General features: G+C 67.7%; 50 protein-coding genes (2 of these 50 cut by a window edge). 15 read left to right on the forward strand and 35 right to left on the reverse strand.

Features of this window, described 5'->3' with window-relative positions; all coding sequences use genetic code 11:
• A protein-coding gene (locus HWX07_RS04230; RefSeq protein WP_175875292.1) for an alpha/beta hydrolase-fold protein crosses the window boundary here: on the reverse strand, nt 1–510 show its 5' portion. The gene continues 438 nt to the left of window position 1, outside the view; the window shows 510 of its 948 coding nt (coding positions 1–510); the start codon lies at nt 508–510; the stop codon falls past the left edge of the window.
• 61 nt (nt 511–571) lie between these two features.
• The gene (locus tag HWX07_RS04235; RefSeq protein ID WP_006478818.1) at nt 572–1,669 is read right to left on the reverse strand and encodes an OpgC domain-containing protein; all 1,098 of its coding nucleotides are present in this window, start codon (nt 1,667–1,669) and stop codon (nt 572–574) included.
• Nucleotides 1,670–2,049: 380 nt separating this feature from the next.
• Here HWX07_RS04235 and HWX07_RS04240 point away from each other — a divergent pair, with 380 nt between their 5' ends.
• The gene (locus HWX07_RS04240) at nt 2,050–3,204 is read left to right on the forward strand and encodes a porin (RefSeq protein ID WP_175875293.1); all 1,155 of its coding nucleotides are present in this window, start codon (nt 2,050–2,052) and stop codon (nt 3,202–3,204) included.
• 50 nt (nt 3,205–3,254) lie between these two features.
• Here the strand turns inward: HWX07_RS04240 and HWX07_RS04245 are convergent, their stop codons facing one another.
• Nucleotides 3,255–4,166, reverse strand: coding sequence for a LysR family transcriptional regulator (locus HWX07_RS04245; RefSeq protein WP_175875294.1), 912 nt, complete (start codon nt 4,164–4,166; stop codon nt 3,255–3,257).
• Between the two features lie 140 nt (nt 4,167–4,306).
• On the opposite strand from HWX07_RS04245, the gene HWX07_RS04250 reads away from it, so the two are divergent.
• Nucleotides 4,307–5,323 (forward strand): aldo/keto reductase, encoded by a 1,017-nt coding sequence (locus HWX07_RS04250; protein WP_175875295.1) that lies wholly within the window; start codon nt 4,307–4,309, stop codon nt 5,321–5,323.
• A 208-nt stretch (nt 5,324–5,531) separates the two neighbouring features.
• The gene (locus HWX07_RS04255; protein ID WP_175875296.1) at nt 5,532–6,272 is read left to right on the forward strand and encodes a sulfite exporter TauE/SafE family protein; all 741 of its coding nucleotides are present in this window, start codon (nt 5,532–5,534) and stop codon (nt 6,270–6,272) included.
• 83 nt (nt 6,273–6,355) lie between these two features.
• Here the strand turns inward: HWX07_RS04255 and HWX07_RS04260 are convergent, their stop codons facing one another.
• The 3 genes from HWX07_RS04260 to HWX07_RS04270 form a co-directional block, all read right to left on the reverse strand.
• On the reverse strand, nt 6,356–8,527 hold the full coding sequence (locus HWX07_RS04260) for a hypothetical protein (RefSeq protein ID WP_175875297.1): 2,172 nt from the start codon (nt 8,525–8,527) through the stop codon (nt 6,356–6,358).
• A gap of 504 nt (nt 8,528–9,031) precedes the next feature.
• Entirely contained in the window at nt 9,032–9,418 is a 387-nt protein-coding gene (locus HWX07_RS04265; protein ID WP_175875298.1) for an ester cyclase, read from the reverse strand.
• A 46-nt stretch (nt 9,419–9,464) separates the two neighbouring features.
• A complete protein-coding gene (locus tag HWX07_RS04270) occupies nt 9,465–10,361 on the reverse strand; it encodes a LysR substrate-binding domain-containing protein (protein ID WP_175875299.1) in 897 nt (298 codons plus the stop codon).
• 499 nt (nt 10,362–10,860) lie between these two features.
• Between HWX07_RS04270 and HWX07_RS04275 the strand changes: the two genes are divergently transcribed.
• The 3 genes from HWX07_RS04275 to HWX07_RS04285 all read left to right on the forward strand — a co-directional run bounded on the left by HWX07_RS04275 (nt 10,861) and on the right by HWX07_RS04285 (nt 13,817).
• Nucleotides 10,861–11,730 carry a peptidoglycan DD-metalloendopeptidase family protein gene (locus HWX07_RS04275; protein ID WP_175875300.1) on the forward strand — a complete coding sequence of 290 codons (870 nt, stop codon included), beginning with the start codon at nt 10,861–10,863 and terminating at the stop codon, nt 11,728–11,730.
• A 208-nt stretch (nt 11,731–11,938) separates the two neighbouring features.
• Entirely contained in the window at nt 11,939–12,838 is a 900-nt protein-coding gene (gene bla, locus HWX07_RS04280) for a class A beta-lactamase (protein WP_175875301.1), read from the forward strand.
• Between the two features lie 106 nt (nt 12,839–12,944).
• On the forward strand, nt 12,945–13,817 hold the full coding sequence (locus HWX07_RS04285; RefSeq protein ID WP_175875302.1) for a LysR substrate-binding domain-containing protein: 873 nt from the start codon (nt 12,945–12,947) through the stop codon (nt 13,815–13,817).
• Nucleotides 13,818–13,848: 31 nt separating this feature from the next.
• On the opposite strand, the gene HWX07_RS04290 is transcribed toward HWX07_RS04285, so the two are convergent.
• From HWX07_RS04290 to HWX07_RS04350, 13 genes are all read right to left on the reverse strand, one after another.
• Entirely contained in the window at nt 13,849–14,184 is a 336-nt protein-coding gene (locus HWX07_RS04290; RefSeq protein WP_175875303.1) for a type 1 fimbrial protein, read from the reverse strand.
• Nucleotides 14,185–14,548: 364 nt separating this feature from the next.
• Nucleotides 14,549–14,803: a GlsB/YeaQ/YmgE family stress response membrane protein gene (locus HWX07_RS04295; RefSeq protein ID WP_175875304.1), complete on the reverse strand. Its 255-nt coding sequence runs from the start codon at nt 14,801–14,803 to the stop codon at nt 14,549–14,551.
• 155 nt (nt 14,804–14,958) lie between these two features.
• Complete coding sequence (locus tag HWX07_RS04300) at nt 14,959–15,660, reverse strand: fimbrial protein (protein ID WP_226209497.1); 702 nt, start codon at nt 15,658–15,660, stop codon at nt 14,959–14,961.
• A 300-nt stretch (nt 15,661–15,960) separates the two neighbouring features.
• Nucleotides 15,961–18,555 carry a fimbria/pilus outer membrane usher protein gene (locus tag HWX07_RS04305; RefSeq protein ID WP_175875305.1) on the reverse strand — a complete coding sequence of 865 codons (2,595 nt, stop codon included), beginning with the start codon at nt 18,553–18,555 and terminating at the stop codon, nt 15,961–15,963.
• 203 nt (nt 18,556–18,758) lie between these two features.
• Nucleotides 18,759–19,499: a fimbria/pilus periplasmic chaperone gene (locus HWX07_RS04310; protein WP_175875306.1), complete on the reverse strand. Its 741-nt coding sequence runs from the start codon at nt 19,497–19,499 to the stop codon at nt 18,759–18,761.
• A 120-nt stretch (nt 19,500–19,619) separates the two neighbouring features.
• The gene (locus tag HWX07_RS04315; RefSeq protein WP_175875307.1) at nt 19,620–20,171 is read right to left on the reverse strand and encodes a fimbrial protein; all 552 of its coding nucleotides are present in this window, start codon (nt 20,169–20,171) and stop codon (nt 19,620–19,622) included.
• Nucleotides 20,172–20,594: 423 nt separating this feature from the next.
• Nucleotides 20,595–21,371 (reverse strand): ABC transporter ATP-binding protein, encoded by a 777-nt coding sequence (locus tag HWX07_RS04320; protein ID WP_175875308.1) that lies wholly within the window; start codon nt 21,369–21,371, stop codon nt 20,595–20,597.
• Nucleotides 21,368–22,282 (reverse strand): ABC transporter ATP-binding protein, encoded by a 915-nt coding sequence (locus HWX07_RS04325; protein WP_027806192.1) that lies wholly within the window; start codon nt 22,280–22,282, stop codon nt 21,368–21,370. Before HWX07_RS04325 ends, HWX07_RS04320 begins: the two co-directional genes overlap by 4 nt.
• A 1-nt stretch (nt 22,283) precedes the next feature.
• On the reverse strand, nt 22,284–23,198 hold the full coding sequence (gene nikC, locus HWX07_RS04330) for a nickel transporter permease (RefSeq protein ID WP_027806191.1): 915 nt from the start codon (nt 23,196–23,198) through the stop codon (nt 22,284–22,286).
• 66 nt (nt 23,199–23,264) lie between these two features.
• Nucleotides 23,265–24,335, reverse strand: a complete 1,071-nt coding sequence (locus HWX07_RS04335; protein ID WP_175875309.1) for an ABC transporter permease — start codon at nt 24,333–24,335, stop codon at nt 23,265–23,267.
• Between the two features lie 10 nt (nt 24,336–24,345).
• Entirely contained in the window at nt 24,346–25,947 is a 1,602-nt protein-coding gene (locus tag HWX07_RS04340; RefSeq protein ID WP_175875310.1) for an ABC transporter substrate-binding protein, read from the reverse strand.
• A gap of 69 nt (nt 25,948–26,016) precedes the next feature.
• On the reverse strand, nt 26,017–26,580 hold the full coding sequence (gene ddpX / locus HWX07_RS04345) for a D-alanyl-D-alanine dipeptidase (protein WP_175875311.1): 564 nt from the start codon (nt 26,578–26,580) through the stop codon (nt 26,017–26,019).
• A gap of 16 nt (nt 26,581–26,596) precedes the next feature.
• Complete coding sequence (locus HWX07_RS04350) at nt 26,597–27,484, reverse strand: MurR/RpiR family transcriptional regulator (RefSeq protein WP_027813765.1); 888 nt, start codon at nt 27,482–27,484, stop codon at nt 26,597–26,599.
• A gap of 246 nt (nt 27,485–27,730) precedes the next feature.
• On the opposite strand from HWX07_RS04350, the gene HWX07_RS04355 reads away from it, so the two are divergent.
• The 4 genes from HWX07_RS04355 (at nt 27,731) to HWX07_RS04370 (ending at nt 32,326) form a co-directional block, all read left to right on the forward strand.
• Nucleotides 27,731–27,979, forward strand: coding sequence for a helix-turn-helix transcriptional regulator (locus HWX07_RS04355; protein ID WP_175875312.1), 249 nt, complete (start codon nt 27,731–27,733; stop codon nt 27,977–27,979).
• A gap of 3 nt (nt 27,980–27,982) precedes the next feature.
• Nucleotides 27,983–29,317 carry a type II toxin-antitoxin system HipA family toxin gene (locus tag HWX07_RS04360; protein ID WP_175875313.1) on the forward strand — a complete coding sequence of 445 codons (1,335 nt, stop codon included), beginning with the start codon at nt 27,983–27,985 and terminating at the stop codon, nt 29,315–29,317.
• A gap of 349 nt (nt 29,318–29,666) precedes the next feature.
• Nucleotides 29,667–30,923, forward strand: coding sequence for an oxalate decarboxylase family bicupin (locus HWX07_RS04365; RefSeq protein ID WP_175875314.1), 1,257 nt, complete (start codon nt 29,667–29,669; stop codon nt 30,921–30,923).
• A gap of 95 nt (nt 30,924–31,018) precedes the next feature.
• Nucleotides 31,019–32,326: an Nramp family divalent metal transporter gene (locus HWX07_RS04370; protein WP_175875315.1), complete on the forward strand. Its 1,308-nt coding sequence runs from the start codon at nt 31,019–31,021 to the stop codon at nt 32,324–32,326.
• Nucleotides 32,327–32,345: 19 nt separating this feature from the next.
• Here the strand turns inward: HWX07_RS04370 and HWX07_RS04375 are convergent, their stop codons facing one another.
• The 6 genes from HWX07_RS04375 to HWX07_RS04400 all read right to left on the reverse strand — a co-directional run bounded on the left by HWX07_RS04375 (nt 32,346) and on the right by HWX07_RS04400 (nt 39,437).
• On the reverse strand, nt 32,346–33,599 hold the full coding sequence (locus tag HWX07_RS04375; RefSeq protein WP_175875316.1) for a hypothetical protein: 1,254 nt from the start codon (nt 33,597–33,599) through the stop codon (nt 32,346–32,348).
• 157 nt (nt 33,600–33,756) lie between these two features.
• Nucleotides 33,757–35,346 carry an ABC transporter substrate-binding protein gene (locus tag HWX07_RS04380; protein WP_175875317.1) on the reverse strand — a complete coding sequence of 530 codons (1,590 nt, stop codon included), beginning with the start codon at nt 35,344–35,346 and terminating at the stop codon, nt 33,757–33,759.
• Nucleotides 35,347–35,482: 136 nt separating this feature from the next.
• Nucleotides 35,483–35,815: a sugar ABC transporter ATPase gene (locus HWX07_RS04385; protein WP_175875318.1), complete on the reverse strand. Its 333-nt coding sequence runs from the start codon at nt 35,813–35,815 to the stop codon at nt 35,483–35,485.
• A 262-nt stretch (nt 35,816–36,077) separates the two neighbouring features.
• Nucleotides 36,078–36,407 (reverse strand): hypothetical protein, encoded by a 330-nt coding sequence (locus tag HWX07_RS04390; protein WP_175875319.1) that lies wholly within the window; start codon nt 36,405–36,407, stop codon nt 36,078–36,080.
• Nucleotides 36,408–36,582: 175 nt separating this feature from the next.
• Complete coding sequence (locus tag HWX07_RS04395) at nt 36,583–38,142, reverse strand: DHA2 family efflux MFS transporter permease subunit (RefSeq protein ID WP_175875320.1); 1,560 nt, start codon at nt 38,140–38,142, stop codon at nt 36,583–36,585.
• A gap of 383 nt (nt 38,143–38,525) precedes the next feature.
• The gene (locus HWX07_RS04400; protein WP_175875321.1) at nt 38,526–39,437 is read right to left on the reverse strand and encodes a LysR family transcriptional regulator; all 912 of its coding nucleotides are present in this window, start codon (nt 39,435–39,437) and stop codon (nt 38,526–38,528) included.
• Between the two features lie 146 nt (nt 39,438–39,583).
• Here HWX07_RS04400 and HWX07_RS04405 point away from each other — a divergent pair, with 146 nt between their 5' ends.
• A complete protein-coding gene (locus HWX07_RS04405; RefSeq protein WP_175875322.1) occupies nt 39,584–41,614 on the forward strand; it encodes an FUSC family protein in 2,031 nt (676 codons plus the stop codon).
• A gap of 24 nt (nt 41,615–41,638) precedes the next feature.
• On the opposite strand, the gene HWX07_RS04410 is transcribed toward HWX07_RS04405, so the two are convergent.
• On the reverse strand, nt 41,639–42,559 hold the full coding sequence (locus tag HWX07_RS04410) for a bestrophin family ion channel (RefSeq protein ID WP_124699527.1): 921 nt from the start codon (nt 42,557–42,559) through the stop codon (nt 41,639–41,641).
• Between the two features lie 12 nt (nt 42,560–42,571).
• Nucleotides 42,572–44,896 carry an FdhF/YdeP family oxidoreductase gene (locus tag HWX07_RS04415; protein ID WP_175875323.1) on the reverse strand — a complete coding sequence of 775 codons (2,325 nt, stop codon included), beginning with the start codon at nt 44,894–44,896 and terminating at the stop codon, nt 42,572–42,574.
• 152 nt (nt 44,897–45,048) lie between these two features.
• Here HWX07_RS04415 and HWX07_RS04420 point away from each other — a divergent pair, with 152 nt between their 5' ends.
• Nucleotides 45,049–46,470, forward strand: coding sequence for a PLP-dependent aminotransferase family protein (locus tag HWX07_RS04420; protein ID WP_175875324.1), 1,422 nt, complete (start codon nt 45,049–45,051; stop codon nt 46,468–46,470).
• Between the two features lie 55 nt (nt 46,471–46,525).
• On the opposite strand, the gene HWX07_RS04425 is transcribed toward HWX07_RS04420, so the two are convergent.
• Nucleotides 46,526–47,767, reverse strand: a complete 1,242-nt coding sequence (locus tag HWX07_RS04425) for a mechanosensitive ion channel family protein (protein ID WP_175875325.1) — start codon at nt 47,765–47,767, stop codon at nt 46,526–46,528.
• 462 nt (nt 47,768–48,229) lie between these two features.
• Here HWX07_RS04425 and HWX07_RS04430 point away from each other — a divergent pair, with 462 nt between their 5' ends.
• Nucleotides 48,230–49,948, forward strand: a complete 1,719-nt coding sequence (locus HWX07_RS04430; RefSeq protein ID WP_175875326.1) for a SulP family inorganic anion transporter — start codon at nt 48,230–48,232, stop codon at nt 49,946–49,948.
• Between the two features lie 12 nt (nt 49,949–49,960).
• On the opposite strand, the gene HWX07_RS04435 is transcribed toward HWX07_RS04430, so the two are convergent.
• Nucleotides 49,961–50,836, reverse strand: coding sequence for a LysR substrate-binding domain-containing protein (locus tag HWX07_RS04435; RefSeq protein ID WP_175875327.1), 876 nt, complete (start codon nt 50,834–50,836; stop codon nt 49,961–49,963).
• A 42-nt stretch (nt 50,837–50,878) separates the two neighbouring features.
• On the opposite strand from HWX07_RS04435, the gene HWX07_RS04440 reads away from it, so the two are divergent.
• Nucleotides 50,879–51,532 (forward strand): LysE family translocator, encoded by a 654-nt coding sequence (locus tag HWX07_RS04440; RefSeq protein WP_171984474.1) that lies wholly within the window; start codon nt 50,879–50,881, stop codon nt 51,530–51,532.
• Between the two features lie 69 nt (nt 51,533–51,601).
• Here HWX07_RS04440 and HWX07_RS04445 read toward each other — a convergent pair whose 3' ends face one another.
• The 6 genes from HWX07_RS04445 to HWX07_RS04470 form a co-directional block, all read right to left on the reverse strand.
• The gene (locus HWX07_RS04445) at nt 51,602–53,023 is read right to left on the reverse strand and encodes a DHA2 family efflux MFS transporter permease subunit (protein WP_175875328.1); all 1,422 of its coding nucleotides are present in this window, start codon (nt 53,021–53,023) and stop codon (nt 51,602–51,604) included.
• Entirely contained in the window at nt 53,020–53,583 is a 564-nt protein-coding gene (locus HWX07_RS04450) for an isochorismatase family protein (RefSeq protein ID WP_175875329.1), read from the reverse strand. The genes HWX07_RS04445 and HWX07_RS04450 overlap by 4 nt, the downstream gene beginning before the upstream one ends.
• Before the next feature lie 65 nt (nt 53,584–53,648).
• Nucleotides 53,649–54,104, reverse strand: a complete 456-nt coding sequence (locus HWX07_RS04455) for a MarR family transcriptional regulator (protein WP_175875330.1) — start codon at nt 54,102–54,104, stop codon at nt 53,649–53,651.
• Nucleotides 54,105–54,175: 71 nt separating this feature from the next.
• Entirely contained in the window at nt 54,176–54,409 is a 234-nt protein-coding gene (locus tag HWX07_RS04460) for a hypothetical protein (protein WP_175875331.1), read from the reverse strand.
• A 44-nt stretch (nt 54,410–54,453) separates the two neighbouring features.
• Nucleotides 54,454–55,536 carry a serine hydrolase gene (locus HWX07_RS04465; RefSeq protein WP_175875332.1) on the reverse strand — a complete coding sequence of 361 codons (1,083 nt, stop codon included), beginning with the start codon at nt 55,534–55,536 and terminating at the stop codon, nt 54,454–54,456.
• A 197-nt stretch (nt 55,537–55,733) separates the two neighbouring features.
• Nucleotides 55,734–56,012: a hypothetical protein gene (locus tag HWX07_RS04470; RefSeq protein ID WP_175875333.1), complete on the reverse strand. Its 279-nt coding sequence runs from the start codon at nt 56,010–56,012 to the stop codon at nt 55,734–55,736.
• Nucleotides 56,013–56,063: 51 nt separating this feature from the next.
• Between HWX07_RS04470 and HWX07_RS04475 the strand changes: the two genes are divergently transcribed.
• Nucleotides 56,064–56,662, forward strand: the 5' portion of a protein-coding gene (locus tag HWX07_RS04475; protein WP_175875334.1) for a LysR substrate-binding domain-containing protein. It continues 277 nt past the right edge of the window; 599 of the gene's 876 nt are visible here — the first part of the coding sequence; the start codon lies at nt 56,064–56,066; its stop codon lies beyond the right edge, outside the window.

The raw sequence follows: 56,662 nt of genomic DNA on the forward strand, positions 1-56,662 counted from the left end.
GTTCGACACCGCGAAATGCGCTTCGACTTCCGGCAGCAGGTCGTTGAGGAACGCGCTCTGCATCTTCTCCTTGCGATCGACGTACCAGTCGGTGCCGCCCTGCGGCATCACGATCACGACGGGCGGGATGTCGTGGCGCTCGATCAGCGTGTCGGCGGTGGCCTGCAGCCGGCCCTGCGTGACCCAGTCGTTCGCGTTGCCCGCGTTGCCGTGCAGCAGGTACATCACCGGGTAGCGCGCGCCCTCGGGGTTGTAGCCGGGCGGCAGATAAACCGTATACGACCAGTCGCGCTTCAGCGACGCCGAGCGGAACGTGCGCAGCACGACGCTGCTGCCCGGATTGACGGACGGCTCCAGCGCGGCGGACGGCGTCGTCGCCGTCTGGACGGCCGGCGGCGCGGGCGATGCCGCGGGGGCGGCAGCCGGCGCCTGTGCCGGCGGCGTGGCATGGGCGGTGGCGATGGCGCCGGCGAGCAGGGCGAAAGCGAGCGGAAGGGCGAGTCGGCGCATGGCGAATCGTTTCAGGAGAGGCGCCGGCTATCGTAGCAGCCGCGCGTGACGGCGCGGCGCGTCATGGCCGCGAACGGAACGGCAGCCGCGCGACGAGCGGCCCGTAGAGCTTGGCGACGAGATACAGCAGCCCGATCGCGACGGCGTCGGCGGTCAGGCCGAGCGGCACGTCGAGATAGCCTTCGGTCGCCTGGTAGAGCAGCGAATCGACCGCGAGCGAGATGCCGGTGCCCGCGACGAAGCACAGCAGCCCCTGCCGGCCGATGGTGCCGATCCACGGCATCGCGTGCGCGACCTTCTTCATCCAGCCGAGGTGCACGAGCTTGGCGGCGAGCCACGCGATCGCGAGGAAGTTCACGAGCCGCAGCGCGCCGAGGTTCTGCTTGATCGACGGGTCGGTCGGGAACGGCTCGATGCGCAGCCGGTAGTACGCGCCGGCCGCGACGATCGCGAGCGACGCGGCCGTCAGCAGCCAGCCTTGCGGCCGGGGCGCGAGCGTCTGGTAGACGGGCTGGCAGCGCGCGATCACGCCGAGCACGAACAGGAACTGCCACGCGAACGGATTGAAATCCCACGGCGCGCCTTCGACGGTCGGCAAGAAGCGCGCGACGTGCGGCGCCGCGTACCACAGCGATCCGCTGAACGCGAGCATCAGCCACGGCTGCGTGCGGGCGAGCGGCAGCGCGAGCGGGACGAGCAGCGCGAAGAACGCGTACATCGGCAGCACCGACGCGAGGTACGGCTGGCGGCGGAACAGCAGGATGTCGCGCAGCGCGGCGAGCGGCTTGTGCAGCAGCCCGTCGAGGTCGTTGGTCGGCATGTTCGGGCCGTCGATCGCGAACGCGTTCAGCGCGGCGGTGATCAGCAGCATCAGGCCGGCCGTCACGAGGAACGCCCGGTAGATCTCGAACGCCCGCCGGATGAAGCGCTGGCGCGCGGCGGCCTCGTCGTGCCGCTCGGCGAGCGAGTTGTACGCGATGGCGGTCGCGAAGCCGCCGAGGAACACGAACACCTCGGCCGCGTCGCACAGCGCGTACGCGTGCAGCGTGACGCGCGACAGGATGCTGCCGCCGATGTGGTCGACGACGATGACGAGCAGCACGAGGCCGCGGAAGAAATCGAGCTCGGCGTAGCGGCCGGCCCGGGCCGGCGCGGTCATCGGAGCGCCTTCCGGCGCGGGCCGCGGGCACGGCCGGCACGCGCCGCGCAGGTGTCGGGGTGAAGCATGACTTCGTGAAGAAATGGCGAACGGATGCGCATTGTGCCACCGATGCGACGCCCGTCGGGTTTACGCGGATGGCGGGCGGGCCTGCCGCTGCCGATAAGCCCGGTCAGGCGGTCTGCGCAAGGGGCAGTTGGACGAGCGCAACGCTTTGCGCGCGACGCCCCGGACCCGATGGACGGACGGTTTACGACGTGACACCATTTTGTCCTCACGCGGCCGCACACCGCGTCGTCCGCCCTGCGGGCCACACATACAACAGCTCAAACATTCGCCGGGCGTTCGGCCTGCCCGGCCCTCGGCTCCGGAGATCCGTCATGAAGCACCCCGTCATTTTTGCCGCCGCGCTCGCTGCCTTCGCCGCGCCGGCCTTTGCCGAGACCAGCGTGACGCTGTACGGCGTGATCGACGAAGGCTTCAATTACACGAACAACGTCAACGTCAATGGGGTCGGAAAGACCAATTACCAGCTCGCGAGCGGCTATGCGCAGGGCAGCCGCTGGGGCCTGAAGGGCAGCGAGGATCTCGGCGGCGGGCTGAAGGCGGTCTTCACGCTGGAAAACGGTTTCGACGTGAACAACGGCCGGCTCGGCCAGGGCGGCCGCATGTTCGGCCGTCAGGCGTTCGTCGGGCTGTCCGAGTCGCGCTTCGGCACGCTGACCTTCGGGCGCCAGTACGATGCCGTCGTCGACTATCTCGCGCCGCTGACCGCGAACGGCAACTGGGGCGGCACGTTGTTCTCGCACCCGTTCGACAACGACAACACGGACAACTCGTTCCGCGTCAACAACACGGTCAAGTACGCGAGCGCCGACTGGAACGGCCTGACGTTCGGCGGCACGTACAGCTTCAGCAACAGCACGGGCTTCTCGAACAACCGCCAGTACAGCATCGGCGCGCAGTATTCGCTGGCCGGGCTGCAGGTCGCGGCCGCGTACCTGCAGGCGAACAACCCGGGCATCGGCAGCGCGGGCGCGATCGCGGCCGACGACGCGAACTTCGTCGCCGACCGGCTGCGCATCTTCGGCGGCGGCGTCAACTACACGTTCGGCGCGGCGACGGTCGGCGTCGTCTACACGAAGACCGACGTGAAGAACCCGGTATCGACGGTCTACCTGCCGGCGTCGACGTTCGCCGGTCTCGGGCTGACCGCGACGAAGTTCCAGAACTTCGAAATCAACGGCAAGTACCAGCTCACGCCCGATTTCTACCTCGGTGCGCAATACGTATACACGGACGGCAAGTACGATGCCGCGGCCGGTTCGTTCAAGCCGAAGTACCACACGGTCGGCCTGATGGCCGACTACAGCCTGTCGAAGCGCACCGACGTGTACCTGCAGGGCGCGTGGCAGAAGGTGGGCGGCGACAAGACGGGCACGGCGGCCGACGGCGGCTATGTCGTCGGGACGGACGGCCCGTCGGCGTCGTCGAACCAGTTCTCGGTGCGCGCCGCGATCCGCCACAAGTTCTGATGTCCCGATCGGCCGGCGCCGCGCGGTGAGCAGCCCCGAGCCGGGTGCCGTCATCCTCCGCGGGGCGGGCCGCCGAGCGTTTCCGCGAGCCAGTCGACGAAGATCCGCACGCGTGGGGCCAGATGCCGGCCGTGCGGAAACACGACCGATACCGGCAGCGGCGGCGCCAGCCATTCCGGCAGCACCTCGACCAGCGAGCCGTCCTCGAGCAGCGGCGCGAGCCCTTCGCGCGGCGCCTGGATCAGCCCGAGGCCCGCGACACAGCACGCGAGATACGCCTGCGAGCTGTTCACCGCGACGATGCTGCGCATCGTCACCGTGTGCACCTCGCCCGAATCCATGTCCGTATATTCCCAGTCCAGTTCGCGCCCCGTGCGGTTCGAGAAATAGCCGATCGCGACGTGGTCCGGCAGATCGTCCGGCGAGCGCGGCGTGCCGTGTCGAGCGAGATACGCGGGCGATGCGCAGTTGATCTGCGCGAGCTCGCCGACGCGGCGCGCGACGAGCGACGTGTCGGACAGCACGCCGACTCGCACCGCGCAGTCGATGCCGTCGGCGACGAGATCGACGAAGCGGTCGGTCAGGCTGATCACGACGCGCAGGTCGGGGTAGCGCGCGTGGAAATCCGGCAGCGCCGGAATCACCTGGTTCAGCGCGAAACGTTCGGGCAGATCGACGCGAATCACGCCGCGCGGCGATGCGCCCGCGTCGTCGAACAGCGTCTCGGCATCGTCGAGATCGGCCAGCAGCCGCGTGCAGCGTTCGTAGTAGGTCGCGCCTTCGGCGGTCAGCGTGACGCGCCGGGTGGTTCGCTGCAGCAGGCGCACCTTCAGGTGCTTTTCCAGATACTGGACGGCATTGCTGACCGTCGGGCGCGGCACTTGCAACTGCTCGGCGGCCTTCGTGAAGCTGCCCAGATGGGCGACGCGCGCGAAGATGCGCATTGCATGCAGATGGTCCATGCGGGGGCGGGAGCGTGGCGATTGGAACAGGCTCCATTGTTAATCATCGTCGAATGAATTGGTTGGGGGTTTCGCGTTTATCGCGCGCCGGGATGCGTTCAGAATCCGTTCGATTCAGTCAACACCGCAAGGACACGGACATGGACAAGCATCGACTGGGCCGCACGGGCCCGCAGGTTTCGGCGATCGGGCTCGGCTGCATGGGGATGTCGGACTTTTACGGGCCGGCGGATCGCGACGAAAGCATCGCGACCCTGCACGCGGCGCTCGACCACGGCATCACGCTGCTCGATACCGGCGACTTCTACGGCATGGGCGACAACGAGATGCTGATCCGCGACGCGCTGCGCGGGCGCTCGCGCGAGCAGGTGCTGATCAGCGTGAAGTTCGGCGCGCTGCGCGACCCGGCCGGCGGGTTCGCCGGCTACGACGCGCGGCCCGCGGCGATCCGGAACTTCGTCGCGTATTCGCTGAAGCGGCTCGGCACCGACTACCTCGACATCTACCGGCCGGCGCGCGTCGATCCGGCGGTGCCGATCGAGGAGACGGTCGGCGCGATCGCCGATCTCGTGAAGGCCGGCTACGTGCGTCATATCGGGCTGTCGGAGGTCGGCGCGGATACGATTCGCCGCGCGGCAGCCGTCGCGCCGATCGCCGATCTGCAAATCGAATACTCGCTGCTGTCGCGCGGGATCGAAGTGGACATCCTGCCCGCGTGCCGCGAACTCGGGATCGGCGTGACGGCGTACGGCGTGCTGTCGCGCGGGTTGCTCGGCGGCGGCTGGAGCGCGGCGCGGCAGGGCGAGCGCGATTTCCGGGCGGCGAGCCCGCGTTTCCAGGGCGAGAACCTCGCGCACAACCTCGCGCTGGTCGACGCGCTGCGCGCGATCGCGGAGGAGAAGGGCAGCAATCCGGCGCAAGTCGCGATTGCCTGGGCGCTGTCGCGCGGCGCCGACATCGTGCCGCTGGTCGGTGCACGCAAGCGCACGCAACTGCAGGACGGTCTGCTTGCAACTGAATTGCAACTAACGGTCGATGATCTCGCCCGCATCGAAGCGGCGGTTCCCGCCGGTGCGGCTGCCGGCGACCGTTATCCGGCCGCGCAGATGGCGCACCTCGACAGCGAGCAGGGCCGGGGGGCGGTTCACGGGGACTGAGCGGTTCGGCGGCCGGTGGCGTGTGTGATGCGACGCGAAAGCGAGCGTGCCGTTCGTGCTGCGCCGGCGCGTTCAGCCGGAGCGGCGGGCGCACGAAGAGGCGCTCGCCCGCCCGACCGGCCCGAGCCAGCCTCAGGCAAAGCCAGATGGCGGGCGGCATGGGGGGCAGGCACCATCGGCGCCGTATTCAACGGACGGAATGCCTGTCATGCACATTCATACGCTGACGATCGTCGTACTGGTTTTCCTGTTGGCCGGCGCGGTGAAGGGCATGATCGGGCTCGGCCTGCCGACGATCGCGATGGGGCTGCTGACGCTCGCGATGCCGCCGTCGGCCGCGGCGAGCCTGCTGCTCGTGCCGTCGCTCGTCACCAACGTGTGGCAGTTGTGGCTCGGTCCGTCGTTCGGCGCATTGCTGCGCCGGCTGTGGCCGCTGCTCGCCGGCCTGACGGTCGGCACGCTGACGGGTGGGTTGCCGGCGCTCGCGGCCGGCAGCACGTGGACGCACGCGGCGCTCGGCATCGTGCTGGTGCTTTACGGGCTGTGGGGGCTCGCGGCGGCGCGGCTGCCCGCGCCGGGGCGCCATGAAAAATGGTTGTCGGCCGGGGTCGGCTACCTGACGGGCGTCGTGACGGCCGCGACCGGCGTGTTCGTCGTACCGGCGGTGCCGTACCTGCAGGCGCTGCGGCTGCCGAAGGACGATCTGATCCAGGCGCTCGGGCTGTCGTTTACCGCGTCGACGATCGTGCTCGGCCTGCAGTTGCGGGTGACGGGCGCATTGCAGACGGTCGACCTCGGCGTGTCGGCGCTCGCGCTCGTGCCCGCGCTGGCGGGCATGGCCGGCGGCCAATATGCGCGGCGCGTGATGAGCGAGAAGATGTTCAAGCGTTGCTTCTTCATCGGGCTGATCGCGCTCGGCGCGTATATGGCGGGGTCGGGATGGCGGTGAACGTGCGCCCGGCCGCCAAATGATCCCGAAGCCGGTATCGGTAACCGGCTTCGGGAACGGTCACGGCATGGCGTTCGCGCCGCTCACGCCGGATCGGCGTACCGCAGCGTCCACCCGACCGTGCGGGTCGCGCCCGCGCCCAGTGCGAACGGCTTCGTCGTGCACGCGAAGTTCGAATGCAATTGTCCGATCGGCGTCGTCGACAGCGGATTCGTCGCGCCGTTCGCCGTGTCGAAGGCGGACAGCGCGCAGTTGTCGAACCCGGACGCCGCATAGCCGGTCGCGGCGCTGTTCGCGTACGTCACCGATACGCCGTCGCCGTTGGCCTGCGTCGACGCGAAATCCGCGAACGACGTGAAGTCGGTCTCGATCGCGAGGTTGCCGGCGAGCGTGCCCGAACTCAGCGTATCGCTGCGAGAGACCGTGCCGTGCGCGAACGTCAGCACCGTGTGCACCTGCAGGTCGAGATCCGTCGTGTAGGCGGCGTTCTTCGACGCGAGGCGGAACTTCGTCGTATCGAACGACACGATCACTTGGCCGTTGCTCTGCTGCACGTTCAGGTTCTTGTAGTACGTGACCGGAATGTAGGTTTTCGCGTTGTACGTCACCTGCGGCACCAGCAGCGCATAGCCGAGGTCGGTCGTGCCGTAGATCAGCTTGTCGGAGAACGGCACCGGGTAATACGGCGTGTACGAGTTGTAGTCGGGCGCCTGGCTGAGGTTCAGGTTGATCACGCGCCGGCCGTCGCGCACGGTGAGCAGCGCGGCGCTGTACGGATGCGCGGCGTCGCCCGGCTGGTTGTACCAGGTGAGCGTGTAGCGCGGCAGCGCGTCGAGCCACGCGCGGTAGTCCGCATCGGCCATCGGCGCCTGGCCGCCGAAGCCGAGCTTGTTCCACCACGCGTTCACGTACAGGTACTGGTGCAGCAGGCTGAAGTTCTCGCCCATCACGCGCGGCTTGCCGCGATACGTGTCGGTGCCGCGGCCCTTGACCCACATGTTCACCGACGGTGTCGGCAGCGACGGGTCGTACCAGTACGTGTCGAAACGCCGCGCGGCCTGGTAGATGAATGCATACGCAACCTGTTTCTCGCGATCGGTCAGCACGCCGGCATTGGCCGCGGCCGTCAGCACTTCCATGAATGCGGAATCGCCGTACGGGCCGATCGAGCGGCCGTAGTTGAAGCCCTGGCCGTCGGCGTTCAGCTGCGGCAGGATCAGGTCGACCGACTTGCGCAGATAGTCCTTCAGCTCCGGCGTGAGGTTCGCTTCGTTGCCCATCTCGAACGTGCGCTCGACCACTTCGCCGATCAGCAGCGTGCTGTAGCGGTCGAAGCGCGCCTGGTCGTAGTAGGTCGTGTGCGTGTTCGACGCTTCGTCGGAGAACCCGCCCGACGAATCGTTGCGGATGTGGTTCGTCAGCGTGTACAGCAGCGCGTCGCGCGCGCTCATCGTGGCGACCGCCGGATCGGTCTTCGATGCGAACGACGGGCTGCTCCAGCCGAGCTTCTGGCGCAGCCCGGCAATGCCGTAGGACACCGCGTAGTAGTTCTGAGCGGTGTTGAGCGACGCGATGTCGATCGGCGTGCCGGCCGCCGGGCACGTACTGGTCTTGCCGCTCGCATCCGGGCCGAACATGTCGCAGAAGGTGAGCCGCTGCTGCAGCGTCGCGAGCATCGCGTCGCTGAAGACTTCGTTGAGCATTCCGTGCGCCTTCAGGTTGTTCAGCGCGACGAGGTAGTAGTACTCGCCCCACGACGTGTTCGCATACGTGTAGTTGCTGCCCGACTGCGCCATCATCGCGGTCGTGATCGTCTGGTACGTCGCGAGGTAGCTCGCGTATTGCGGGTCGTTCTTCGACTTCATGTCGATCAGGATGTACGACAGGCCGAGCGCGAGCTTGCCCGGCAGGAATTTGTCGCCGGTATTCGTGTCGAGCACGTGGACGGGCGTGCCGTCGCCGAGATCCATCACGACCTGCGTGAAATCGGGCGATTTCCGGATCAGGTCGAACAGCGCGCGCATCTGGCCCATCATCGTGACCGGGATGTTCGTGCCGGCCGGCACGCTGGTGTCGGGCGCGCCATAGACGAGCGCCTGCAGCGAGTTCGACGCGAGCGTGGGCGTGGTGGGCGTGGTCGACGAGGGGGGCGATGGCGGCGTGTCGGTCATGTCGTTGCCGCCGCACGCGCTGACGAACACGACGGAAAGGGCGCTGAGCGCGGCGCCGAGCGCGAATCTGCTGCGCGGATGCATGGTGTCTCCAGTTTTGAATAGTGATGAAGCACGGGCACGTGTGGCCGATGCCGCGCTCGATGCCCGTACCCGGCTTCCGCCTTGCAAACCCTGATCCCTGAAGGCGGACGGCCTGAATCGCAAATCGAGCAGGCAAGCGTTCCCCCTGCGCGGGCCGTGACCGGCGTCGCGCTCGAGCATTGGAAAACGTTTTCCAAATTTAGGCATCCATCCGCGTGATGTCAATGAACTTTCACATCGGATGTGCCGGTAGAAACCCGAATGGCGTGAGCGGAGGGGGCGAGAGAGGAATCGGAATTACGCGGAAATCGCCGGGATTTTCTCTGATGATCGAATGGTCATCGGGTGAGAGAAATCGCGCTTTGAGGCGGCGGGCGGGAGCATGGTATGGAAGCAGGTTCTCGCCACGTGAAGAGAGAAAACGTTATCCATAAGAATCGAAGTGCAGGGACGCGCCCACGGCCACCGTCTGCCGGGCGTGCCGACCCGCCGTTTCAACGACGTTCAAAGCTGCTTCTCGATCGCCGCCTTGTCGATCACCGACCACACCTGGCGGATCTTGCCGTCATGAAACTCGTAGAACACGTTCTCGGCGAACGTGACCTTGCGGCCGTCGACGGCGAGCCCCATGAACGTCCCCTTCGGCGAACACGCGAAGCGAAGGCGGCACGCGACACGCGGCAGCTCGCACACGAGCAGCCGGATCTCGAAGCGCAGATCGGGAATGTCGCGGAAGTCCTGTTCCAGCATCGCGCGATAACCGGCGAGGCCGAGCGGCCGGTCGTTGTGGATCACGTCGTCGGACACATACTCGCCGAGCGCCGTCCAGTCCTGCCGGTTCAGGCAGTCGATATACGCGCGATAGCGGGTGGCGAGATCGATATCGGTCATGGTCAAGTCTCCGTATGTCGATGGGGCGAGTCGGGCGCGGCGCGCGTTACGGCGGCGGTGCGCCGCCGGACAGGAACGCGACGAACTCGCGCGTGTATTTCGGCAGCGCGTCGAACGACCGCGCGCAGAGCGTCAGCTTCCGATGGCTCCACGGATCGGACAGCTCGACGAGCCGCACGTCCATCGTCAGCATCGCGCGCTCGGCCGCATGCCGCGACACGATGCCGATGCCCACGCCGCTCGCGATCACGCGGCAGATCGCGTCGAAGCTCTTCAACTGCACGCGATAACGAATCCGCTTGCCGATCGCGCGCGCCTGATCGGCGAGATGCACCTGCAGCGCGCTGCCGTCGGTGAGGCCGATGAAGTCTTCGTCGGCGATGTCGTCGAACGCGACCTTGTCGTGCGACGCGAGCGGATGCGCGGCCGGCACGACGACGATCAGCCAGTCTTCACGGAACGGCTGCTGTTCGAGTCCGCCGAGCCCGACCGAATCGGCGACGATGCCGACCTCGGCCGTCTTGTTGCGGATCGCATGCACGATCTCCTGGCTCGAGCGTTCCTCGACGCTGATCGACAGCTTCGGATGGCTCGGCAGGTAATCGGCCAGGGCGTCGGGCAGGTATTCGCTCAGCGACGCGGTGTTGCACAGCAGCCGGATATGGCCGCGCAGCCCCTGGCCGTATTGCTGCAGTTCGCCGCGCATGTGATCGATCTGCTGCAGCACGGTGCGCGCGTGGTGTTCGAGCGCGCGGCCCGCATCGGTGACTTGCGTGCCCGACTTGGTCCGGTGCAGCAGCGGCACGCCGAGTTCGTCCTCCATCCCGCGAATGCGCTCGCTGGCGGCCTGCAGCGTGATGTGCGTGCGTTCGGCGCCGTTCGTGATCGTGCCGGCTTCGCAGATGTTCAGGAAGAGCCGCAGGTCGGTCAGGTCGAAGCGCATGGTGGGCGGAGCGATGGGTGGGGATGGCCGATAAGTTAGCAGGAACCGCCGCGCCGGTCTCAAGGGCAGCTTGAGGCCCGGTTCGCCGCTTCCGCATTTTCGGGGTGCGATCGGTGGCCGATCATGAACGCACATCAACCGGGGAGCCCGTCATGCGGATCGATTCGTCATGGGGCGTGTCGTTCAAGATCGCGCTGCATTTGCTGTTCCTGTGCATCGGCGTTGCATGGGCCGGGGCCGAATTCGTCGCATGGTTGCGGTGAATGTCGCGCCTCGCGCCTATTGAAATCAATCGGCCATAGTTTTTTACGACGAAAATTCTTCCGTTTTGCTGCGAAAAGGCCATCAAGTTTTTCCGGATCGGACCGTATTACCGGTAGCGAATGCCGGCCGGCATCCGGTCCGTGATCGTTTGTCATCATTGTTTGCATCCGGTTACACGTCGGCCGTTCCGTTTTTGAGATGCTTGAAAGATTGTCAAACCGGAGTCGGATCGTCCATGAAAACGCGCGAGATTCACCGCAAGGCGGCGTGGCTGTCGGGCCTGACCGCCGTGCTCGTCATGGCCGGTTGTGCAAGTACGCAGTCCGTTCCGCCGAGCGACACGCTGGCGGGAAAACCTTCTGATGCGAGCCCGCCTGCCGCGCCGTCGGCCGCGCCTATGCCGGCCGCACCGATTCTCGTCGCGCAAAAATACGTCGTGAAACGCGGTGACACGCTGACGGGCATCGCCTCCGCGAACGATTGCAGCGTGGCCGACTTGCGCACCTGGAACAAGCTGGCCACGAACGGCAGGCTGCGCATGGGGCAGGTACTGCGCATCGTCAAGCAGCAACCGCTGCCGCCCGCGGGCGCGGCCGGCACGCAGACTGTCGCGAGTAATGGCGCGGCGGGTAGTCAGGGTAATTCGCAGGCAACTGCACAGGCCACTTCGCAAGCCGGCGCATCGACCGCGAGCGATCGCCAGGTCGTCAAGGAAACGAAGCGCCGTGCGGGCGGCGTCGCGCTCAAGTGGCCGGCAACCGGCAAGATCGTCGACGGGTTCAAGCCCGGACAGAACCGCGGCATCCAGATCGCCGGCCGGCCGGGCGACCCGGTGCGCGCCGCGGCCGACGGCCGCGTGATGTATGCCGGCACCGGCCTGAACGATTACGGCAGCCTGATCATCGTCCAGCACAACGCGGATTTCCTGACCGCCTATGCGCACAACCGCAAGCTGCTCGTGAAGACGGGCGACATCGTGCATCAGGGCGACGCGATCGCCGAGATGGGCGACCTGGACAACTCGCGCGTCGCGCTGCTGTTCGAGGTGCGGCGCGACGGCAAGCCGGTGAATCCGATGCCGTACCTGCCGTCGTCGCAAGGGTAAAGCGCGGCCGTTTCGCTGGAACGCGACGGCGGTCACTGCTACGCTAAGGTTTGTTCATGCGAATCCCGCTATCGCGGGGCCGACGGGCGTCTTCGGGGAAGCGCGGCGAATGCCGTCGCGGGCCGGCCGTCGGCGTGAACGGTCGCGCGTCGCCGATGCGCGGCCGCGTTGCTTCGCGCCACCGTTTCCGACAGAACAGATCTCATTCATGGAACATTCTCCGACCCGCCGCTCGCTGTTGCTTGCCGCCGTGGCCGCGCCGTTCGTTGCCGCGTGCACGTCCGCGCCGGTCGCCGACCAGGGGCGCGCCCATACCGCCCAAGCCGAACTCGCCGCGCTCGAAAAAGCCTCGAACGGGCGGCTCGGCGTCGCCGCGCTCGATACGTCGAACGGCGTGCGCATCGCGCACCATGCGCGCGAACGCTTCCCGCTGTGCGGCACGTATGCGGTCATGGCCGCCGCCGCGATGCTCGCGCGCGGCTCGCTCGACGCGTCGCTGCTGCCGCGTCGCATCCTGTACCGTCGCTATGAAATCGTGTCCGGCTCGCCGATTACGGAAAGCCACGTCGACACCGGCATGACGATCGCGCAGCTGTGCGCGGCGATGCTGCAGTCGGGCGACAAGGGCGCGGGCAACCTGCTGATGGGCGTGCTCGGCGGTCCGCAGGCCGTCACGGCGTTCGCGCGCGAAAGCGGCGACACCACCTTCCGCCTCGATCACTGGGAGCCCGAGCTGAACAAGGCCGCGCCCGGCGACGAGCGCGACACGTCGACGCCGGTCGCGATGGTCGACACGCTGCAGCGGCTGCTGCTCGGCGACACGCTGCGCGAACCGCAGCGTGCGCAACTGACGGAATGGATGGCGGGCGGCGCACGCGCGGCGACCGGCATCGCGGCGGGCGTGCCGCCCGGCTGGCGCGTCGCGGACAAGGCCGGCACCGGCGGCTACGGCACGACGACCGACATCGCGGTGCTGTGGCCGCCGTCGCGCGCGCCGATCGTGATGGCCGTGTCGTTCACGCAGCCGCAGGCCGATGCCGCGGCGCGCGCGGACGTCATCGCGTCGGCGGCGCGCATCGCGGCGGGCGCGCTCACCGCGACGGCCTGAATCTCCGACGTCTCGCGCAAAGCCGGCGTTTGGCTTATCGTGTCGGTCAGCGCGCGCCGGCGTCGGCGCGCGGTCCTTCCGCGCCGTTTTTCGTTTCCCGTTCGCCATGCGCCGACTTCCGCCCCTGCACGCGCTGCAGATCTTCTCGACGGTGGCTCGCCACCGCAGCTTCACGCGCGCGGCCGAGCAGCTGTGCATCACGCAGGGCGCGGTGAGCCGGCAGATCCAGACGCTGGAGGCGCATTACGGGTTTCCGCTGTTCAAGCGGCATGCGAAGGGCCTCACGCTGACGGCGGAGGGCGAGCAGCTGTTGCCGGTGGTCGACGAGAGCTTCGCGCGGATCGAGGACATCTCGATGAAGCTCACGCGGCAGCGCACCGATCTCGCGCTGAAGGTGCCGACCTGCGTGATGCGCTGGATGCTGCCGCGCATCATGCGCTTCCAGGGCGAACATCCCGATCTCCACGTGCAGATCACGACCGCGTGGCAGCACGTCGTCGATTTCTCCAGCGAGCCGTTCGATGCGGCGATCGTCTACGGGACGTCGCCGGGCCCCGGCGTCGTCGCGCTGCCGCTGTTCGACGAACGGCTGACACCCGTGTGCGCGCCCGAGTTGCGGCAGGCGTCGCCGCTCGGCGCGCTCGGCGATCTCGCGCGCCACACGCTGCTGCATCCGACGCGCGACCACCGCGACTGGCGTGCATGGCTCGACCATGCGGGCGAGCGCGGCGTCGATCCCGCACGCGGGCCGACGTTCGACACGCTCGATCTCGCGACGAACGCGGCGATGCAGGGCTTCGGCGTCGCGATCGGCGACGTGACGCTCGTCGACGACGACGTCAGCGCGCGCCGGCTCGAACGGCCGTTCGACATCGTGCTCGAAACGGGCGCACGCTACTTCTTCGTCTACCCCGAGAACCTCGGCAGCCAGCAGAAGATCCGCGCGTTCAGCGACTGGATCGCGCGCCATCGCGACTGACGCGCGGCGCGGCGGCAGCAGCAGCGGGTTGCTACTGGTAGGTGACGACGGCGATCATCGGTGCGCGCGCGTTGCCCGGACGGTCAGGTAAAACGATTGCGCGCGAGGCCTGCGTAAAGGTCGTGGTCTTGATCGTGCGCAGGCTGGCCGCATCGACGAACGCGACTTGTCCGCTCGCCGGACGCGGGCAGTCGGGGCGCACGTGCGCATGCGCGGCGTCGGCCGTGTCGAGCGCGAACGAGCAGGGCGGTTCGACGATCATGCCGGTGAAGTGGATGATGCCGGACGCGCCGGCGGCAAAGGACGAGGACGAGGCCAGAAGCGAGGCAGCCAGGGCGAACGAGGCGGCAAACGAACGATGCTTCATGACAGGCTCCAGAGAGGAAGCGCGTCGCAGCGAGGCCGCTCGAATGGCAGTCCGTCAACGCTGCGGTGCTGTATGCGTAAACGGCAAGTTCATCGAACCTCTTGAGTGAGAAACCGGAAATAACGGCGATGAGCAAACGACGCCGTATTCCTTCAAGCAATTTATCTCAAATTTGTGCGGCCGCAAGTCAGGGTATTGCCGGTCACGTAAACTCGGGGAGCGCGCGCCGGTGGATGCGGGATTCGTCGGTAAATCGTTGAGGACTCAACGAGTCGGCGATGCTGACGATGACGATGCGCGAAAACAAAACGGCCGCTCGTGTACGACGAGCGGCCGTTTTACCCTGAAGCGCGAGGTGCGGTGTTCAGCTCGCGCGCTTGCGGATCGCGCCCACGACGACGAGCAGCACGATCGCGCCGATGATCGACGCGATCCAGCCCGCGCCCTGGCCCGGCGCATACCAGCCGGCCGCGCGGCCGATGTAGCCGGCGACCAGCGAGCCGACCACGCCGAGCACGATGGTCATCAGGATGCCCATCTTGTCGTCGCCCGGCTTGAGTGCGCGGGCGAGGAGGCCGACGATGAGCCCGACCACCAGGGTTTCGATGAATTGCAGCATGGATGCCTCCCGGTTGCTGTTGAGTGGTTGACGAAACGTCATGGACCCGCGCGGCGCATCAGGGTTCCCGGTAGCGGCGAACCCGCGCGCGGCGTGCCGAGTATCGCACGCCACGGTGTCGCACGGATGTCGGCGCCGCCGCGCGCGCGTATCGTTCATTGGTAGTCGAGCAGCACCTGCGCCGCGGCATGCACGGAACCCCCGCCGATCTTCCCACCCGTTTGCAGATAGGACGCCCTGAGCGGAATCGACGGCGACCCGCCGGTGGCCGCGTTGTAACCGGTCACCGTGTGCGATTTTCGCAGCGTCAGCGGCTGACCGGTCGTCGCATCGGCGATATGGATGCCGATGCCGGCCGCAGTTGCATCCGGCCGCAGCTGCATGCCACCCGGTATCCCGGCGACGACGTCGTCGAGCGGCGCCAGTTGGTATCCGATCCGGTTGTAGCCGGCCGGGCAGTTGTTCAACCGCACCTGGAACTCGGTCGCGCCGGCTGTGGAGCCCACCCCGTTGAAGTCGCGGCGCTGCACGGGCGGCAGCGTGACGGTCTGGTCGGGAACCGAGCAGGTTCCGTTGATGAAGCTGACCTTCGCTGCGAGGAAGACGGGAGTCGATCCGCCCAGGAGACCGGATTTGTAATAGATCGTGTAATAGGCGCTGATCATGCCTGAGTTGAGCGAGCCGTCCTGAGGCTGGCGGCTGTCGCGAAACAGCATGACTTCGAGCGTGTTACGCAGCGTCGTCTTCGTCGATGAGACGGCCACGTTGCCATCGACGAGCACGCGCGTGGACAGGCCGGACACGTTGGTTTCCAGGTCGGGGCCGTCGGACACCTGCACCCCGCCTTTCGGATACATTCGGATGCTCGTGATCTGGCACGTGCTCGCGCCGCATACGTCCTGCGGCGTGAAGTAATGACGCGCGACGACGACCCCGGGCGCCGCATTGGCCGGGCTCGAAACCGTGGCCTGCCCGAACGCGTAGAGGCTGGCGGCCGCCGCGTCGGTCGTGAACACCGTGCATGCGAGCAGCAACGTCGATGCAATCGCGGCGACGCGCGACGTGCATCGCACAGCGTGGCCAAGTACCTCGCTCGACAGCGCCATGCGTGGGCGGCGCGCTGTGGATGATGAAGAGAAGTGGATCATCTGGGTTCCTTATTGTGCGGCGGTCGTCGAATCAGCGCGGCAGACGCTCTTGACGGTCTGTATGCCCGACGCGTGCCCGCGACGGTCGACGACGGGGAGTGCGTACGCGATCCGGCAGAACGAGCGGCTGTCGGCGCCCCATCGAACGGTGAGCGCGCCGCTGTCGTTGAGCCCGCGCGCGAAGATCTTGCTGGCCTGGGCGACGACGCCGATTTCCTTGCCGGTTTCGTCCTGCACGGTGGCACCGAACGGCAACGGCGTACCGTCGGCCTGCGGCGCCTGAATAAGTGCCGCGCGGCCAGTGTCGGTCGCGAACCGGATCAGCGGCACCGCGCCGGCGCGCGGCGCGATCTGCTGGCTGGTTTCCTTCAGCTCGACATCCATCGAGATCCCCTTCGGATCGAGCGCGACCGTGTTGAGGCTGTAGGGCGTCAAGTACGGTACGACCGCGAAGCCGTTGCCGTCGACTTTGACACCCGCCGCGTTCGTGATGCGCGCGCCGGCCGCACCGGGCGCCTCGACGATCGCGAACGTCTCGGATACCGGCTGCGAGAACGTGATGCCGCCGCGGTGCGCGACGAGCGCGCCGCGCACGCCGAGCGAACCCTGCTGGAAGTCGGTGCTCGCGCCCGCGCTCGCATTGATTTCGGCCATGCGCGTGCGGTACGTGACGTTTGCGCTGCCGTCCGTGGCCGAGCCCGGCCCGGACGCGTGGTTCGCGCTGACGCTGTACGACAGTGCGTGATCGTCGCCGAGCGAGCCGGACAGCGTCGACTGCAGCCGGGTGCGGCCGAGCGTGTCGCGCGACACGTTTCCCGACACGGTCATCGGGCTCGAGTGGCCGAGCGGGATCGTGACGCTCGCGTAATAGAGCGTGCCCATGTCGCCGCCGGCATTGCGCTGCCGTGTGGCCGTCAGGCTATACGACACGTTGCGGAACTGGTTCGTGTAGCCGATCGAATAGTTGACGTCCGAGCCGGAGCGGTTCCAGTAGTTCACGGTCGAAGCCGTGGCGTTGATGCGTCCGCCGGTCGCGCCGAGGCGCTGCGTGAGCGCAAGCGACGCGCGATGGCGCTGACGCCAGACCGAACTGACCGGGCGTCCGTCCCGGACGGCATCGCGCGCCTGCATCGCGTCGTTGAGGCCGAAATAGCCATCGGTCGAATAACGATAGGCGGCCAGCGCGATGTCGGTGCCGGTCGTATCGATGGACTTCGCATAGCTGACGCGCACACTCGAACCGGTGTAGCGCTTCGCGCCGGGAATCGAGGTCATCGCATGCGTCACGTCCGCGCCGAATGCGCCGAACGACGTATTGAGGGCGCTGCCCAGCATCACGGACGCATAACCGCCGGCGAGCGTGACGCCGCCATAGGCCGTCAGCAGGTTCGTCAGGCCGCGCTGGTACGTGGCCTGCGTGAACAGCGGCTGGCTCGATCCGTACGGATTGCGCAGCGTGCCCGCGACGAAGCTGTAGCGGCCGATGCCCGGCCGCAGCGACATGGGCACGGCGGCGTACGGCACGGAGAACGTGTGCACGGAGCCGTCCGCCTCGGAGACCGACACCTGCAAGTCGCCGCCATACCCGGTCGGGTAGAGGTCGTCGATCTCGAAATTGCCGGGCGCGACCGTCGTCTCGTAGATCGTCACGTCGTTCTGGCGGATCGTCACCTTCGCATTGCTGTTCGCGATGCCGCGTACCACGGGCGCGTAGCCGCGCAGCGAATCGGGCAGCATCCGGTCGTCCGTCGACAGACGCACGCCGCGGAACTGCGTCGAATCGAACAGTTCGCCCGACGTGTAGCTTTCGCCGACGACGAGTTGCGACGACAGCGACGGCAGGTCGCGCTGCAGATAGGTCGCGATGCCCTGGTACCGGCTCTGGCCGCGCGACGACCACGAATACGAACCTTCGTGCCGAAAGCGCCAGGCGCCGAGATTCACGCCGCCGTTCAGGCCGAGGTAGCCTTGAGTCTGGGCGGTATGACCGCTGGCCTTCGACGTGTAGAGGTTGAAGCTGTAGCCGAGCAGGCCGACGGTTTCGCCGGCGGTCCATTGATCGGGGTTCACGTAGCCGCGCGCCTTGCGTGCGAGCGAAGCCTGCGGAATCGAGAGCCGCAGCGTTTGCCGCGCGAAGTCGAACGTCGCGCTGGCTTCCGGCACCGCTTGCTCGACGCGCAGGCATGCGTCGTTGCTCGCAAGCCGCGCGATGACCTGCGGCGCGAGCTTGGTGAAATCGATGCCGACACGCTCGAACAACGCGCGGTCGAAACATGGCCGCGCGTCGCCCGACTCGGGCGCGGCCGCGAAGCGCACGTCGTAGCGGCCGATCCAGTCGGGGCCGACATGGACGTCGACGGTATACGTGCCAGGCGCCGTCACGTTGCGCTGAGCGAAGCGCGACACGTCGAAATGCTTGCCCAGGCGGTTCTGCAGGAAGGCGCCGTCGAACTCGACTTGCGCGAGTGTGCTTGCGGCGGCGGCTTGCGTCGTCGCACGGCCATCGCTCGACCACGCGCCGACGCAGGCCATCACCAGCAGATGGATCGGCTTGATGCGTGGCAGGTCGGCCGCCCGGTGGCGCGGCAGTCGAGTCGAGGTCATGAGCAGTACTCCAGATGGTTTCGGATCGAACGGACGCGTTTCGCCGGCGCAGTCGCGTGGCCGTGCGCGTTGCTGCGTGACGGATGCCGAGTCAGGGGATTTCGGGTCCGGGCCGTCCGGTCGAGACGGCGGAAATGGCGGCGGACGAAAGGAGGGAAAGCGGGCGGCCGCACCCGCAGTGCGCGCTGCCGGCTTCCGCCGCGTTACGGAGCAATGGCGACCGGACGCTTGATGTCGGTCGACCGGCCCCAGTCGTCGATGCTGCCGAACTCGACCGTTGCACCCGCGGCGGGCGCGTCGGCGAGATGCTTGATCGGGAATCGTTGCGTGCTTCGGGGCAGCACATAGCCCATGCCGGCGTCATGCTTGCGGCCCGCGGAATTCAGCAGGACGTTGCCGAAATTGACGACGAACGGCGTCGGGTTGCGTGCCTCGAGCGCGTAGCCGCCATCGACGTGAACCACGCGCCAGTCGAGCTGGCTGGGCGCATCGTCGGCGCTGCCGGCCAGCCCGGCGGGGCGATACATGATCTTGATGCGGGAGCGGAACGCGAGCTGGATGCGGTTCCGGTTTTCTTCTGCCGACGCTTTCGGCGGCACTTCGAGCACGTTGAGCCAGAACAGCGATTCCCGGTCGGCTGGCAGCGGTTCGCCGGTGTGCACGAGACGCAGCGTCTGGCCATTGCCGGCTTCCATCCGGAAAATCGACGGGGTCAGCGTGAACGGCACGTCGATGTGCTCGGGCAACGCGCCGCTGTCGCCGTCGTCGAGCCACGCCTGCACCAGCGCCGGACGCTTGCTGTCGTTCGTGAGCTGGATCGTGACCTCGCGCTCGCTGGACGGGAAGATCACGCGCGTGCCGGCGATCACGACGCTTGCGTCGGCTTGCGACGCGAATGCGGTGACGGCCAGGGTCAGCGTACGGAAGAGCTTCAACAGTTTCATGGGCGTGGAGAGTCGGATCGTTGGACGGAAGCGGGCGGAAACGGACGGAAACGGCAGTTCCGCGCCGCGCGGCGTGACGGGGCGGAGATCGCCGGGGCGGCGACCTCCACGCGTGGGTTCTTACTGATAGATCAGCGAGTACTCGACGCGCGAGTTGACGTCGCCGGCCTTCACGGCGCCGGACGCGTAGTACTCGGCGAAGTAGTTCAGCTTCGCGTTGCCTTCGGCGTCGATATCGGCGATTTGAGTGCTCGCAGCGGTTTGGGCGCCGATGGGGATCAGCTTCTGTTGATCGTCCAGCACGTTGATCTGGACACCTGTCGCGGCCTTGGCGCCCGTGTCGATCGTCAGGCGGCCACTCGATTGATCGACGTTCGCGCCGTTCTCGAAGATCACGCCGACCTTCACCGGATTTTCGTCACCGACCGTGCAGCCCTTGAGCGCCAGCGAGAATGCGCTGCGACCGGCGACGGAGCCCACGTTGGTGAGCGCGGTGGTGCTGACCGGCGGCAGCGGGACGGTGAGATCCGATCCGCCATCGACGCTGCAGGTCGACGCGATGACCTTGCCGACGAAGCTGACCGTGCCGTCCGCCGCGTGGGCCGCGGACGAAAAGGCTGCACCGGCTGCGACGAGGAGAAACGGGATGGCGCTGTGCTTGAGGTTTTTCATGGTTGAAGTCCCAAATAAAGTTCGACGTTCGAAAGCGCGAATTGAATTTAAATCTCAGAATGGCGCGTTTCGGGTTGAATTATGCGGACATCGTAATGATTTTGTAATGTGACTCGTACGAATCGATAATCCATTTATCTAGTACGCGTACTAAGTTTTTGGTTGCCGTAGGGGGCGGTCAGACGGAAGGGATGGGGCTGGCAGGGCGGGGCGTGTGCGCCCCGTTATCGAAATCGGTCGAGGTACCGATTCGTCAGTCGCGCCGCTCGATATTCGCGCTATCCGCCATTCGTGGGCGGTGATGCGTTATTCAGAGCGGATTGAAATGGGAACGGCCGCCCGGCGGGAGGGGCGCGGCGGCCGACATGCCGCGTTGCGGACGCGGCATGTCATGCGGCGGTCGAGGGATCGGGGCGCCGCGCGTTAGGCCACGGGCCCGTCGATGGCCGCATCGAGGCGGCGATAGCCTTCGGTCGCGTTCAGCAGCGTGCGCGTGTAGTCGCGTGCGACCTGCCCGGCCCGTACGTCCTCGATCCGCAACTGCTCGACGATCTCGCCGTGCTGCATCACCGCGACGCGCTGGCACAGGAAGCCGATCACCGCGAGGTTGTGGCTGACGAGGATCATCGTCAGGCGGCGTTCGCGATGCAGGCGGCGCAGCAGGTTCAGGATCTCGGCCTGCACCGATACGTCGAGCGCGGACGTCGGCTCGTCGAGCAGCAGCACGCGCGGCTCGACGATCAGCGCGCGCGCGATCGCCACGCGTTGCCGCTGGCCGCCCGACAACTGGTGCGGATAGCGGAAGCGGAACGCGGGGCCGAGGCCGACCTCGGCGAGCGCGCGGGCGATCCGCGCATCGGCGTCGCCGATCGCATGGATCGACAGCGGCTCGCGCAGCGTCTGGTCGACGGTGAAGCGCGGGTGCAGCGACGCGTACGGGTCCTGGAACACCATCTGCACGTGCCGGCGGAACGCGCGATCGGGCGTGCCGCCGGCCGGACGGCCATCGATCGACAGGCTGCCGGACGCGAGCGGCACGAGGCCCGTCAGCGCCCGCAGCAGCGTCGACTTGCCGGAACCCGATTCGCCGACCAGCCCGAACACTTCGCCGTCGCGCACCGCGAAGCTCGCGTCGCGCACGGCGTCGACGTGACCCGTGCGGGTCGGGAAACGGATCGATACGTGATCGACGTCGATCATCGTGCGGCCTCCTGCGGGTCGTGTGAGCTCGGCGCGGGCGCGGCGGCGTCGAGCCACGCCGGGTCGCGCCGCAGCACCGGCAGTTCGTCGGGCGGGTTCGCGAGCGGCGGGTTCGCCGCGAGCAGCCCGCGCGTATAGGGATGCGTCGCATCGCGCAAGTCGCGCGCGGCGCAGGTCTCGACTACGCGGCCTGCATACATCACCGCGACGCGATCGCAGAACGACATCACGAGCGGCAGGTCGTGGCTGATGAACATCAGGCCCGTGTCGTGCCGCGCGATCATCGCGTCGAGCACCGCGAGCACCTGCATCGACACCGCGACGTCGAGCGCGGAGGTCGGCTCGTCGGCGATCAGCAGGCGCGGGCCGGTCGACACCATCATCGCGATCATCACGCGCTGGCCCATGCCGCCCGACAGTTCGTGCGGATACGCATCGGCGACGCGCGCCGGGTCGCGGATCTGCACGGCCGCGAGCGCCTCGACGATCCGCTCGCGCAGCGCGCGGCCGCGCAAGCCCGGCTCGTGCCGCCGGAACGCTTCGCCCATCTGCTTCGCGACGGTCATCACCGGGTTCAGCGAATACTTCGGGTCCTGCAGGATCATCCCCATCTGGCTGCCGCACAGGCGCCGGCGTTCGCTCGCGGACATCGCGAGCAGATCCTGGCCCGCGAAGCGCATCGTGCGCGCCGACCAGCGCGCGGCGTCGGGCAGCAGGCCGAGCAATGCGCGACCCGTCAGCGACTTGCCGGAGCCCGATTCGCCGACGATGCCGAGCCGCTCGCCGGGCGCGAGCGTCAGCGACAGGTCGCGCACCGCGTCGGTGACGACGCCGTCGTGCCCGCGAAAGCCGATCTTCAGGCCGTCGATCTCGCAGAGCGGCGCGGGCGCGGGGGTGGAATGCATCGGCATGTCAGGCTCCGTGGCGAGGGTCGAAGACGTCGCGCAGCCCGTCGCCGAGCAGGTTGAACGCGAGACTGACGAGCAGGATCGCGATGCCGGGCAGCGTCGCGACCCACCATGCGTCGAGCAGCACGTTGCGGCCCGATGCGACCATGAAGCCCCACTCGGGGCTCGGCGGCTGCGCGCCGAGGCCGAGAAAGCCGAGGCCCGCGACGGTCAGGATGATGCCGGCCATGTCGAGCGTCGCGCGCACGATCACCGACGACATGCACAGCGGCATGATGTAGCGCAGCAGGATGCGCGGGCCCGACGCGCCTTGCAGCCGCGCGGCATGGATGTAGTCGGCCTGCGCGATGCGGATCGTTTCGGCGCGCGCGAGCCGTGCGTATGCCGGCCACGCGGTGATCGAGATCGCGACGACCGCGTTGATCACGCCGGGCCCGAGCGCGGCCGCGAAGGCGAGCGCGAGCACGATCTTCGGGAACGCGAGCGCGATGTCGGTGATGCGCATCAGCACGCTGTCGACGAAGCCGCCGCAATAGCCGGCGGTGGTGCCGATCAACAGGCCGATCGGCACCACGATCACGACGACGAGCAGCGCGATGCCGAGCGTCAGGCGCGAGCCGGCGATCATTCGCGAGAGGATGTCGCGGCCGAGCTGGTCGGTGCCGAGCCAGTGCGACGCGGAGCCGGGCGGCAGCAGGCGATCGGACAGCACCTGACGCAGCGGATCGTGCGGCATGATCAGCGGGCCGACGATCGCGACGACGACCAGCGCCAGCAGGATCGCGAGCCCGAACAGGTTGAGCGGATTGGCCGCGAAACGGCGCCAGCGGCGGTAGGCGAGGCCGAACGCGGCCTGCGCGCGCGACGCGGGCGCATCGGAAAGCAGCCACGCGCGCAGCGTGAGCGGTGCGGCATTCATGGTCGGGTAGCCTTCGGCATGGACGGTGAAGGAAACGGGAGGGAAACGGTCATGTCGAAGCCGCCCTCAGCGCGCACGCGGATCGAACACGCGGTACAGCGCGTCGGTCAGCAGGTTGACGGTGATGAACATCGCGCCGATCACGAGCGTCGCGCCGAGCACCGCGCTCATGTCGGCGTTCAGCAGCGCGCCGGTCAGGTACGAGCCGAGCCCGGGCCACGCGAACACGATCTCGGTCAGCACCGAGCCTTCGAGCAGGTTGCTGTACGTGAGCGCGATCACGGTGAGCAGCGGCACCGCGATGTTGCCGAACGCATGCCGCCAGATCACGCGCCGCTCCGACAGGCCCTTCGCGCGCGCGGTGACGATGTATTCCTGGCTCAACTGGTCGAGCATGAACGAGCGGGTCATCCGGCTCAGGTACGCGACCGAGTAGTAGCCGAGGATCGCGGCCGGCAGCGCGATATGCGACACCGCGTTGCGGAACACGTCCCACTCGCCCGCGAGCGCCGCGTCGATCAGCAGGCTGCCGGTGCGCGGGTCGACCATCCCGTCGTACACGGGATCGAGCCGGCCGGGGCCGCCGACCCAGTGCAGCCTTGCGTAGAACAGCAGCAGCCCCATCAGCCCGAGCCAGAACACCGGCACCGAATTGCCGATCAGGCCGACGAAGCGCGCGATGTGATCGATCGGCCGGTTGTGCTTCACCGCGGCCGCGACGCCGAGCGGCACGCCGATCGCGATCCCGATCAACGTCGCGATCGTCGCGAGTTCGAGCGTGGCCGGAAACACGCGCTTGATGTCGTCGAGCACCGGGTTCGCGGTCAGCAGCGACATGCCGAGATTGCCGTGCAGCACGTCGCGCGCATAGATCAGGAATTGCGTGACGAGCGGCTTGTCGAGGCCGAGTGCGATACGTTCGGCCGCATACGCTTCGGCCGACGCGCGATCGCCGAGGATCGCGAGCACGGGATCGATCGGCACCTTGCGGCCGATCACGAACGTCAGCGCGAGCAGCCCCGCGAACGTGACGGCGAGCGTGACCGCCCAGCGCAGCACGCGCAGCGCCCAGCGTACGGCCGGGCGCCGCGCGGGCAGCGTGCGCAGTGCTTCGAGGGAGGAGGCGGGAGTCGACATGCGGTGAACCTTATTGCTTCTTCAGGTGACGGTACGACACGAGATCGTTGATCGGACCGACTTCGAGGCCGCTCACGCCGGGTCGTGTCGCGACCTGCGCGACCTTCTCGAACATGATCACGAACGGCGAGCGCGCGAGCATCTCCTTCTGCATCGCCTGGTACCGCTGCGCGCGTTGCGCGGCGGTCGGCTCGGCGAGCGCGGCGTCGGTTTCCTTCGTCAGTTGCGGAATGTCCCAGCTGTTGCGCCAGGCCAGCATTTTATAGCTCGACTTGTCGCCGTTGTCGGGGTTCCAGGCAAAACCCTGCGCGTTGCTGTGCGGGTCGATGTAGTCGGCCGACCATTCGCCGATGTAGATGTCGTGCTGGCGTGCGCGGTATTTCGCGAGCGTCTGCTTGTTGTCGCCGGGGATCAACTGCACCTTGACGCCGGCCTGCGCGAAGTTCGCCTGCACGGCCTGCGCGATCTCCGTGTACGGATAGTCGTTGCGCACGTCCATCGTCACCGAAAAGCCGTTCGGCACGCCGGCCTTCGCGAGCAGCGCCTTCGCCTTCGCGACGTCGAGCTTGTACGGGTTCGAATTCAGCGTGCCGAGGAAGCCTTCGGGCAGGAAGGTCTGGTGCACCTTGTAGGTCGTCTTCACGACGTTGGCCTGGATGCCCGCATAGTCGACCAGCCACTTCAGCGCTTCCTGCACGTCGGGCTTCGCGAGCGTCGGGTTCTTCGTGTTCAGGCCGAGATACAGCAGCGTCGCCTGCGGCGAGGCCGTGACTTTCGCCTTGCCCGATTTCACGACCGACGCGAGATCGTCGGGGCTCAGGTCGCGTGCCGCGTCGACGTCGCCGTTTTCCAGCAGCAGCCGCTGGCTTGCCGCTTCGGGCACGTGGCGCAGCACGATGCGCTTCATCGCGAGCGGCAGCCGGTAGCCGTCGAAGCGTTGCAGCACGACGCTGTCGCCGGCCGCCCACTTGACGAGCTTGTACGCACCGGAGCCGGCCTCGTTGGTCTTCAGCCACGCGTTGCCGAAATCGTTACCCTGCTGGTGCGACAGCAGCAGCTTCTTGTCGAGCACCGACGCGGGCCACGAGCCGAGCACGTTGAGCACGAAGGTCGGCGCGTACTTGTGGTCGGTCGTGATCGATACCGTCTGGTCGTCCAGCTTCTTCACGTTCGCCGCGACGTTGGCCTTCGTGAGCCCGATGCCGGTCAGCACCGCGGCCGGCCCCTTGTCGAGCAGCACCGCGCGCTGGATCGACCACGCGACGTCGTCGGCCGTCAGCGCATTGCCCGAGTGGAACTTGAGGCCCGGGCGCAGCTTGAACGTATAGGTCAGGCCGTCGGGGCTCACGGTCCACGACTGCGCGACGTCGCCGTTGAATTTCGACGGATCGCGCAAGTCGACGCGCACGAGCCGGTCGTACGTGTTCGCGACGTATTCCTCCGGCACCAGTTCGTAGATCTCGCCCGGATCGAGCGTCGTGAATTCGTCGAGCAACGTGGCCATCACGAACATGTCCTTCGGCGTTTCCGCATGGGCGGCGGAAAGCGGCACGGCGGCGCACAGGGACACGGCGGCCAGCGCCGCGACGAGCCGGGAAGTCGGGAATTTCATGGGCGCATCTCCATCTGTCGTTTGAGTCGTTGAACGTGAACCTGCATGAAAAGGGGGCGTGCGGCGTCGTTACATCAGGCGCCACGGGCCGCTCGCCGCGTTGTCGATCTGCGGCAGCGCGTGCGAGCCAGGCAGCTCGTAGTGCCACCACTCGCTGTCGATGTGGGCGAAGCCGGCTGCGTGCATCACGCCGAGCAGCAGCAGCCGGTTGCGTTGCACGTGCTCGGGCAACCCCGCGTGAAAGTGGCCCGACGCGGCCACCATCTCGTCGAAGCCGGTGCCCATGTCGAGCGGCTCGCCATTCGTGCCGACGAGCGTCAGGTCGAGCGCGGTGCCGCGGCTGTGGTTCGAGCCGCGGCCGAGATCGGCGACGAAGTTCGGGTCCGGCAGGAAATCCCACAGCACCTGCTGCGCCTGCGGCGGCCGGTACGCGTCGTAGATACGCAGCGTGAAGCCGGCTTGCACGGCGACGTCCACCGCGCGGCGCAGCGCGGTTTCGGCCGGCTCGAGCAGCAGACAGTGCGCGTGGCGGTAGATCGGCTTGCCGGTCAGGTTGCGCTCGGTCGCGTAGACGAGATCGATCTCCACGCGATGCGTGGCGGGCGTGATTTCGACGAGGCGGTGAGGGTTCATCGGCGGTCCGGTTTGCTCAGGATTCGAATTGGTCGAACGTGCGCTGCAGTTCGCGGTTGCGCGCGACGCGCCGGTCGATCGCGGGACCGAGGCGATCGACCACGGCGGTGATCAGCAGGTTGAACAGGCAGGTGAGCGGCGCGAGCGAATCCCAGAACTGGCCGACGTCGGTCTTCACCTGCAGCAGGTCGGCCGGCCACTCGCGCGCCCACGGGCAATACAGATCGGTGACGAGCGCGAACGGCTGGCCGCGTTCGGCGGCCGCCTGGCAATAGCGGCGCGCGCTGCGCGAATAGGCGCGCGTGTCGGTGACGATGCAGTACGGCCGTTCGAACTCCGAATTCAGCGAATCGACGTACGAGCCCGACTGGCCGTCGGAATAGAACACGCGCGGGCGCAGGTATTCGAGGTAGCTGCTGAACGCGTTGCTGATGCCGCGGGTCGACTGGATGCCGAGAATGAAGACGGCATCGGCATGCGCGATCCGGTCCGCGACCTGCGCGAACACCGGTTCTTCGGCGAGCCGGTACACGTGGCGGATCGCGTCGAGTTCGCGCTCGAGCGACGACGCGAGCGAGCCGCCGCCGCGATGGCCGTCGCGCTCGCCGACGGTCGTTGGCGTGGCGGTGGCGCGGCGGTACTCGTCGAGTCGGTCGGTGATCATCCACGGGCGGTCACCGCCGCCGCGCAGTTCGCGTTTCAGGTCGTCGAGATTCCGGTAACCGACGCTGCGCAGGAAACGCCCGACCGAAATGCCGCTGGTGCCGGTTTGCTGCGCGATCTGGTCGGCGGTTTCGAGGCCGAGCCGATCGAGATTCGCAAGCATGTAGCTCGCGATGCGTTTCGCGGTCGGCGTCAGTTCGGCAAAGCGGGATTCGACGGTATGGGCGAAGGCACAGGTCATCGCACTGTTAGATCGTTGTCATTTGATGATTGGATGTCATCTATCTGACAAAGCCAAAATCATTCGCGCCAGCGGATAAAAACTATGGGGTGGCAGTGGGCGATAGGGGCGCAACGACGGGGGAGCAACGCACAGGTGTGTAAAAATATTTCTGACAGGAATATTTTGCGTTTATCTCTGTCAGAGATAATTTGCGTTTATGCCTGTCAGAGATATACTGCATGGACCGCATACAGGACCTCCACCGTGAATCTCATCGTCAATACCCCTGCTCAACTGGGCGAAATCCTGTCGTCCGCGCGTCAGGCCAAGGGGCTGACGCAAGCCGAAGCGGCGGCGCGCATCGGCGTCGGCCAATCGCGCCTGTCGTCGCTCGAAACGACCCGCACCGAAAGCCTGTCGCTCAAGCGGTTGCTCGAATTGACCGCGCTGTACGGTCTCGAGCTCAGCATCCGCACGAAGGACGGGCGCGACGCCGCCGACGTCGAGTGGTAATCGATGGGACGCAAATCGCACAGCCGCGCGCTCTCGATCTGGGCCAACGGCGTGCGGGTCGGAATCTGGCGGATTCCCGCGCGCGGCGACATGGAGCTGCTGTACGACGCCCGCTGGAAACAGTCGGATGCCGGCCGCCCGCTGTCGTTGTCGCTGCCGTTCGGCGTCGGCGATGCGCCTTTGCGCGGCGAGCGCGTCAATCACTACTTCGATAATCTGCTGCCCGACAGCGACGCGATTCGTCGGCGGCTTGCGTCGCGGTTCGGCACGGCGACGACCGAGCCGTTCGATCTGCTCGCCGCGCTCGGCCGCGACTGCGTCGGCGCGGTGCAGTTGCTCGGCGAGGATGAAACCCCAACCGGCCATGACCGGATCGACGGTACGCCGTTGTCCGACGACGACGTGGCGCGTGTGCTCGATCAGGCGAGCGGAGCGGCGGGCAGTGCGCAGGACGACGACGACTTCCGCCTGTCGCTGGCCGGCGCGCAGGAAAAGACCGCGCTGCTGTTTCACGACGGGCGATGGATGCGTCCGCATGGCGCGACGCCGACCACGCATATCCTCAAGTTGCCGCTCGGGCTGGTCGGCAACAAGCGTGCGGATCTGACGACATCCGTCGAAAACGAGTGGCTGTGCCTCGCGATCCTGCGCGCGTTCGGCTTGCCGACGGCGGATGCCGACATCGTGCGTTTCGGCGAACACAAGGTGCTGTCGGTCGCGCGCTTCGATCGCGCGCTGCATCGTGATGGCGGATGGTTGTTGCGCTTGCCGCAAGAGGATTTTTGCCAGGCGCTCGGCGTGCCGCCGCATCTGAAATATGAATCGCAGGGCGGCCCCGGCGTGCCCGATCTGGCCGGCATCCTCCGCCGGTCGGAAACGGCGCAGGCCGACCTCGACACGCTGTTCACCGCGTTGGTGGTGTTCTGGATGCTCGCCGCACCGGACGGGCATGCGAAGAACTTCAGCCTGCGCCTGCTGCCGGGCGGCCGCTTCCGTCTGACGCCGCTCTACGACGTGATGTCGATCTGGCCGGTCGAGGGAGATGGCGCGAACCAGTGGTCGTGGCACAAGGCGAAGCTCGCGATGGCCGTGCACGGCAAGCGCAAGCACTATGCGATGCGCGACATCACGCGTCGACACTTCACTGCGATGGCCGAACATTGCCTGCTTGGCGATATCGCGACACCGATCATCGAACGACTCATTGCGATGACGCCGCACGTGATCGAATCGGTCGGCGCGGCGCTGCCGGCCGGGTTTCCGGCGAGGATCGCCGAACGCGTTCTCGGCGGATTGCGCTTCGCCGCGCAGCAACTCGCCGACATGCCGCGGGAGTGACGCGGGAGTGACGCGGACCCGGTCCGGGCCGGGCAGGTGAAAGCCGGCGCCTCCGCATTTTTCGGTTCCGGATTGCGCGCCAGACCACCCGAATCGATGGCATTGGGCCGCCATCGCGCGGTGCGCCTATCGATTTCCTTTCCTCGCCATTCATCCGCCTGCTGCATCGCAATAATTACAAAATTAAAGCCGATCAGATTTAATCATTAATTCAGGTTAATAATTCATTTAATTTTTTGATGAATATGGATTTAACTTGCGTCACCGGGTGTTCGATTTTCTGTAATTCGAAAAACGGCAAATATTCCGTAATGGAAATTCTCACGATTGCTAAAACGAAGAGGAAATCATGACGAATCTTTCTCGACGCAAGATGTTGACGAGTACGGCCGGCGCCATTGCGGCGGCGGGTATTGCGGTAACGGCGAAGGCCGCTTCGTTCGGTAATCCGGACAGCCCGCCGGAAGGCGCGATGAATGCGCGCAACCGTCAGAGCCTGACCGACCCGGGGCCTAAAAATCCGGCCATCGCCAATCAATTCCCGTCTTTTCAGGATCCGCCGGCCACCGATATCAACGGGATGCCGTTATTCTGGGCGTCTTTCAATAATGCCCATAAACGCATTCAGAATGGCGGGTGGGCGCGCGAAGTGACGCAGGACGATTTCGCGATTTCCGAAACCATTTCCGGCGTGAACATGCGGCTCACGCGCGGCGGCATTCGCGAGATGCACTGGCACCAGCAGGCCGAGTGGGCCATCATGCTCGACGGCCGCTGCCGGATCACGGTGCTCGACGAACTCGGGCGCCCGTCGGTGCAGGACGTCAAGACCGGCGATCTCTGGTATTTCCCGCCCGGCCTGCCGCATTCGCTGCAGGGCCTCGGCAGCGACGGCGCGGAATTCCTGCTGGCGTTCGATAACGGTCGCGCATCGGAATTCAACACGCTGTTGCTGACCGACTGGATCGCGCATACGCCGCCCGACGTGCTCGCGCTCAACTTCGGCGTGCCGGCCGACGCGTTCAGGAACGTGCCGCTCGACAACCTGTGGATCTTCCAGGGCGACGAGCCGGGCCCGCTCGCGGACGCGCAGCGCGCGTCGGCCGCATCGGCCGGTGCGCCGCCGCATCCGTTCATCTTTTCGCTCGGCGACATGAAGCCGGTCAGGAAGACGCGCGGCGGCGAGGTGCGGATCGCGGACAGCACCAACTTCAACGTGTCGACGACCGTCGCGGCGGCGCTCGTCACCGTGCATCCGGGCGGCATGCGCGAGCTGCACTGGCACCCGAACGCCGACGAATGGCAGTACTACCTGCAGGGCGAGGCGCGGATGACCGTGTTCGACACGGGGCCGAAGGCGCAGACGGCCGATTTCCGCGCGGGCGACGTCGGCTATGTAAAGAAGAGCCTCGGCCACTACGTGCAGAACACCGGCCAGACCGACCTCGTGTTCCTCGAGATCTTCAAGACCGACCGCTATGCGGAGGTGTCGTTGTCCGACTGGCTCGCGCATACGCCGCCGCAGCTCGTCGAGGCGCACCTGAACGTCGCGCCGGACGTGATCGCGCAGTTTCCGCGCAATCGTCCCGACGTCGTGCCGCTGTAACGCGGTCGGCGTCTCGTCGTGGCCGGCATGCGGCTTGCTGCTGTGGCAGGCCGCGAGCCCCGAATCGGCTTTCCTCATTCGAACGGACTTCCACCATGATTCCCGTCCCGAGCAAACCAGCCGACGGCCTCGCGCTGCCGGGCCTGTCCACCGAGCCCACCGACGGCGCGGTGCGCGCCGCGCTCGAAGGGCGCAGCACCGGCGTCGCCGCGCTGTTGCCGTTCATCGGCCCGGCCGTGATCGCGTCGATCGGCTACATGGACCCCGGCAACTTCGCGACCAACATCCAGGCCGGCGCCGCATACGGCTACCGGCTGCTGTGGGTCGTGCTGGCCGCGAACGCGATCGCGATGCTGTTCCAGGCGATGTCGGCGAAGCTCGGCATCGTGACCGGCCGCAATCTCGCCGAACTGTGTCGCGACCGTTTCCCCGCGCCGATCGTGTGGGGCATGTGGATCGCATCCGAGATCGCCGCGATGGCGACCGATCTCGCCGAATTCCTCGGCGGCGCGCTCGCGTTCGGGTTGTTGTGCCATTTGTCGCTGTTCGCGGGGATGATCGCGACCGCGCTCGCGACCTGCGCGATCCTCGCGCTCGAGAAACGCGGCTTCCGGCCCCTCGAAGCGGCGATCGCCGCGCTGGTCGGCGTGATCGGCGCGTGCTATCTCGGCGAACTGCTGATCGCGCCGCAGGACTGGCACGCGGCCGCGTTCCATCTGGTGGTCCCGCAGATACCGGATCACGCGGCGCTGACTATCGCGGTCGGCATCATCGGCGCGACGATCATGCCGCACACGCTGTATCTGCATTCGGGCCTCACGCAGGATCGCACCGCGCCGCGCGACGACGGAGAGCGGCGGCGGCTCGTGCGTTTCTCGAACCGCGAGGTCGTGATTGCGCTCGGGCTCGCCGGGTTCGTGAATCTCGCGATGGTGATGATGGCGTCGTCGGCGTTTCATGCGGCCGCGCCGGGCATGACCGACATCGGCGACGCGTATCACACGCTGATCCCGGTGCTCGGGCCGGCGGCCGGCGCGCTGTTTCTCGTCGCGCTGCTGACCTCCGGCGTGTCGAGCTCGGTGGTCGGCACGATGGCGGGGCAGGTCGTGATGCAGGGCTTCATCCGGCGCCGCATGTCGATCTGGCTGCGGCGCGCGGTGACGATCGTGCCCGCGTTCGTGGTGGTCGCGCTCGGCTGCGACGTCACGCGGGCGATGGTGGCCAGCCAGGTCGTGCTGAGTTTCGTGCTGCCGATGCCGATGATCGCGCTGCTGATACTGTCGGCGCGTGAAGACGTGATGGGCGCCTACGCGATGCGGATGCCGCTGCGGATCGTCGCCGGCGCGGCGACGGTCGTGATCGTCGGGCTGAATGCGTACCTGGTATGGGCGGCGTTCAATTGAACGGGTGCGGGCCGGCCGCTTACTGCCGCATGTCCGGCGCTTCGCGCAGCCGCCAGATCGCGTTGCATTGCTGGCCGCCGAGGCTCGTCGCGCGCAGCGTGACGACGGCGCCGGTCGCCACCTGGTACCAGAAATGCGCCATCAGTTCGGTGCCCTTGCGCTGCGCGTGGCCGTCGACGAGCACCTCGCACAGCAGCGGCGACGGCGAACCGGACGGATGCGTGACGTAGACGTTCAGCCGCGCGATGTCGCGGGTCGCGGTGAACACGACTTCGTGGTTCCCGCTGCCGACGAGCATCGTGCCGCCCGGTTCGTCGAGCGCCTGCAGATAGGCGCCCGCGCTTGTCTCGAGCGCGGCGGACGTAACGGTCAGCCCGGCCGATCGCACGTAATCCGCCGCCGCGATGCGTGCGGCGAGTGCATCGGACGGCGCCGGCGTGCCGTCGGACAGCGCGAACGGCGTGCCGTCGCGCAGCGCGGCGTCGGTGTGGTTCGCGTAGTAGCGCCACCGGTCGAGGAAGCGGATGTCGCCGGTCATGTGCAGCGCGCGGATCGGCTCGCCGTGATACCTGAGTGTCGTCGTGCCAGTGGCTGAATCGAACGATTCGTGGATGCCGTACTTGCTGACGAAGTTCTGGACCGGATCGAGCAACGCCGTTTCGCCTTGCGCGCTCCACAGATGCAGGAACGTCGTATCGATGCCGAAGCATTCCTGGAAATCGGTGCCGACGCGGGCGAGGCAGTCGCGCAGATGGTCCGCATAACGCGCCCATGCGTCGGCGGTCCCGGCGACGAGCCCGGCTTGCAGCGCACCGCCGTGGCGCGCGTTGACCTCGTCGACGACGAGGCGCCAGTGATGGTCGCGTCGCTCGCCGATCAGCGGCGTGACGACGAACGTGCAGAACAGCGGGTCGGGGCACACGTGGAGCCGGTCGTCGCCGATCTGCGAGAACAGGTCGAACTGCGGCGCGCAGAACCAGATGTCCGCGTCGTACAGCGCGAGCTTGCGGATTTGCGGATGGCGCGCGCAATACCCGGCGGCCTCGATGAAGCGGCCGACCGGCAGCGCGTAGGCGCCCGACGCGTCGATCACGTCGACCGACTGGCCCGCGAGAATCTGCCGCTTGCGTTCGGACAGCCCGTAGCCGATCACCGCGATCCGCCCGTCGTAGCCGGCGTGCCGCAGCGACAGCAGGAACGGCACGAGCATTTCGTACCACGCGCGGTTGTTGTCGTTGATCGCCACGCACACTGCGTGCTCGCTCGAATGCATGTTGTGGTCCCGTTACGTGTGCCCGGCGCGGTCGCCGCGCGGTGCCGGTCATTGTAGATCGCCGCCGGGTGCCGTGCCGGCGCAGGCCCGGCGCCGGTACGGCGGCCCGCGGCGATTACCCGCGCGGCGGCGTGGCCACGCGGGCAGGCCGGGGCGATTACTTCGCGAGCGTCCGGTATGACACGAGGTCGTTGATCGGCCCGATTTCCGGCCCGGTCGCACCGGGGCGCGTGGCGACCTGCACGACCTTCTCGAACATGATGATGAACGGCGAGTTCGCGAGCACGGCCTTCTGCAGCGCTTCGTAACGCTGCGCGCGCTTCGCCGGCGACGGCTCGACGAGCGCGGCCTCGGTGTCCTTCGTCAGTTGCGGAATGTCCCAGCTGTTGCGCCACGCGAGCATCTTGGTCGGCGACTGGTCCGAGTTGTCCGGATTCCACGCGAAACCGCGCGCGTTGCTGTTCGGGTCCATGTAGTCGGGCGACCATTCGCCGACGAAGATGTCGTGCTGGCGCGCGCGGTACTTGCCGATCGCCTGCTTCGCGTCGCCCGGGATCAGCTTCACGCGGATGCCGCCCTGCGCGAAGTTCGCCTGCAGCGCCTGCGCGATCTCGAGGTACGGATAGTCGTTCGGCATGTCCATCGTCACGTCGAAACCGTTCGGCAGGCCGGCCTTCGCGAGCAGCGCCTTCGCCTTCGCGACGTCCTGCTTGTACGGCCGCGCGTTCGATGCGCCGAGGAAGCCTTCGGGCAGGAAGGTCTGATGCACCTTGTAGGTGGTACTGACGATGTTGCGCTGGATGCCGTCGTAGTCGACGAGCCATTTCATCGCCTGCTGCACCTCGGGCTTCGCGAGGTTCGGGTTCTTCGTGTTCAGGCTCAGGTACAGCAGGGCCGACACCGGCCATGACGCGACCTTGATCTTGCCGGCCTTCGACAGCGCGGCGAGGCTGTCGGGGCTCAGGTTGCGCGCGGCGTCGGCGTCGCCGTTCTCCAGCAGCAGCCGTTGCGCGGAGGCTTCGGGCACGTGGCGCAGCACCACGCGCTTCATCGGGTACGGCGTGCGGTACTTGTCGAAGCGCTGCAGCACGATGGTTTCGTTCGGCGTCCACTTGACGAGCTGGTACGGGCCCGAGCCCGCATCGTTGGTGCGCAGCCAGCCGCTGCCGAAATCGTTGCCTTGCTGGTGCGACAGCAGCAGCTTCTTGTCGAAGACCGAGGCCGGGCACGCGCTCAGCACGTTGAGCACGAAGCTCGGCGCGTACTTGCGGTCGGTTTCGAGCACGACGGTTTGCGGATCGACCACGCGCACCTTCTGCGTGACGTTCGCCTTCGTGAGGCCGAGATCGGCGAGCACGCCGGCCGGCCCCTTGTCGAGCAGGATGGTGCGCTGCAGCGACCACGCGACGTCGTCAGCGGTGACCGGATTGCCGGAATGGAACATGAGGCCCGGGCGCAGCTTGAACGTGTAGGTCATGCCGTCGGCGCCGACCGTCCACGATTGCGCGATCTGCCCGTCGAAGCGCGTCGGGTCCTTCAGGTCGACGCGTACCAGCCGTTCGTAGGTGTTCGCGACGTATTCGGACGGCACCAGCTCGTAGATCCCGCTCGGGTCGAGGGTCGTGAATTCGCCGAGCTGCGTGGCGACGACGAAGATGCCGGGCGGCGTGGCTGCTTGCGCCGGCAGCGCCGGAACAAGCGCGACGAGCGCGGCGCTGACGAACAGCCGGGACAGCAGGTGCTTCATGCGGGCTCCGTTGAAAGGGAATCGTGGGTGCGATTCTCTCATCGACGGCCGCCCGGATGAAAATATTCGGCAGGCGCGCCGGCGGGTTGGCGCGCACGAGCGAGCCGGGCGGGCACCCGGCATCGGCGGGTTCGGATCAGATCGCGCAGCGGGCGACCGCGAAGCGCATCGCTTCCTCGGCCGGTTCGTTGCCCGAGCCGCGCACGACCTTGATCACCGAGCCGTTGCCCGACGGCGTCAGCGTGACGAAGTACGAATTCGAGCCGACGGAGATATCGGTCACGCCGTTGTGCTGCGATTGTTCGGTGCCCGACAGGCGGTCGTCGAGGCAGTTCGCGACCGCGTAGGCCGGACGTTGCGACGACACGTAGATCATCGGTGCGGCACCCGAGCTGGCCGAGTCGGACGAGGGGGCGGAACCGCAGGCGGTGAGCAGGGCGGCGGGCAGGAGCAGCAGGAATCGTTTCATGGTCGGTCGTCGGGTATCTCGTATCGAGGCTGGGGCGCGGGGTGGCGAAACGCGAAGCTTCGCGACGAAACCGCCCGGAATCGGGCCGTTTTTGACGGACGACGAGACGGCAGGCGGCTGACGACGGAGTATACCCGCAGCATTCGACGCCGTCGGCGCGTTGAAACGATTCGATACACAACCAGGACAAGCACCCGCTGCCGCATCGCGACAGCGGGCGTTTCAAGTGGTGGCGAATGGGCGCTTGCCGGTGTTGTCGTCGTTATTGGCCGATCTTGTTGCCGACCGCATTTTCCTGCTGGTTCAGCACGTGCTTTTCGCTCTTCGTGATGTGGCCGTGATCCTGCGCGGCCATGTCCCGCTCTTCCCGGCGGATCTTGCGGTCGTCGCGGTGCAGGCGCGCGGCCTGGGCGTGCGACATCTCGCCTTCCTTCACTTCGTGATGGATGCGGCGATTCTGGTTCGCGAGGCGCTGGTTGACCTCTTCGCGGCGCGGATGCGCCTGTTGCCACGGCGTGTCGGCGAACGCGGCGCCGGTCAGCACCGACATCAGGGTGGCCGCGATCGCGATTTGGCGGGTGAGAGCTCGCATGGTGTTTTCTCCTGTCGTTGCGCTCCGGAATCGTGAGCGCATGACGAAAAAACGCGGCGCGGGCACGGACTGTTGACGTTTCCGCCTGTATCGATTGCAAGTCTTTATTACGCCCGCCGGTGGCGGCGCGAGCCCAGGCGCGCGGGGCGCGGGGGCGGCGCCGCAGCGCATCCGGTCAATGCGCGCCGGCCGCCGCCGCATCGGCATCGCCGCCACCCGAGCGCGCCGGTTTCGTGATCCAGATGAGCGGAATGATCGCGATGAAGATGATCGCCGACACGTAGAAGATGTCGTTCAAGCCCATCACGGCCGCCTGCGAATCGACCGACGCATTGAAGAACGCGAGCGCCGAATCGGGGCTCAGGTGCAGCAGTGAACGGGTCGTGTCGAGCTGCTGCGTGAAGACCGGATTGGTGACGCTCGCCTGTTCGGTGAGCCGCACGTGGTGCAGGATCGTGCGGTCGTTCCACGCATTGCTGATCAGCGACGTGCCCACCGCGCCGCAGAACGTGCGGCCGAAATTCGACAGGCCGGCCGCGGCCGGAATCTTTTCCGGCGGCAGCCCGGACAGGATGATCGACGTCAGCGGCACGAAGAACATCGCCATCGGAATGCCTTGCAGCAGCGTCGGCAGTACCAGATCCCAGTGCGACACGTCGGTGTAGAACGTCGTGCGCATCATGAACACGACCGCGAAGCCGACGAATGCGAGCGTCGCGATATAGCGCGGATCGGTGCGCGGCAGCAGGCGCCCCATGACCGGCGTGAGCAGGATCGCGAACACGCCGAGCGGCGCGGTGGCGAGCCCCGAATCGACCGCGCGGTAGCCGAGATAGCCCTGCATCCATTGCGGCAGCAGCACGAGCGTGCCGAAGAACATCCCGTACGCGACGGAGATCGCGATCGTGCCGCCCGCGAAATTGCGCTGGGTGAAGAGGCGCAGGTCGACGATCGGATTGGCTTCGTTCAGTTCCCATACGAGGAAGAACGCGAAGCCGATCAGCGCGACGATGCCCAGCGCGACGACGACGGGCGAGTTGAACCAGTCGAGATCCTTGCCCTTGTCGAGCATGATCTGCAGCGAGGCGACCCACAGCACGAGCAGCAGCAGGCCGACCGTGTCGATCGGCAGGCGGCGCGTGGCGGATTCGCGATCGCGGAACACGAACCACGTGACGGCCGCCGCGAAGAAGCCGACCGGAATGTTGATGTAGAAGATCCACGACCAGTTGTAGTCGTACGTGATCCAGCCGCCGAGCGACGGCCCCGCGATCGGCCCGACGAGCGCCGTCATCGACCACAGCGCGAGCGCCGTCGCCGACTTCTGCCGTGGCCACGCGCCGAGCAGCAGCGCCTGCGACAGCGGCGCGAGCGGCCCCGCCACCGCACCTTGCAGGATTCGCGCGGCGAGCAGCGTGGGCAGGTTCGGTGCGATACCGCACAGCCACGACGCGAACACGAACAGCAGGATCGACGTGACGAACAGGCGTACCTGGCCGAAGCGCTGCGTGAGCCAGCCGGTCAGCGGAATCGACACCGCGTTCGCCGCTGCGAAGATCGTGATTACCCACGTGCCTTCGTCGACCGACACGCCGAGGTCGCCCGAGATCGTCGGGATCGCGACGTTCGCGATCGACGAATCGAGCACGTTCATGAACATCGCCAGCGAAACCGCGATCGTGCCGATGACGAGCCGGCCGCCCGACAGCGGGCCTGAAGACGAGGGACAGGACATGGCGTTCCTGCGTGATGGACGAAGGCCGTACGGCGCGTGCCGTTCGCCGCACCTGCACGCGACGTGCAGGCGCGCGGCGAAGCGCGCAACGGACGGATGCACGCACGCCGCACGGCGGCCCGGCGAGGGGTGCCGTCGCGTGCGGTGTACGGTTCGATCGGTGAATCGGAATGGCGAAGCCGTGACGGGCTTCGGGACGCGGGCCGGCCGGTCAGGAAGGCGCGACGCGCGTGATGCGTCGGCGGCCAGCGCTCAGGTGGCCGCCGTAGCGTGTGTGGTGATTTTTCATCGCCACAGGCTAACGATGCGGCGAGCGGCGATCAACGCTCGCATGCTCATTAATTCCTTTCCTGCACAGCAATAATGCAGCAGACATGCATCGGTTACAGGCTCTGCGACGCGGTCCGCCACGCGGTGAAGACTTCCGTCAGGAACTCGACGAACGCGCGCACCTTGCTGTCGAGCGTCGCGCGCTTCGGGTAGAGCGCGTGCAGCTCGACGTCGTCGGTGCGATGCCAGTCGGGCAGCACGATTTCGAGTTCGTTGCTCTCGAGCCGCCGGGTGGTGAAGTGGGTCGAAATCAGTGCGATGCCGCCGCCGCTCGCGGCCTGGCGCAGCACCGTGACCGATTCGTTGGAGATCAGCACGGGCCGCACCGGCACGTCGGCGACGTCGCCGGCGGCGTTGGTGAGGCGCAGCGTCAGGCCCGGCGTGTCGCGGCCGACGAACAGGATGTCGTGATCGGCGAGATCCTGCGGCGTGCGCGGCCGGCCCGCGCGGTCGAGATAGTGCGGGCTGGCCGCGAACTTCGCGTGCGACCAGCCGAGCGAGCGCGCGACATAGCCGGAATCGCTCAGCACGCCGGTGCGCAGCGCGACGTCGAAGCCGTGTTCGACGAGGTCGAGCGCGCTGTTGTCGTAGATCAGCACGAGCTGGACCAGCGGGTAGCGCCGGCGAAACTCGGCGAGCGCCGGCTCCAGTTCGAACAGGCCGATCGCGTAGGGCACCAGCACGCGCAGCGTGCCTTCGGGTTCCGTGCGCAGCGCGCGCACCTGGCGGTCCGCGTCGAGCAGGATCTCCTCGGCGCGCAGGCAGCGTTCGTAATAGTCGCGCCCGGCTTCGGTGACGGACACGCGGCGCGTCGTGCGGTACAGCAGCTGGACGCCGAGGTCGTCCTCGAGCTGCTTGATCTTGCGGCTCACGCGGCTGAGCGGCATGTCGAGTTGCGTGGCGGCGGCGGTGAAACTGCCGCGCTCCACCACGCGCAGGAATATCCGGATGCTCTCGAGGTCCATGCGATTCGTTTCAATGTTCGGCCTGCGCGCATCTTACCGTCACGGACCGGAACGCTGCAGGTCGAGCCGATTATCCCGCCCGCTGCAATAACGCATCCCGCCGCTGCCCCGTAGTGGCGCGCGGGGCGCGACCGTATGCTCGCCGCATGAAATTCGCCTTCCCCAGCATGCCGACGCTCGCGGCCGTCCGGGCCGCGCTGCGCGACGCGCGCCCGGCGCTGCCGCCCGGCGCGCTTGCCTTCGCGCTCCGCAATACGGCCGCCTCGCTGCTCGCGCTCTATATCGCGTTCCGGATGAATCTCGACGATCCGAAATGGGCCGCGTCGACCGTGTGGATCGTCGCGCAGGGCAGCCGCGGGATGGGGCTGTCGAAGAGCCAGTACCGGATTCTCGGCACCGCGATCGGGGCGGCCGTCGCGCTCGCGCTGACCGGCGCGTTCGCGCAGACGCCCGAGCTGTTCCTGCCGGCGCTTGCCGCGTGGATCGGCCTGTGTGCGGGCGTCGCGACGTTCCAGCGGAATTTTCGCGCGTATGCGGCGGTGCTCGCCGGTTATACGGCCGCGATCGTCGCGATGGATGCGGTATCGGCGCCGCTGCATGCATTCGATATCGCGGTCGCGCGGTTTCTATACGTCGTGGTCGGCATCCTGTGCGCGGCGCTGTTCGACACGGTGTTCGCGCCGGGCGCGCCGCTGCAGGACGTCCGGACGCGGCTCGCGCGCTATCTCGAGCGGGCGGCGGCGCTCGGCGCGGGCGCGCTGCGCCGCGAGCCGAACGGCGCGGCCGTGCACCGGCTGTTCGCGGACGCGCTCGAACTCGACACCGCGGCGGAATATGCGGCGGCCGGCGCACCGCCGGTGCGCAGCGCGATCGGCCATTTGCGCGCGGCGGCGCTCGGCGTGCTGACGGCGCAAGCGGCGGCGCAGGCGATCCGCGAGCACGCGGCGCGCGCGCACGATGCGTCGGACCCGCTGGTCGACGAGGTCGCGCGCGTGCTCGACGGTATCGCCGCATCGGGCGACGCGCAGCCGAGGATGGCCGCACTGCGCGCACGCGTGGGCGATGCGCTGCGTGCCGAGGCCGCCGCGCCGGCTGCGCCGGACACGTCGCGCCTGCTCACGCTCGATCGGCTGGCGGCGCTGCTCGGCGGGTTCGAGCGCGCCTTCGCGAGCCAGGCGCTGCTCGAGCGGCCCGAACTGCCGCCTTCGCGGGTGCGCTACGCGTTCCACCGCGATCCGGTGCTCGCGTGGCACAACGGCATCCGCGCGTTCATCGCGGTGCTGGCCGCGTCGGCGATCTGGATCTTCACCGCGTGGCCGGCGGGCGGCGGGTTCGTCGCGATCACGGCCGTGGTCGGCGCGCTGTTCTCGACCCGCCCCAACTCGGTGCGCGCGGCCATCGGCTTCCTGAAAGGCTCGGCATGCGCGGCGGTAGCCGGTGTCGTCTGCAACTTCATCCTGCTGCCGGCGGTGTCGGGCTTCGAGATGCTCGCCTATATCCTCGGCGTGTTCCTGATCGGCACCGGGATCGCGATGCGTCATCCGCGCACGGCCGCGATGGGCAGCGCGTTCTCGATCTTCTTCTGGAATTTCACGTCGCCGGACAACACGACGCGCATCGGCGACGCCGCATTCCTGAACAGCGCGCTCGCGACGATGCTCGGCATCGCGTTCGGCGCGCTGATCTTCGCGCTGGTGTTTCCCGGCGATCCCGGCACGAGCCGGCGGCGTCTGCACCGCGCAGTGCGTCGCGATCTGGCGGAGATCGCGCGCGATCCGGGGGCGTGGCACGCAAGTGCGTGGCTGAGCCGCACGGCCGACCGTCTCGCGCGCGAGCTCGGTTTCGCGGGCAGCCTGCCGCAGACGCTGATCGAGCGCGACATGCGCGACCTGCTCGCGATCTGGGGAATCGGCGACAGCCTGCTGTCGCTTGCCGAACTGGCCACGCACGAACCGGTCGCGCGCCGCGTGGCGGCGGTGGTGCGCGCTCGCGTCGCACGGGCGGATTTCACGCGGCTCGAACAGACCTGCGACGCGGCGGCCCGCCTGTTGGGCGGTCGCATGGCCGCGCGCGACGGCGACGCGGCGCAGGCGTTGCTGAACGGCATCGTGCTGCTGCGGCGGATCGCGGACGCAACCGCCGAGCACGGCGGCTTCCTGCGCGGCCGCCGCGATTGAGCGGCGCGAGTCAGGTGAAGCGAGTCAGGTGAGGCGGTACGACGGACCGGGCGTCACCTCGGCCGGCAGCGGCTCGCGGTTCAGTTCGAGCAGCGTGCGCTCGATCTGCCGCGTCATCGCATCGAGCGCGAGATGGTTCGGCCCGTCGCCGAACGGTTCGGCGATCGCATGCGCGATCGCGTCGAGCGCGATCAGCGTATAGGCGACGAAAACCGTGACGAAGGGTGTCGCCGCGCCGATCGAATCGACGAGGCCGAACGGCAGCAGCACGCAATACGCATAGATGGTCCGGTGCAGCAGCACGTCGTATGAAAACGGGATCGGCGTCGACGCGATGCGCTCGCAGCCGCTCACCATCGCGACGAGATCGTCCAGGCGCGCATCGAGCATCCACAGCCGCGTGTCGGCGAGCTGGCCCGCATCGGCGCGCGCGGCGAACGCTTCGCGCAGCGCGTGCACGATGACGACCGGGCGAAACCGGGAAGCGGCGACGCGCGCATAGGTAGCGCCGTCGAGCAGCCCGCGCAGGTCCGCGGCCGGATCGGTGCCGCGCAGTTGATGCTTGAGCGTGTAGACGAATGCGACGACCGTGCGCACGAACGCGCGGCGCGATGCGTCGTCACGGTCCACCGCGCCATAGCAGAGCGCCTGCGACACCAGCGTGCGCGTGGCGGTCAGCACGCCGCCCCACAGTTGCCGGCCCTCGCGATAGCGTTCGTAGCTGGCGTTGTTGCGAAACCCGGCGAAGATCGCGAGCGTCAGGCCGATCAGCGTGAACGGCGTCGGATTCAGCGGCACCTTCTCGCCGAGCACGCGGCCGCCGCCCCACACGGCGACGAGGCTGATCGCGAGCGTCAGCACGAGCTGCGGCAGGATGGTCGGCAGCACCGAGCCGTTCCAGACGAGCAGCATCCGCAGCCAGTGCTCGCGCGGACGAACGATCATCGGCGTGCTCCGTCAGGCGGCGATCGAGGCCGGCGCGGCCGCGCGATGCAGCAGCACGGGCACCGATTTCGACGTCGGCGTGTTGCACACGTCGCCGACGCTGTCGAGCGGCACGAGCGGATTGGTTTCCGGGTAGTACGCACCGATGCAGCCGCGCGGGATGTCGTATTCGATGAGCAGGAAGCCCGCGGCACGCCGCTCGATGCCGTCGTGCCACACGGTTTCCATGTCGACCCATTCGCCGGCTTTCAGGCCGAGCATCGCGAGATCGTCGCGGTTGACGAACACCACGCGGCGCTGGCCGAACACGCCGCGGTAGCGGTCGTCGAGCCCGTAGACAGTCGTGTTGTATTGATCGTGCGAGCGCGTCGTCATCAGCGTCATCAGCCGGTCGCCGTGCAGCGCGCGGGCACGCTGGATCGGCGTGTCGGTCGGCAGCGCGTGCGCGATGAAGTTCGCCTTGCCCGTCGGCGTGGCCCATTCGCGGTCGCGCGAGGCCACGCGCAGATGGAAGCCGCCGGGCCGCGCGATGCGCGTGTTGTAGTCGTAGAAGCCGTCGAGCGTCGCCTCGATCGCATCGCGGATCTTCGCGTAGTCGTCCTTGTACGCGAGCCAGTCGATCTTGCCGCTGCCGAACAGCGCGTGCGCCATGTGCGCGACGATCGCGGGCTCCGACATCAGGTTCGGCGAAGCCGGCTTGTTCATCCCGTACGACACGTGGACCATGCTCATCGAATCCTCGACCGTCACGCCTTGCGCGACGTTGTCCTGCAGGTCGATCTCGGTGCGGCCGAGCGTCGGCAGGATCAGCGCGTCGCGGCCGTGGATCAGATGGCTGCGGTTCAGCTTCGTCGTGATGTGCACGGACAGTTCGCAGCGGCGCATGCCTTCCCACGTGCGCGGCGTGTCGGGCGTCGCCATCGCGAAGTTGCCGCCGAGACCGATCAGCACCTTCACGCGGCCGTCGAGCATGCCTTCGATCGTCTCGACGACGTCGTAGCCGTGATGGCGCGGCGGTTCGAAATCGAACACGTGGCCGAGCCGGTCGAGAAACGCCTGCGACGGCTTTTCCTCGATGCCGACCGTGCGGTTGCCCTGCACGTTCGAATGACCGCGCACCGGGCAGAGGCCGGCGCCGGGGCGGCCGATGTTGCCGCGCATCAGCATCAGGTTGGTCAGCATCTGCACCGTCGCGACCGAATGCTTGTGCTGCGTGATGCCCATCCCCCACGTCGCGATCACGCGTTCGCTGCGCGCATAGAGCTGCGCGAGCGCGTCGATCTGCTCGTACGGCACGCCGCTTTCGGCCGTCAGCGCGGACCAGCTTTCGGCGCGCAGATCGTCGGCGAACGCGTCGAAACCGGCCGTGTGCTCGCCGATGAACGCGGTGTCGAGCACACGCGGCGCACCGGCGGCGCGCGCGGCGTCGTCGAGTTCGAGCACGCGCTTGGCCATCCCCTTGATCAGCGCGAAATCGCCGCCGATCGTCGGCTGGATGAACGTCGATGCGATCTTCGTGCCCGACATCGTCAGCATCTCGAGCGGGCTTTGCGGATCGGCGAAGCGTTCGAGGCCGCGCTCCTTCAGCGGGTTGATCGACACGATCGTCGCGCCGCGCTTCGCGCACTCGCGCAGCTCGCCCATCATCCGCGGGTGGTTGGTCGCGGGGTTCTGGCCGAAGATCAGCAGCGTGTCCGCATGCTCGAAATCGTCGAGCGTGACCGTGCCCTTGCCGACGCCGACCGACGCCGGCAGCCCACGGCTCGTCGCCTCGTGGCACATGTTCGAGCAGTCGGGGAAGTTGTTGGTGCCGTACAGGCGCACGAACAACTGGTAGAGGAACGCGGCTTCGTTGCTGGCGCGGCCGGACGTATAGAACGCGGCCTGGTTCGGGTCGGGCAGCGCGCGCAGGTGGCGCGCGATCAGCGCGAACGCGTCGTCCCATGCGATCGGCACGTAGCGGTCGGTTTGCGCGTCGTAGACCATCGGGTCGGTGAGCCGGCCATGCTGTTCGAGCTCGAAATCCGACTGTTCGAGCAGTTCGGTCACCGTGTGCGCGGCGAAGAAGTCGGGCGTCACGCGCTTGCTCGTCGCTTCCGCGGCCACGGCTTTCACGCCGTTCTCGCAGAATTCGAACGTCGATGCGTGCTGGCGGTCGGGCCACGCGCAACCCGGGCAGTCGAAGCCATCCGGCTGGTTCTGGCGCAGCAGCGTGCGGTAGTTGCCGCCGGCGACCTTTTCCTTGATCAGGTTGATCGTGACGGCTTTCAGCGCGCCCCAGCCGGCGGCCGGGTGGGTGTACGGTTCGATGCGCGCGGTGGCGGATTTCTTTTTCATGATGCGGGTGTCGGGGTCGATGGGTGCAGAGTACGCGCGGCCCCCGTCCCTCTGTGTGTACACCTGTTCACTTCAAAAAAGAGTACAGTTTCGGCCATTCATACAGTGCGGATCGCAACTGTGTTGCTGAAGGGAAGCTGAAAGGGAGGCGCGTGAAGCGTTACGAACAACTGGCCGACGATCTCCAGGCGCAGATCGAGCGGGGCGTGTACCGGCCCGGCGAGCGGATTCCGTCGGTGCGGCAGGCGAGCCGGCAGCAGCAGCTCAGCGTCACGACCGTGCTGCGCGCGTACCTCGTGCTGGAAAGCCGCGGCCTGATCGAAAGCCGGCCGCAGTCGGGCTACTTCGTGCGGGCGCGCGCGGCGGCGCCGGCCGCGGCCGAGCTGCATGTCTCCGCGCCGGCTGCCGAGCCGTCGGCCGTGGACGTGAGCCGGCTCGTGCTGTCGACGCTGCGCTCGATCGCGCGCGACGACGCGGTGCCGCTCGGCTCGCCGTATCCCGACGCGTCGCAGTTTCCGGTGCAGCGCCTCGCGCGCTATGCGCAGGCGATCGGGCGGCGCCGCACGCGCTGGGGCGTGATCGACGACCTGCCGCCCGGCAACCAGGAGCTGATCCGCCAGATCGCGCGGCGCTATGCGGAGCGCGGGGTCGCGGTCGAGCCGGGCGAGATCGTGATGACGATCGGTGCGACCGAGGCGATCAACCTGTGCCTGCAGGCGGTCGCGAAACCGGGCGACACGATCGCGGTGGAGTCACCGACCTTCTACGCGATGCTGCACGCGATCGAGCGGATGGGCATGCGCGCGCTGGAAGTCGCGACGCATCCGGGCGACGGCATCGATCTCGACGCGCTCGGGCGAATCCTCGCGAACGAGCGCATCGCGGCATGCATGGTGATGCCGAACTTCCAGAATCCGCTCGGCTTCCAGATGCCCGATGCGCGCAAGCGCGCACTGGTCGAACTGCTCGCGAAGCACGGCGTGCCGGCGATCGAGAGCGACGTCTATCACGAGTTGCACTTCGGCGATACGGCGCCGAGCGCGCTGAAGTCGTTCGATCGCGACGGGCTGGTGCTGCATTGCGCGTCGTTCACGAAGAGCCTATCGCCGCGCTACCGGATCGGCTGGGCGATGCCGGGCCGTTACCGCGACCAGGTCGAGAAGCTGAAATTCCTGAATACGCTCGCGACGCCCGCGATCGAGCAACTCGCGATCGCCGAGTACCTGAAACACGACGGCTACGATTTTCACCTGCGGCGCATGCGCAAGCAGTATGCGCAGCAGGCGAGCCTGATGAGCGCGATGGTGCGGCGCTTCTTCCCGGAAGGCACGCGGCTGTCGCAGCCGCAGGGCGGGTACGTGCTGTGGGTCGAGCTGCCGCCGCAGGTCGATGCGATGAAGCTGTACACGCTGGCGCTCGCGCAGCGGATCACGGTCGGGCCTGGGCACATGTTCTCGGCCGGCACCGATTACCGGCATTTCATCCGGCTCAACTACAGCTACCCGTGGTCGCGGCAGATCGAGGACGCGCTGAAGGTGCTGGGGCGGCTCGCGTCGGAGTGCGCGGCGCGGTGAGCGTTGCCGCCCGCCGGCAAGGCAGGCGGCCGGCGGCCTGCCGCCGTGGCCGGTATCACGCCGCGCGCGGCGCCTGCAGCCCGGCTTGCGCGGCGTCGACCATCTGGCGCATGTCGAAGCCCGACGGATGCTGGTACACACGCAGCCCGAACTCCGGCAGCACCGCGATCAGGTGGTCGAACAGGTCGGCCTGGATGGTCTCGTAGTCGACCCACGTCGTCGTATCGGTGAAGCAGTACAGTTCGAGCGGAATGCCTTCGGCCGTGAGCGGCAGTTGTCGCGCCATGTTCGTCATGTCGCGGCGGATGCGCGGATGGCCCTTCAGGTAGTTCGCGACGTACGCGCGGAACGTGCCGAGATTCGTCAACTGGCGGCGGTTCGCCGGGCACTCGCCGGCCGCGCCGAGCGTACCGTTCCATTGCTCGATCGCGTCGACCTTGTCCTCGAGATAGTCCTTCAGCAGCGTCAGGCGTTCGAGCCGTTCGATCTCGTCGTTCGTGAGAAAGCGCACGCTGGTCGCATCGATGAACAGCGCGCGCTTGATGCGGCGCCCGCCCGCCTCGGTCATGCCGCGCCAGTTCTGGTAGCTCTCGGTGATCAGTTTCCAGGTTGGCACCGTGATGATCGTGTGATCGAAGTTCGCGACCTTGACGGTATTCAGCGTGATGTCGATGACCGTGCCGTCCGCGCCGGCCGACGGCATCGTGATCCAGTCGCCGATCCGCAGCATGTCGTTCGACGACAGTTGCACGCCGGCGACGAGGCCGAGCAGCGTGTCCTTGAAGATCAGCATCAGCACCGCGGACATCGCACCGATGCCGGACAGCAGCAGGCCGATCTGCTTGCCGGTCGCATCGCCGATCACGACGAGCGCGGCCGTGATGAACATCACGAGCTTGACGAGCTGCATCGCGCCTTTCAGCGACAGGCGCGGCTGATCGCGTTGAGCGGTGCGGTGCGCGTGTTCGAGCGCGGACAGCGTCGCGCTGATGGTCATCGTCACGAGGAACACGATCAGCGCGAACAGCACCTTGTCGACGACCTGCGCGACCAGGCCGGGAATGCCGGACACGGCGCCGAGCCCGAGCTTGATCACGACGAACGGGACGATGCGATTCAGCCAGGTGAAGGCGCCGAATTCGAACAGCGCGTCGTCCACGCGCGTGGCGGACAGCCGCGCGAGCCGCGCGACCACGCGAAACAGCAGGAAGTGGACGACGGCGGTGATCGCGCCGGCGGCGGCGAGCAGGACGAGGATGCCGACGAGCGGCGCAAACCAGGATTCGTTCAGGGTCATAGGGAGGACAGGGGCTTTCTCGTGCGTTGAATCGGCGCCGCGATGCGGCGCGCGCCCGATGAAGGGCACATGAAAGGGACCGTGATTGTGCCATCGGGTTCCGGATGCGTGCCGTGAAGGCGGGGCGAGTGGCTCCCGAATCGGCTCACCGTTGTGCAGGTGTCCTCTGCATCAGGGTGGGGGCGAGCCTCGAATCGACATCACCACAAGCCGGCGCGCGAGCCGGTGGCCGGACGCGTCGCTCGCCAGCATGCAATCGGCCGGAAGCCATGACGGCACGCCTTTGCGCTTCGCTACGCACGATCCGCGATCCATGCAATCATGCGGACGTCGCAGGCGTCGTCGGTGTGCTGCTCGCGTTGGCGTGCGGCCTGTCCGGCCCGTCCGGCGACGGTGAGCGACAGGCGACACCGTCGCGCACCCGTTCGTGGCCCCCGTCACTCGACTTCACGCATTTCACCCATGCAAGATTTCAACGAAAGCCGTCCGTCACGCGTGCGGCTGCTGAAAGGCATCCTCCCGGTCCGCCGTGCGGCGGCGATGCGCGACATTTTCGCGGGCATGTCGCTCGCATCGATGGACATCCCGCAGGTGCTCGGCTACGCGCGCATCGCCGGCATGCCGGCCGTCACGGGGCTCTACACGGTGTTCCTGCCGCTCGTTGCGTTCGCGTGCTTCGGCGCGTCGCGCCATCTCGTGGTCGCCGCCGATTCCGCGACCGCGACGATTTTCGCGAGCCGGCTGTCGTCGATGGCGCCGGCCGGCAGCGCCGAGTATGCGGCGCTGGCGGGCATGGTCGCGTTGCTGACCGCCGCGATGCTGCTGCTCGCACGCATCTTCAAGCTCGGTTTTCTCGCCGATTTCCTGTCGCGCACGGTGCTGGTCGGCTTCCTCGCCGGCGTCGGCGTGCAGGTATCGATCGCGATGCTCGGCGACATGCTCGGTTTGTCCGTACCGTATCCGGCGTCGCGCAGCCTTGCGCAACTCGACTACGTCGTCACGCACCTGGTTCACGCGCACCGGCCGACGCTCGCGCTCGCGGCGCTCGTCGTCGGCGCGATTCTCGCGTGCAGGCGGTTCCTGCCGCGCGTGCCGATGCCGATGATCGCGGTCGCGGGCAGCATCGCCGCGAGCGCGGCGTTCGGTTTCGCCGCGCATGGCATCGCGGTGCTCGGACCCGTGGCGGGCGGCCTGCCGCCGCTGCGCTGGCCGTCGGTCACGTGGCAGCAGTTCCTCGATCTCGTGCCGGTCGCCGCTTCGTGCTTCGTGATGATCATCGCGCAGAGCGCGGCCGCCGCGCGCGTGTTCGCGCAGCAGTACGGCGAGGACGTCGACACCAATGCCGACATCCTCGGGCTCGCGGCCGCGAACGCGGCGGCGGCGCTCGGCGGCGCGTTCGTCGTCAACGGCAGCCCGACGCAGACGGCGATGGCCGACCGCGCGGGCGTGCGCAGCCAGATCGGCCATCTCGCGTTCGCCGCCGTCGTGGGCATCGTGCTGCTGTTCTTCAGCCCGTATTTGCAGTATCTGCCGCATGCGGTGCTGGCCGGCATCGTGTTTACGATCGCGCTCGGGCTGATCAACGTGCGCAGCCTCGCGGCGATCCGCGAGGAAAGCCCCGGCGAATTCACGCTTGCGCTGATCACGGCCGCAGCCGTCGTGACGCTCGGCGTCGAGCAGGGCATCCTGCTGGCGGTCGCGCTGTCGCTGATGCGGCACGTGCGCCACAGCTACCAGCCGCACACGATGGTGCTCGAACCGGTCGCCGGCAACGGGCGCTGGCAGCCGGTGCCGACCCGGCGCGGCGCGATGACGGCGCCGGGGCTGATCGTCTACCGGTTCGGCGCCGACCTGTTCTTCGCGAACGATCACCTGTTCGCTGCCGAAGTGACCGAACTCGTCGACGCGGCGCCGGTGCCGCCGCGCTGGTTCGTCGTCGACGCGGGCGCGATCACCGATGTCGACTATTCGGCCGCGCGGACCTTGGCCGATCTCGTCAGGGCGCTGCATGCGCGCGGGATCGGCGTGCTGTTCGGGCGCGTGAACCGCTATCTGCGTGCGGACATGGATCGTCACGGGATCACCGACGTGGTCGGCGCATCGTGCATCTTCGCCACGCTGCATCAGGCGCTGGAGGCGGCGGGCACGACACCCGCGCCGCAGGAGCCGGGCACGGTGTAGCGCGATGCGGCGCTACGCGAGCGCGCGCAGGCGCGCGAAACCGTTGCGCAGGTAGCGGGCCAGTTCCGTCGCGGCCGGCGTGTGCTGGCCGCGCGGCACATGCAGGTTGATCGAGAAATTCGGCAGGGCGGGCAGGCCGCCGCCGGCCGGCAGGATATCGAGGTCGGGCGGCACGGTGGACGCGAGCCAGACGGTTACGGCGAGATCGGCGCGCACGGTCGCGGCCGTGGCATCGAAACTGCCGTTCTCGAACACGGTGCGCCACGGGCGATCGCAGCCGCGCAGTGCGTCGAGCACCGTCGGGCGGAATGCGCAGGTCTGCGCGACCATCGATACCGGCAGCGGCGAGTGCCGGTGCGCGGTGCCGCCTTTCGCGCCGACCCAGACCAGCCGGTCGACGGCGATGCACTCGCCTCGCGACGCGCCGACCGGGGCCTCGATCAGCGCGACGTCCAGGTTGCCGTGCGTGAGCCCACGCCGCAGCTCCGGCGACGCCGCGCACACGAGCGTGAGCGCGACCTGCGGATGCGCGTGGGTATAGCTTTTCAGGATCGGCGCGAGACAGGTGCCGACCAGATCCTGCGGCGCACCGATACGCACGGCGCCTTCCACCGCGCCGGCGGTCAGTTCGGCGAGCAGCGCATCGTGGGCGGCGAGCAGCCGTCGCGCCTGTTCGAGCAGCCGCTCGCCTGCCGCCGTCAGCAGCAGGTTGCGATGCTCGCGGACGAACAGCGGGCCGGACAGCATTTCGAGCCGCGCGACCTGCTGGCTGATCGCGCCTTGCGTCAGGTGCAGCGCGTGGCCGGCCGCCGTCATGCTGCGATGATCGGCGACCGAGACGAATGCGCGCAGCAGCGCGAGGTCGAGATTGCGTGTCATGCGTCGCATTATGATCGCTAATGGCAGGCATCAAAATGTTTCGCTGTCGTAATGCAAGGATCGCAGGTAAAAACGGGGCTTCGATCAAGACGACCGGGAGCCCTCGTGCCGCTTCACGACTATTTGCCGCTGGTGCTGTTCGTGATCGTGTCCACCGTCACGCCAGGTGGCGCGACGACGCTGGCGACCGCATCGGGCGCCCATTTCGGCTATCGGCGTTCGCTGCCGCTGATGGCGGGCATCGCCGCGGGCCTGGCGTCGATGGCGGCGGCCGCCGCCGCCGGGCTCGGCAGTGTGCTGCTCGCGCTGCCCGCGTTGCAGCTCGTGATGAAGGCGGTCGGCTCGGCGTACCTGATATGGCTGGCGTTGCGCATCGGCCGTGGCGGCAAGCCGCGGCTCGATGTCGACGTGCACCGGCCGCAAGGGTTCGTCAGCGGCGTGTGGATGCTGTGGCACAACCCGAAAGGCTGGGCGATGACGCTCGGTGCGGCCGCGTCGTTCGCGGCGCTCGCGTCGGGGCCGGCGCGGCTCGGCGTGCTGCTCGGCTTTGCATTCGGCGTGGCGGCGATGGCGTCGTTGTCGCTGTGGTGTTTCGCCGGGCTGCTGTTCGCACGCGTGTTGCGCACGGAGCGGCAGTGGCGCTGCCTGAATGCGGGGCTCGGCGTGCTGCTGGTGGCGTCGATCGTGCCGATGTGGCTGCCGTAGCGGGACGCCGCGCACGCGGTGCGGCGCGGCCCGGGTTCAGCGCGAACCGGCCGGTGCGTTGCCCGTTCGTCAGCCGCCGCCTGCACCGGCCGAGCGCAACGGCAGCCGCAGCGTCGTCGCGAAGCTCGCCGCATGCAGCGCGCACAGCAGGCCGAACGCCCACGCATACGCGACGGCCTGCGTGCCGGCCGACGCCGCCTCGGCCTGCAGCCGCCACGCGAGGAACAGCGTGCATAGCGTGGTGAACGTCGGGCCGCCGAGCCGCTGCACGATATTGAGCGACGTGGTCGCCATCGGCAGGTCGCGGCGTTCGACCGATGCATACGCGGCGGCGATCGACGGCGCGCCGATCGCGCTCTGGCCCATGCCGCGCAGAAACAGCGCCGGGACGAGCACGCGCGGATCGTAGCCGGTCAGTGCGAGGAACACGAGCGGCAGCGTGGCGACGAGTGCGAGCAACGCACCGGCGCCGGCCAGCCGGCGTACGCCGAACCGGCTCGTTAGCGCGCCCATCGACGGATAGGTGACGAGCATGCCGAGCCCCAGCGGCGCGAGCAGCCAGCCCATCTCGCCCGGCGAGCGTCCGCATGCCTGGATCAGGAACACCGGAATCAGCATCTGGCCTGCATACAACGCGCCGTTCGACAGGAACTGCGTGCCGGCTGCCGCGCCGAACACGCGCGAGCGAAACAGTGCGAGATCGATCAGCGCATGTTTGCGCTGGCGGCGCTCGAAGCGCAGGAACGCGACGAGCAGCAGCACCGAACCCGCGACCGCCGCGATGCCGGGCACCGAGCCGATCCGCTCGATGCCGTACAGGAACAGCACGAGGCCCGGCGACAGCAACGCAAGGCCGATCCAGTCGAGTGCGCGCCGCGGCGCATCGTCCCGGTCGCCGGGCAGGAAGCGCGCGGCCAGTGCGAGCGCGAGCGCGCCGACGGGCAGGTTCACCAGAAACAGCCAGCGCCACGACGCGTGCTGCAGGATCGCACCGGCCACGACCGGGCCGAGAATCGGCGCGAGCAGCACCGGCACCGCCGCATAGCCGATCACGCGCGCCATCTGCTGACCGGCGACGCGCGCGATCATCATCTGCGCCATCGGCGCGAGCAAGCCGCCGCTGACGCCTTGCAACACGCGAAACGCGATCAGCGACGGCGCGGACCATGCGAGCCCGCACAGCGCCGACGTGAGCGTGAACGCCGAGAAGCACCACAGGTACAGCGCCTTCGCGCCGATGCGGTCGACGAGCCAGCCGCTCAGCGGCAGCACCAGCGTCAGCGCGAGCAGGTAGCCGCTCGTCACCCACTGGATCGTCGCCAGGCTCGCATGCAGATCGGTCGCGAGGCTCGACAGCGACACGTTGACGATCGTCGCGTCGAGCTGCGACAGCAGCGAACCGAGTGTCGCGACCGCGCTGACTTTCCAGATCGTCGGGTCGAGCCGGCCGGCCGCACGGCCCGGCGCCGGCTGGACGCGTGGGTCGCTCACGCGCCGCGCCGGTCGAGCAGCGCGACGATGTCCTGCGTCGTACCGGTCTCGCCGAGGCGCGGGAACAGCCGCTCGATGCTGTTGACGTGCGCATCCGCGTTGAGGTCGGTCATCGCGTCGACGGCCAGCGTCACGTTGTAGCCGAGCTCGTAGGCCTGCCGCGCGGTCGATTCGACGCCGATGCTCGTCGCGACGCCCGCCAGCACGATCTGCGTGACGCCGGCTGCCTTCAGGTGCGCGTCGAGACCGGTGCCGGTGAAGGCGCCCCAGGTCCGCTTCGTCACGACGTGGTCGCCTGGCTGACGGTTCAGTTCGGGTACGAGTTCGGTCCAGTCGGCCGGAAGCTGCGCCGTGCGCGGCGCTTGCTCGGTGCGGCCCGGTGCGCCGCCGGCGACGTTGACCAGCACGACCGGCAGGCCGCGGCTGCGAAAGGCGTCGAGCAGTTCGCGGGCGTGGGCGATCACCGGCGCGACCGGGTGCGCGGTGGGGAGGGCGACGATGCCTTTCTGCAGGTCGATGACGACCAGCGCCGTGTTCGTGTCGAGACGGGTTGCGCTCATGATGGGGCTCCTGGGGAAGGGCGAAGAAAGCCGTGCGCGAATGCTGCGTGGCGCACCGGCCGGATTCATTGCTCGCCGATGCGGCGGATCAACGGGATGGCCGCGGCCAGCGTGTCGATGTCTTGCGGATCGAGCTTGTCGATCGCCGCACCGAGCCACTCGTGTTTCGCGGCGTGGCGCTTGCGTTGCGCATCGAGGCCGGCGGCGGTGAGTTTGAACAGAATCTGGCGGCCGTCGGTCGGATGCGGCTCGCGCTCGACGAGCGCGTCTTCCTCGAGGCTCGCGAGGATCGCCTTCATCGACTGCGGCTTCATCGCTTCGGCGCGCGCGAGATCGGCCGTCGTCATCGGCCCGTGCCGGTGGAGCCGCGCGAGCGCGCTCGTCTGGGACATGCCGAGCCCTCCGGAATCGATCTCGGAGCGCAGCCGGCGGATGAGCTGGCCGACCGCGAGGGTCAGGTCGGCGGCGACGGTGTCGGCGGAAGCGCCGGGTTTGCGTGGCGGGTTCATGCGGCGAAGCATAGAACACGACAGTTAAACTTGCAAGTTTAACTGTCGAATTGATCGCCGGCTGGCGGTGCTGTCCGACGCGACTACGTGCGTCGGGGAGCGACTGGTACGACTTCGCTGTATCGCGGGGTTGCGTTTTCGTGCAGCAGATCGCCGAGGTACTGGCCGAGTTCGTCGGCGGTGAGCGTGGACGGGATCTGCAGATTGGCGGGGCGCCGCTTGCCTTCGGCGCCGAGATCGAACACGGCCCAGCGGCCGTCCGTGCGTACGACGGCGAGCAGCCGGCCGAAGGCGTTGAAGCGGTATTCGTGCTGCATCGCGTCGCTCCCTTGGCGTGGACGTGCCGGCTGCCCGTGTGCGTTTACTGGATCGAACAGGACAGCCAGCGATGGATTTTGATTGCGTCGCTCGATACGCCGGCACGGGTCGGCGCGCCGAGCAGCACGACCGTTTCGCGGCGGCCTTTCACGCGCATGCGCATCACGACGCCGTGCCCCGATTCATTGATGAAGCCGGTTTTCTGCAGCCGGATCGGCAGGCGGCGATAACGAACCAGCGGGTCGGAATTCACGTACACGAGTTCGCCGTCGCCGGGGCGCACGGTGGTCGACAGGTCCGTCGAGAAATAGCGGATCAGCGGATCCTGCGCGGCCGCGCCGACGAGCCGCGCGAGATCTTCCGCCGTCGATACGTTGTGCGGCGACAGGCCGGTCGGCTCGCGGAAGTGCGTATGCCGCATGCCGAGCCGGCGCGCTTCGCGGTTCATCGCCTTGACGAACGCGGCGCGCCCGCCCGGATAGTCGCGGCTCAGCGCGGCGGCCGCGCGGTTCTCCGACGACATCAGCGCGATATGGAACATCTCGCGGCGCGACAGTTCCGAGCCGACCTGCAGGCGCGAACCGGTGAACTTGATCGTGTCGCGATCGCGCGCGGTCACGCGCAGCACGCCGTTCAGCGGACGATCGGCGTCGCGCGCGACGACGGCCGTCATCAGTTTCGAGATCGACGCGATCGGCCGGACGGTGCGTGCGTTGCGCGCCAGCAGCGGGGTGCCGGAGTCGACGTCGAGCACGTAGGCCGCGCGTGAATGCAGCGAACCGGCCGCGCGCGGGGTGTAGCCGCAACTGGCGAGCAATTTCGGTTTCGCGGGCGGGCGCGGCCGCACGGCGGTCGTGCGTTTGGCGCGCCGCTGCTGCGGCGCGGGCGCCGCGTGGCGTTTGGCCGCTTGATGCGTCACGCGCGAGCGGCGATGCTTGACGGCCTTTTTCTTGCGATGGGGTTTCTTCTTGACGGCCTTCGTATGGGCATGCGGCTGCGCATGCACGGTGCGATGCGGCGGCACACGCTGCGCGGACGCATTCGTGGCGAGTGCGAGCAGCAGGAACGACAGGGCGAGGATCAGGGTGGTCCGGGCGCGAGGCAGGCGCGCGATGAGGCCGGTCAAGCGAAAGTCTCCTTTTCACGCGCGATGCGGCTGCGCGGGATGCGTGGGTGGTCGGCGGGTGCGGGAAATTATACGGTCGATCGCGCGGCGATGACGATGGTATGACGCGCAATGATGCGTGATACGGGAGGATTCCGGTCGTTTTCGCGCCGCCGGGCAGCGGTGCGGGTGGAGAGAAAGGCGGGCGGGTGCGCGGTTCAGCGCGGCCAGTTCCGCCGCGACACGACCGCGAAACTGATCGCGATCGAACCCGTCACCGCGCGTGGCGGCGCGTCTTCAAGCGCATCGCCGAAGCGAAAGCGGCGGCTGCGCCCGTCCGTGTGTTCGGCACGACGTTTCGGTGCGCGGGCATCGGCGGCACCGGTGCATGCGTTTGCACCTGCCACATCGCATGGTGGCTCGGCCACGCAGTCTGCCGTTGTATCGAGGGACATGAAGGTGAATTCCGGGAAGGGCATGTCCGTATTGAACGCCATTGCGTTCGATCGGTAAAATGAATATTTCGATCATTAAGATTCCGTTAAAGAATGGAACTGAAACTGCTTCGCACGTTCCTGACGGTCACCGAGCTGTGCCATTTCAGCCGCGCGGCCGATGCGCTGCACATGAGCCAGCCTGCGCTCAGCAAGCAGATCGGTGCGCTGGAGGCAAGCCTCGGCGGCAAGCTGTTCGAGCGCGGCCGGCATGGCGCGGAACTGACGCCGTTCGGCGAACGCTTCCTGACCGACGCGCAGGCGCTGGTGCGCGATGCCGACGAAATCCTGGCGCGTGCGCGGGAAGCGACCAGTGGCCAGCGCGGGCATTTGCGGCTCGGCATCTGCCTGTCCGTGCTGACGCTCGTGCCGAAGCTGATCGCCGAGTTCCGCCGTTGCAACCCGGGTATCGCGGTGACGCTGAGCGACCTGTCGTCGTCCGAACAGACGCGCCGGCTGCGTGCCGGCAAGCTCGACGCCGGTTTCCTGCGTCTGCCGTCGGACGACGGCTTGTCGTCGTTCAAGGTGATCGATGAAGCGCTCGGGCTCGCCGTGCCGCCGCATCTCGGCTTCAAGCGCGTGCCGGCCAACCTCGACGTGCTCAACGAGATCGGCTTCATCGCGCTGCAGCGTGCGCGCGGCCCGGGGCTGGC

It is taken from the genome of Burkholderia sp. BCC0097 (assembly GCF_902832985.1).
Taxonomy (GTDB): Bacteria; Pseudomonadota; Gammaproteobacteria; order Burkholderiales; family Burkholderiaceae; genus Burkholderia; species Burkholderia orbicola.

Excerpts from the sequence above, each read along its gene's own strand:
- HWX07_RS04455 (WP_175875330.1), bottom strand. The coding sequence starts at position 54,104 with ATGCTTCGCCGCATGAACCCGCCACGCAAACCCGGCGCTTCCGCCGAC.
- HWX07_RS04315 (WP_175875307.1), bottom strand. The coding sequence starts at position 20,171 with ATGAAAAACCTCAAGCACAGCGCCATCCCGTTTCTCCTCGTCGCAGCC.
- HWX07_RS04395 (WP_175875320.1), bottom strand. The coding sequence starts at position 38,142 with ATGTCCTGTCCCTCGTCTTCAGGCCCGCTGTCGGGCGGCCGGCTCGTC.
- HWX07_RS04325 (WP_027806192.1), bottom strand. The coding sequence starts at position 22,282 with ATGCCGATGCATTCCACCCCCGCGCCCGCGCCGCTCTGCGAGATCGAC.
- HWX07_RS04350 (WP_027813765.1), bottom strand. The coding sequence starts at position 27,484 with ATGACCTGTGCCTTCGCCCATACCGTCGAATCCCGCTTTGCCGAACTG.
- HWX07_RS04340 (WP_175875310.1), bottom strand. The coding sequence starts at position 25,947 with ATGAAATTCCCGACTTCCCGGCTCGTCGCGGCGCTGGCCGCCGTGTCC.
- HWX07_RS04390 (WP_175875319.1), bottom strand. The coding sequence starts at position 36,407 with ATGCGAGCTCTCACCCGCCAAATCGCGATCGCGGCCACCCTGATGTCG.
- HWX07_RS04255 (WP_175875296.1), top strand. The coding sequence starts at position 5,532 with ATGCACATTCATACGCTGACGATCGTCGTACTGGTTTTCCTGTTGGCC.
- HWX07_RS04320 (WP_175875308.1), bottom strand. The coding sequence starts at position 21,371 with ATGATCGACGTCGATCACGTATCGATCCGTTTCCCGACCCGCACGGGT.
- HWX07_RS04470 (WP_175875333.1), bottom strand. The coding sequence starts at position 56,012 with ATGGCGTTCAATACGGACATGCCCTTCCCGGAATTCACCTTCATGTCC.
- HWX07_RS04300 (WP_226209497.1), bottom strand. The coding sequence starts at position 15,660 with ATGTATCCGAAAGGCGGGGTGCAGGTGTCCGACGGCCCCGACCTGGAA.
- ddpX (WP_175875311.1), bottom strand. The coding sequence starts at position 26,580 with ATGAACCCTCACCGCCTCGTCGAAATCACGCCCGCCACGCATCGCGTG.
- HWX07_RS04275 (WP_175875300.1), top strand. The coding sequence starts at position 10,861 with ATGAAAACGCGCGAGATTCACCGCAAGGCGGCGTGGCTGTCGGGCCTG.
- HWX07_RS04305 (WP_175875305.1), bottom strand. The coding sequence starts at position 18,555 with ATGACCTCGACTCGACTGCCGCGCCACCGGGCGGCCGACCTGCCACGC.
- HWX07_RS04270 (WP_175875299.1), bottom strand. The coding sequence starts at position 10,361 with ATGCGCTTCGACCTGACCGACCTGCGGCTCTTCCTGAACATCTGCGAA.
- HWX07_RS04400 (WP_175875321.1), bottom strand. The coding sequence starts at position 39,437 with ATGGACCTCGAGAGCATCCGGATATTCCTGCGCGTGGTGGAGCGCGGC.
- HWX07_RS04260 (WP_175875297.1), bottom strand. The coding sequence starts at position 8,527 with ATGCATCCGCGCAGCAGATTCGCGCTCGGCGCCGCGCTCAGCGCCCTT.
- HWX07_RS04310 (WP_175875306.1), bottom strand. The coding sequence starts at position 19,499 with ATGAAACTGTTGAAGCTCTTCCGTACGCTGACCCTGGCCGTCACCGCA.
- HWX07_RS04335 (WP_175875309.1), bottom strand. The coding sequence starts at position 24,335 with ATGTCGACTCCCGCCTCCTCCCTCGAAGCACTGCGCACGCTGCCCGCG.
- HWX07_RS04370 (WP_175875315.1), top strand. The coding sequence starts at position 31,019 with ATGATTCCCGTCCCGAGCAAACCAGCCGACGGCCTCGCGCTGCCGGGC.
- nikC (WP_027806191.1), bottom strand. The coding sequence starts at position 23,198 with ATGAATGCCGCACCGCTCACGCTGCGCGCGTGGCTGCTTTCCGATGCG.
- HWX07_RS04405 (WP_175875322.1), top strand. The coding sequence starts at position 39,584 with ATGAAATTCGCCTTCCCCAGCATGCCGACGCTCGCGGCCGTCCGGGCC.
- HWX07_RS04285 (WP_175875302.1), top strand. The coding sequence starts at position 12,945 with ATGCGCCGACTTCCGCCCCTGCACGCGCTGCAGATCTTCTCGACGGTG.
- HWX07_RS04410 (WP_124699527.1), bottom strand. The coding sequence starts at position 42,559 with ATGATCGTTCGTCCGCGCGAGCACTGGCTGCGGATGCTGCTCGTCTGG.
- HWX07_RS04430 (WP_175875326.1), top strand. The coding sequence starts at position 48,230 with ATGCAAGATTTCAACGAAAGCCGTCCGTCACGCGTGCGGCTGCTGAAA.
- HWX07_RS04365 (WP_175875314.1), top strand. The coding sequence starts at position 29,667 with ATGACGAATCTTTCTCGACGCAAGATGTTGACGAGTACGGCCGGCGCC.
- HWX07_RS04425 (WP_175875325.1), bottom strand. The coding sequence starts at position 47,767 with ATGACCCTGAACGAATCCTGGTTTGCGCCGCTCGTCGGCATCCTCGTC.
- HWX07_RS04415 (WP_175875323.1), bottom strand. The coding sequence starts at position 44,896 with ATGAAAAAGAAATCCGCCACCGCGCGCATCGAACCGTACACCCACCCG.
- HWX07_RS04295 (WP_175875304.1), bottom strand. The coding sequence starts at position 14,803 with ATGCTGCAATTCATCGAAACCCTGGTGGTCGGGCTCATCGTCGGCCTC.
- HWX07_RS04380 (WP_175875317.1), bottom strand. The coding sequence starts at position 35,346 with ATGAAGCACCTGCTGTCCCGGCTGTTCGTCAGCGCCGCGCTCGTCGCG.
- HWX07_RS04265 (WP_175875298.1), bottom strand. The coding sequence starts at position 9,418 with ATGACCGATATCGATCTCGCCACCCGCTATCGCGCGTATATCGACTGC.
- HWX07_RS04290 (WP_175875303.1), bottom strand. The coding sequence starts at position 14,184 with ATGAAGCATCGTTCGTTTGCCGCCTCGTTCGCCCTGGCTGCCTCGCTT.
- HWX07_RS04450 (WP_175875329.1), bottom strand. The coding sequence starts at position 53,583 with ATGAGCGCAACCCGTCTCGACACGAACACGGCGCTGGTCGTCATCGAC.
- HWX07_RS04385 (WP_175875318.1), bottom strand. The coding sequence starts at position 35,815 with ATGAAACGATTCCTGCTGCTCCTGCCCGCCGCCCTGCTCACCGCCTGC.
- HWX07_RS04440 (WP_171984474.1), top strand. The coding sequence starts at position 50,879 with ATGCAAGGATCGCAGGTAAAAACGGGGCTTCGATCAAGACGACCGGGA.
- HWX07_RS04360 (WP_175875313.1), top strand. The coding sequence starts at position 27,983 with ATGGGACGCAAATCGCACAGCCGCGCGCTCTCGATCTGGGCCAACGGC.
- HWX07_RS04240 (WP_175875293.1), top strand. The coding sequence starts at position 2,050 with ATGAAGCACCCCGTCATTTTTGCCGCCGCGCTCGCTGCCTTCGCCGCG.
- HWX07_RS04375 (WP_175875316.1), bottom strand. The coding sequence starts at position 33,599 with ATGCATTCGAGCGAGCACGCAGTGTGCGTGGCGATCAACGACAACAAC.
- bla (WP_175875301.1), top strand. The coding sequence starts at position 11,939 with ATGGAACATTCTCCGACCCGCCGCTCGCTGTTGCTTGCCGCCGTGGCC.
- HWX07_RS04235 (WP_006478818.1), bottom strand. The coding sequence starts at position 1,669 with ATGACCGCGCCGGCCCGGGCCGGCCGCTACGCCGAGCTCGATTTCTTC.
- HWX07_RS04250 (WP_175875295.1), top strand. The coding sequence starts at position 4,307 with ATGGACAAGCATCGACTGGGCCGCACGGGCCCGCAGGTTTCGGCGATC.
- HWX07_RS04460 (WP_175875331.1), bottom strand. The coding sequence starts at position 54,409 with ATGCAGCACGAATACCGCTTCAACGCCTTCGGCCGGCTGCTCGCCGTC.
- HWX07_RS04435 (WP_175875327.1), bottom strand. The coding sequence starts at position 50,836 with ATGCGACGCATGACACGCAATCTCGACCTCGCGCTGCTGCGCGCATTC.
- HWX07_RS04245 (WP_175875294.1), bottom strand. The coding sequence starts at position 4,166 with ATGGACCATCTGCATGCAATGCGCATCTTCGCGCGCGTCGCCCATCTG.